The organism is Pelomicrobium sp. P1 (assembly GCF_052805615.1).
Window position 1 is genome coordinate 56,832 of record NZ_JBRBEM010000001.1, and the last position, 55,015, is coordinate 111,846.

Sequence of the window (55,015 nt, forward strand, 5' to 3'; positions counted from 1 at the left end):
ACCAACCGCGGGCACGAGACCTCCGTCGGCGCGGGGGTGCGCGTGGGCTACTTCGGCAGGCTCGCACCAGGCCTCTCGGTGGGCGCCGCCTACGCGACCAAGATCTACATGGACGAGTTCGACAAGTATAAGGGCCTCTTCGCTGAGCAGGGCGATTTCGACATCCCCGAGAATTACAACGTGGGCATCGCCTGGCAAGCCACCCCGAAGCTGGCCATCGCTTTTGACTACCAGCGCATCAACTACAGCGACGTGAAATCGGTCGGCAACCCCAGCGGCCTGTTGCTCGGCTGCGCCGGGGGGAATCTCTCCAACTGCCTGGGCGGCTCGAACGGAGCAGGCTTCGGTTGGCAGGACGTCAACGTGTTCAAGCTGGGCGTGGAGTACCAGTACAACCAGCGCTGGACCCTGCGCGCCGGCTACAACCGCAGCGACAACCCGATCCGGGCCCAGGACGTCACCATCAACATCCTGGCGCCCGGGGTGATCCGGGACCACGTGACCCTGGGGGCGACGTACGTGACACCGACGGGCGGCGAATGGACATTCTTCTATATGCATGCCTTCAACACCGGCGTCACGGCCCAGTCGTTCTTCACCAACTTCGGCGCACCGCCGACCACGACCGAGACCATCAAGATGTATCAGAACTCGATCGGGGTCGCCTATAGCTGGAGGATGTGAGCGGCTCGCGTGCGCTTCGGCCTCGGCTTCCAGGGGGGCGCGGGCGCCGAGGCTCGGGGGCCCCCGGGAAGGAGGGTTGGGGCGCTTCAATTCGATAAAGGAGGAGAGATGGCCAGGAAGGTGGGGCTCGGTGTGGCGCTTGTTCTGGCGGCTGCGCCGGCGGCGTGGCCGGCGCCGGTTTTGATGTCAACTGAATGGGCCCGGGCCCTGTGCGCCGCGTGGAATGCCGACCCCGTGCTCACCCGGCAATTGGTCGAATCGGGATGGGTCAAGAATCATGCCGGCCGTGGCTATAAGGTCATGCAACTCTACCGCCAGGACTGCCCGGACAGCCTCCGCATCGAGTTGCGGGTGAGCGAGCAGGACGGCAGCGCGCTGTGCGTCTACGGCGGCGCAGCCGAGTCCAAGCTCGATTCGTCGGCGGACTACCTGATGTGGGCGGAGACGAAGCGCTGGCAGGAGATGGGCCGCGGCGAATACGGCCCGATGCGCGCCATGTTCTTCAACCGCTTGCAGTTCGAGGGGCCCCGCTTCGAGGCGATGGGCAACATGGGGCCCTTCGAGAGCTTCTTGCTCCTGGTGGGCAAGGTGCCGGGCGATGCCGCCTCCTGCCCCGCGCGGTAGAATGGGAGTACCTGCGAGCGATCCCGCGGGCGACATGAAACAGATCAACCTCACCGACATCAGCCGGCTCAAGAACGAGCTCAATAAGTACCGCAAGGGAAAAAAGCTCGACATCGTGCACTTCAACCAGGCAGCGCGGCTCGCCTGGCTGGGCCGCATCGTCCTGTGCCCGCTGGACCCGGAGGATCCCGACTGTGAAGCGTATCTCCTGTATCTGCCGCCGCCCGATGAGTTGACCGCTCGGGTGCTCACCTTAGACGAGGTGGACCAGAACGGGCATCCGTTCCTGGGGCAGATCCACGTGCTCGATGGCGAGCAGGGGCGTCACTTGGCGGACATCTTTCGCGAGGGCATGGAGGCGCGGGTCAAGGCTTTGCAAGCGTTGGAGCAGCGCGACTTCTATTTTGCTTGCTTTTTCGAAACCCGTCCCGAAGGTTCAGCGGGCGAGCAACAGTAGGCGTCCCGCCAAGCGTCGGGCTCGTGTTTTGGCGTTGGATTGCTGCCAAGCCGCGGCGCCGGCGCGTGATACCACCTCGCCGCCCCAAAGCCCATGGGTAAGCCCGTCCTCTCCCCGCGGCGACCGCCCTCCCCTTTGGGAGCGGGCGAGCACAGGCAGGGGAATACTTCTGTGTCGGAGATGGAAGGATCATAAGGGCGTGGGATGCGGAGCGCGCGACTGATCAACGTGGGATTCGTGACAGGAGAGGTCCTGCACGCCACTTATGCCGCGGTCGCCAGGTGCATGAAGGATGACGATCCGCCTGCCATCGTCTGGGGTCAAGCCGCGGAGCATGTCAGCATCGGCCAGCACCAGTCCCGCGAGGCTGAGCTGGCGGCCGAGCTGGAAGTGCCGGTGGTGCGGCGGCCCCTGGGGGGCGGCTGCGTGTGGATCGATCCGGACCAGTACTGCTTTGCCATCGTAGTGCCCCAAGCGCGGTTCCGGGGGCGGCCCGCGCAATGGGGCGACTGGGCGCTGGCGCCGGCGCTGGACACTTACGCTTCCTTCGGGCTCGCCGTGGAGCGCGTGGAGCAAGACCTGTGGTGCCGCGGGCGCAAGATCGCCGGCAGCGGCTCGGCCAGCATCGGACGAGCCGCGGTGATCGGATCGAGCTTCCTGTATCGCTTTCCCGCCGAGCGCTTCGGCCGCTGTGTTGCCTCGCCGAGCGAAGCGTTCCGGGTCTGGCTGGTGGAGGAACTGACCGAGGCTGTCTCGGACTGGGCACGGGAAGGCGAGCCTCCGCCGGAAGAGGCGTTGCTCGAAGCGTTCCGCAGCGCTTGTGCGCGGCGCCTCCGTTGGCATCTAAAGACGGCCACTCTGACCGATGAAGAGCTCTGCGCCCGGGCAGGGGCGCTTGAGGAGGTGGAGGAGCCCTGGTACACCCCCCCGCGCCGCGCCGTCCGGCACGGCCTCAAGCTCAACGCGGCCCGTTTTCTCATCGAACGCCGAGCGGGCGAGGAGTGGGTGCGGCTTGTGATCGACCGCAAGCGCATCGCACGCATCGCCGCTTCGGACGACGAGGTGCAATCGTGTCTGGAGGCGACTCCCGGCCTGCCGGTCGATCAGGGCACTCTCCAGAGGGCCCTGGCGGCGCTGTCTGCGGATCGCTCGGCCCGCTGGTCCCGGTTCATCGTCGAAGCCGCTGCCGGTGTGCCATGACCATTCCCACCGTCAAAGCGCGCCTTGAGCGCAAGCTCATCGTCATGACCACGGACCCGCTGTTGCTGGACGAGCTGCGCGCCGCGCTGCCGTCGGGGTGGACGCTGGTCGAGTGCACTGATCTGGAGGCGCTCGGCGGCTACCAGGACGTGCTGCTGCATCGGTTCATCCTGCTCGACCTGGACGAAGCCCAGGCCTTCGACCCGCTGGCGGTCATCGAGCAGGTGCGCATGGAGATGATGCTCAACGTGCCGATCTTGTGCTTCGGCGGAGATCTGGCCACCCGGGATCAGGCGCGCCTCGCCCGGGCCGACCGCTTTTTCGAGCGGGAGGAGATCGTGGAAAAGCTCAAGCTCTACTGCGACCAGTTCGGCTGGGGCGAAGGGCGCTGATCAGGGGGCGTCCTGCGAGCAGGGTGCGCTTGACACGGCGTCTGTGGCTGCGTTCTTTGCGCCGAAAGGTGGGGTGAGGGAAAAAGCTCAGGCCGGGGGCAGCTTTTCCATCTGGCCCCTGAGCTTGTCCAGGGTGTCGCGGAAGGCCTCCAGGCGCTGGCGTTCCTGGGCTACCACCGCCGCCGGCGCCCGCTCCACGAAATTGGGATTGGCGAGCTTGGCCTGGGCTTTCTGGATCTCGGCTTCCACCCGGGCGAGTTCCTTGGCGAGGCGCGCCCGCTCGGCCGCCACGTCCACTTCCACCTTCAGCATGAGCTGGTAGTCGCCCGCAATGGCCACGGGCGCGTCGGCGGGGGGCAGGCTGCCCTCCACCGCCTGAACCTCCGACAGGCGGGCCAGGGCCCGCAGTGGGGCGGCATGGGCCTCGATGAGCGTTCGCGGACCGACCGCCAGCAAAGGGACCCGCTGGGAGGGCGACAGCCCCATCTGGCTGCGCAGGTGCCGGCAGGCGTTCACCACCTCCTTGAACGCTTGTACCCGGGCCGTGGCGGCCTCGTCGATCCTGTCCGGGTCGGGCTGGGGATAGGGCGCCAGCATAAGGGTATCGCTTTCCTTCTTCCCCGCCAGGGGCGCGACCCGCTGCCACAGCTCCTCGGTGATGAAGGGAATGAAGGGGTGCGCCAGGCGCAGCAGCGCTTCCAGCACCCGCACCAGGGTGCGGCGCGTCCCGCGCCGGACCGCCTCGCCCCCCTCGGCGAGCTGCACCTTGGCGAGTTCCAGGTACCAGTCGCAGTACTCGTCCCAGACGAACTCGTAGATCGCCCGGGCGGCCAGGTCGAAGCGATACTCGGCCAGGGCGTCGATCACCTGTTGCTCCGCCTGTTGCAGGCGGCCGACGATCCAGCGGTCGAAGACCGAAAGCTCGACAGGCGCCCCCTCGTCGAGCCCGCAATCCTGCCCCTCCGTGTTCATCAGCACGAAGCGGGTGGCGTTCCATAGCTTGTTGCAGAAGTTGCGGTAGCCTTCGCAGCGGTTCAGGTCGAAGTTGAGGGTGCGGGCGAAGGTGGCCAGAGACGCGAAGGTGAACCTCAGGGCATCGGCGCCGAAGGCGGGAATGCCCTCAGGAAAATGGCTGCGGATGTACTGCTCGATCCTCTCCTTGTGCTCGGCGCGGAGCAACCCCACCGTGGATTTGGCCAGCAGCTCGGGCAGTGAAATCCCGTCGATCAGGTCGATGGGATCGATGGTGTTGCCCTTGGACTTGGACATCTTCTGGCCTTCCGCGTCGCGCACGATGGCGTTGATATAGACGTGGCGGAAGGGCGCCTTGCCGGTGAAGTGCTTGGTCATCATGACCATGCGGGCGACCCAGAAGAAGATGATGTCGAAGCCGGTCACCAGCACAGAGGAGGGAAGATACAGCTCCAGGTCCCGGGTCGGCTCCGGCCAGCCCAGGGAGCTGAAGGGCACCAGGGCCGAGGAAAACCAGGTGTCGAGCACGTCGGGATCGCGCCGCAGGGGGCCGGTATAGCCGGCGGCTCGGGCCTGGGCGTAGGCCTCCGCCTCGGTGCGGGCGACGAACACCCGGCCTTGCTCGTCGTACCAGGCGGGGATCTGGTGGCCCCACCAGAGCTGGCGGGAGATGCACCAGTCCTGGATGTTCTCCAGCCAGTGGTTGTAGGTGGTGGCCCAGTGCTCGGGAAAAAACCTGACCTCGCCCCGCGCCACCGCTTCCAGCGCCATCTGGGCCAGGGACTTGCCCGGGAAGAGGGTTCCCTCGGGGGCCGGGGCGGACGTGGCGACGAACCACTGGTCGGTGAGCATGGGCTCCACGACGACGCCGGTGCGGCCGGAGCGGGGCACCTTCAACCGGTGGGGCTTCTCGGAGACGAGCAGCCCCTGGGCCCGCAGGTCTTCCAGCACGCGGTGCCGGGCCTCGAAGCGGTCGAGCCCTCGATAAGCCGGGGGCGCCTGGTCGTTGATCCTGGCGTCCAGGGTGAGGATGTTCAAGGGCGCGAGCGCGTGGCGCGCCGCCACCTGGTAGTCGTTGAAGTCGTGGGCCGGGGTGATCTTCACGCACCCGGTGCCGAATTCCGGGTCCACGTGCTCGTCGGCGATGACCGGGATCGTCCGCCCGGTGAGGGGCAGGGTGACCCCTCTGCCGACCAGATGCCGGTAGCGCTCGTCATCGGGATGGACCGCCACCGCCACGTCCCCCAGCATAGTCTCGGGGCGGGTAGTGGCCACCACCACCGCCCCCGAGCCGTCGGCCAGGGGATAGCGGATTTCCCAGAGCCGGCCGTCCTCCTCTTCGCTGTCCACCTCCAGGTCGGAGACCGCGGTGCCCAGCACCGGGTCCCAGTTGACCAGGCGCTGGCCCCGGTAGATGAGCCCCTGCTGGTAGAGCCGCACGAAGACCTCGATCACCGCCCGGGACATGCGCGCGTCCATGGTGAAGTAGCCGGCCCGCTGGCCCTCGGTGTCGGCATAGGTCCAATTGGCCGAGACGCCCAGCCGCCGCATCTGGCGGGTGATGGTGGCCCCCGAATGCTGTTTCCACTGCCACACCCGCTCGACGAACTTCTCCCGGCCCAGGTCGTGCCGGGTCTTGCCTTCAGCTTCCAGCTGGCGCTCCACCACGATCTGGGTGGCGATGCCGGCGTGGTCGGTGCCCACGATCCAGTTGGCGTTGTAGCCCCGCATGCGGTGGTAGCGCACCAGCACGTCCATCAGCGTCTGCTGGAAGGCGTGCCCCATGTGGAGCGTTCCCGTCACGTTGGGCGGGGGGAGCTGAATGCAAAAGACCGGTCGATCGGGCTCGTCGCGGGCGGCGAAATACCCGCGGGACTCCCAGTATTCGTACCAGCGTTGCTCGATCCCGCGCGGATCGAAGCTTTTGGCGAGTTCTCCCATGGGCGGGGGCGAGGTCGAAAAGCTACGTATTATAGGGCCCAAGGGCATGGACGGGACCCCGCTCCCGGGACGGGATTCCGCGCCGGGTGCCATGACGGTCAGGGCCACCGCCCGGGCGGCTTGCGCGATCAGGGTTTCCCGCTGCCCTTCGGGGAGCGCCGGGGCCAGATGGGCGCGCAGGACGCCCGCGATGCGGCTTTCCCACGGCTCGCCCGCTCGCAAAGCGTCCTCGGCAATCTCCTCCCGGAGAACGGGCAGGCCCTCTTCATCTTCTGCGCTTTCCTCGAAAGCGACCGGCTCGGGCTCCTCCAGAACCTCGCTCAGGAGGGGGAAGGGATCCGGGTCCTCGGAAGACGCGGGCTCTGCCTGCCGCGGGCGATGCTTGGCGAGCAGCGCGTCCAGCTTGGCGAGCAGCGCGTCCGTTTCGTCGATGGATCGGGACGCCTCGGTCATGGGCGCGAGCTCAGTCTCGTCCCCTCAAAGCGGAGAGGTCGTGATGATGGATGGCGTAGCCCCGCTGCTGGTAGAAGCGGTAACGCTCCCGGGCCGCCTGACTGTCCGCCTCGTCGGTGGAGACGATCTCCACCAGCCGCTGGAAGCGGCTGAAGAACGTCGGCCACCCCAGACACAGGTTGATCAGCACCTCGTCGTGGGGCAGCGGCTCGGGCGCATGGTCCACGATGACCGGCGTCGCCGCGGCGAGGGGACTGGCGTTGCGGCAATGGGGAATGAAGCCGGTAGCAGGCACGGTCCACAACAGCCGGTCCACTTTTTCCGTCGTTTCCCCGTCCGGCGTCAGCACCAGCACCCGCAAGCCCTGCTGGAACGCCTTGGCCGCCAGCCGGCAGGCGGTGGCGAGCTTATCGTCGACGCGGGTGTAGAAGTCGATCTGGGTCATCAGAAGCTAGGATTCAGAGGACAGAATTCACCCATTTTTGCCCTTTGCCATCGAGAGTTATCTTCCTCCTTCGGCTTTCCGTCCCCTGGCTTCTGTAACGCGGTTGATGAGAAACTGGGTGAGCAGGGGCACGGGGCGACCGGTGGCGCCCTTCTCCTTGCCCGACTTCCAGGCGGTGCCGGCGATGTCTAGATGGGCCCAACGGAACTTCTTGGTGAACCGGGCGAGGAAGCAGGCGGCGGTGATGCTGCCCGCCGGCCGGCCGCCGATGTTGGCCATGTCGGCGAAGTTGCTTTTGAGTTGTTCCTGGTAGTCTTCCCACAGGGGCATCTGCCAGACCCGGTCCAGGGCTTGCTCGCCCGCCCGGATGATCTCATTGGCGAGCGCCTCGTCGTTGCTGAAGAGGCCGGTCGCCACATGGCCTAGGGCGATGACGCAGGCGCCGGTCAGCGTGGCGATGTCGATCACCGTGGCGGGCTTGTAACGCTCGGCGTAGGTCAGGGCGTCGCACAGGATCAGGCGTCCTTCCGCGTCGGTGTTCAGGATCTCGATGGTCTGGCCGGAGAGGCTGGTCACCACGTCGCCGGGCTTGCTGGCCCGGCCGCCCGGCATGTTCTCCGTCGCCGGGATGACGCCCACCACGTTCATGGGCAATTGCAGTTGTGCGAGGGCTTTGAAGGTGCCCAGCACGCTGGCTGCGCCGCACATGTCGAATTTCATCTCGTCCATGTCCTGGGCGGGTTTGATGGAAATGCCCCCGGTGTCGAAGGTGACGCCCTTGCCCACCAGGGCGACGGGAGCCTGTTTCCGGTCTGCGCCGTGGTACTCGAGGATGATGAGCTTGGGGGGCTCGTGGGCTCCCTTGGCCACGGCGAGCAGGGCGCCCATGCCCAGCTTTTCCATGTCCTTGCGCTCCAGCACCTGGACCTTGAAGTCGTAGGCCTTGGCCATGCCGGTGGCCTGCTCGGCCAGGTAGGAGGGGGTGCAGATGTTGCTCGGCAGGTTGCCCAGGTCTTTCGCCAAGTTCATGCCGCAGGCGATGGCTTGGCCCTGGTGCAGGCCTTCTTCTGCCGGGCTCACGTCAGCCCGCCGGGGCACCGCCAGCGTGAGCTTGCGCAGCCGGCGGGCTTCCTCCGGCTTGCTCTTCAAGCGGTCGAAGCGGTAGGCCGTCTCCATGGCCGCCACGACCGCCGTCGAGACTTTCCACGCCACGTCCCGCTTTTTCACCTCCACCTCCGGCAGGCATAGGGTCGCCTCGGCCGCGCCGCTCTCAGCGAGGGCGCGCACGGCCGCAGCCACGGCGTTGCGGTACTCCTTTTCCCGGAACTCCCGCTCCGGTCCCAGGCCCGTGAGCAGCACCCGGTCGGCCAGGATTCCCGGCACTTTGTGCAGCATCAGGGTGGAGCCGGATTTTCCTTCCATATCGCCGCGGCGGAGAATGTCGGAAACAAAGCCCTGGGCGGCGCTGTCGATGGCCTGGGCCGGAGCGCTCAATCGGTGCGGCTCGAACACGCCGACCACCAGACAGGCGGTGCGGCTTTTCTCGGGGGCGCCGCTTTTTATGCTAAATTCCACGACTAACTCCTCGTCTGGATTGCGTTTTTAGGTCTTTCGCGAATGCCGAATTATCCCCGCTCAGGCGCGTATAAGTCAAAGAACGCGCCGCGGATCTTCACCCGAAGCGCCTTACGCGAGTTCTCCACCACCGGGATCGTGGTCTTCGTGGTGGTTCTGGCCATCACCCTGGTCACCCAGGTGATCCGCCTGCTGGACCAGGCCGCTAGCGGGTCGATTCCCGCCGAGGGGGTGTTGGCACTCCTCGGTTTCCGCACCTTGAGCTATCTCGCGCCGCTGCTCGCCGGCACCACCTTCGTCGCCATTCTGTTGAGCCTGAGCCGAGCCTACCGGGACTCCGAGATGGTGGTGTGGTTCAGCGCCGGATTGAGCCTGACCGCCTGGGTGCGCCCGGTGCTCCTGTTTTCCGTGCCGATCGCCTGCATTGTGGCGGCCCTCGCCCTTTTCCTCTCGCCCTGGGCCATCGCCAAGAGCGAGGAGCTGAGGCAGATCCTCCGCACCCGGGATGACGCCTCCCTCGTGAGTCCCGGCACCTTCCAGGAATCGCGCCACGCCGACCGGGTCTTCTTCGTCGAGGCCGTAAGCCAGGACAAGCAGCGGGTGGAGAACGTGTTCGTGCAGTCGATGGAGAAGGACACCGTCGCGGTGATGGTGGCCCGCATCGGCCGGGTGGAGACGGCGGAGAACGGTGACCGCTTCCTGGTCATGGAGAGCGGCGCCCGGTTCGACGGCCCTCCCGGCTCCCCCGAGTACAGGATCATGCATTTCGACCGCTACGCGGTGCGCATCCAGCAGGCGGAGGCTCGCCCCGCCGTGCCTTCCACCAAATCCCGGCCCTTCCTCGAGCTGCTGGAAAACCGCACGCCCGAGCATGTCGCGGAGCTGGGGCGGCGGCTGAGTCAGCCCATCAGCGCCGTGCTGCTTGCCCTCCTGGCGATCCCCCTGGCCCAGGTGAACCCGCGGGCCGGGCGGTCCCTCAACCTGGTCATGGCGATCCTCATCTACATGATCTACACCAACACCTTGAGCGTGGCCCAGGTCTGGGTGGCGTTCCAGCGGATCGATCCGGCCCTGGGGTTGTGGGGGGTGCATGGGGCGATGCTCGCGTTCATCGCCGCCTTCTTCTATCGCCGGCTTTCGGTGTTCAGCCTGGGGCGGTTGCGGGCATGAAGGTCCTGCGGCGTTACGTGGCGCGGGAGATCTACTTGGCGACCGGCCTGGTGTTCGCGGCGCTCATCTCCCTCTTCATCATCTTCGACTTGATCCACGAGCTGAGCGACGTGGGCAAGAGCGCCTACCGGGTGTCCCAGGCGGTGGCTTACGTGCTCTTGAGCGTTCCCGGCCACGCCTACGAGCTGTTCCCGATCGCGGCCCTGATCGGCACCGTGGTCGCCCTTTCCCAGTTGGCGGCCCACTCCGAGCTCACCGTGATCCGGGCCTCGGGCGTGTCCCTCTACCGGCTGGCCCTGGCGGTGTGCCTGGCGGGCCTCACCCTGGCGCTCATCACCCTGGTGGTGGGGGAGTTCATCGCCCCGGCGAGCGACCGGGCCGCCCAGCGGCTGCGGCTGCGCGCCACCAGCACGGTGGTGGGACAGGAATTCCGCTCCGGCTTGTGGGTCAAGGACGAGGGCAGCTTCATCAACGTGCGCCAGGTGCACCTGGATTTCTCCCTGCGCGGGGTGAAGATCTTCCAGTTCGACGATGGGTTTCACCTGCGCTCCATCAGCTTCGCCGAGCGCGGCGAATACCTGGGGGATCACTGGTGGTCCTTGTCCAACGTGGTGCGCACCGAATTCCAGGGAACGGAAAGCCGAGTGGTGAGGCTCCCTCAGGAGCGCTGGCGATCGGTCTTGAGCCCGGAAGTGATCAACGTGCTGCTGGTAGATCCCCACAAAATGACCCTCGCCAACCTGTGGAGTTACATCCAGCACCTGCGCGAGAACCGGCAGAACAGCACCCGGTTCGAGATCGCCTTGTGGCGCAAGGTGGTGTATCCCGGGGCGGTGCTGGTGATGATGTTGCTCGCCATCCCCTTCGCCCAGCACCAGCGCCGTGCCGGCGGGGTAGGAGCCCGGGTGTTCATCGCCATCATGGTGGGCCTGGGCTTCCACTTGTTGAACCGCCTGTTCGCCCACCTGGGAGTGCTCAACGAGTGGCCGCCGGCCTTGAGCGGCATGGGCCCAACCGCGGCGTTCCTGGGTCTTGCCTTCGCAGCCATGTGGTGGGTGGAGAGGAGGTAAGCCGGCCGCGGAGCCCGTGGGCCAGCTCAGCCTTTTTCCTGGACGATCCGGGTTCCCGCCAGGCGGTCATGGAGGAACTGGCGTTCCCGGTCCAGGAGCGCCCACAGGAAAGCCGGCAGGAGCAGGGTGAGGGTGGCCGTCAGGAAGCGCAGCACGGCCTGCTGGGCGGACACCGGGCCCCCGTCGGCGGACATCAGCCGCAGGCGCCATGTTTTCATGGCGAGGGTCTGGCCGCCGTGGGTCCACTGCCCCACGAAGTAAGCTCCCGAGACCGCCAGCAGATAGGTCTGGGTCAGGGGACGCAGCGCCGGCTCCCGGGCGCCGGGCACTGCCAGCAGCAGCGCCAGGTCCGCGATCAGGAGGACTGCTAAAAGCAGCAAGCCGTCGTAGAGGAGGCTCAGAAACCGGCGCCCGAGGCTGGCGTAGGCCGTGGGAATCATGGGGTGGGAGGCGCCAAGCTGGCTATCGGGAGGCAGGCGGGACGCCGGCGTCCGGCTTGGCCTCCTCTGCCTGGAATTCGCTGTATTCCTGCCATTTGCGCTTGATTTCCCGGCGCTTCTCCGGCGGCATCTGCTTGAGGTTCTGGTAGTTCCTGCGGGCGAGCTCCCGCTCTTCGGGGGTGAGCCGGCTCCACTCCAGGAGCCGGGATTGGAGTCGCTTCTGCTGCTCCGGGGTGAGCTTCGGGTATTGCCGCGCCACGCCCAACAGCTTTTTCTTTTGCACGTCGGAAAAGCTGTCCCACTCGTTGGCCAGGGGCGCCAGGATTTCCCGTTGCTTGGGCGTCAGCTCCGACCAGGAGGGTTGCCGCTCCCCCGCCGCGGTCAAGGGGCTCGAGAACACGCCGAGCAATGCCAGCCACAGGACTATTGCTCGGAATGCTGGAGCCATGAAGGGAATTGGGGGTGGAGGTAAGCGCGTACCGGAAGGTCGCCCGAGAGCAGCGCAGCGTCCAGCTCGCCGGGATCAAGGGGGCTCTCCCGCTGGGACCAGAAAACGACCGCCACCGCCAGGGCGACCGCCACCACGCCTGCGGACCTCCACAAGCGCCAGGGGGAGTGTCCGGGTAGCCCCAACCCCCGCCCGCGGCCCGCTCCCGCCAGGTCCATGGCCGGCTCTGTTGTCCGGTGGCGGGCGATGGCCCGCTCCCGGGCCTGCTCGAGGCGGGCGCCGACGGCGGGATCCAGGTCTTTTAACCCGTCATCGAGCAGCGCGCGGATCTTTCCAGCCAAGCGTGTCTCGTCGTTCATAATTCGATGCCCTTGGACCGCAGCCATTGGGCCAAGGCATGGGTCGCCCGGGAACAGTGGGTCTTCACGCTGCCCTGGGAGCAGCCCATGATGCGGGCGGTCTCGGCCACATCCAACTCTTCCCAGTAACGCAAAAGGAAGGCTTCCCGTTGACGGGCAGGCAGGCTCTGGATGCCTTGCTCAAGGATAGCAAGCACTTGGGAGCGCTCCAGGCGCTCCGCAGGACCCTCCATGGCGTTGGAGGCTGCAGCGGGTTCGAGAGTTTCGAGGGGATCCTGCTCGGGGTCCCGGCCCGGCACGAGCGCCGAGGCTAGGGTGGTCCACATGCTGGCTACTTTCTGCCGGCGGAACGAATCGCGGATAACGTTCTGGAGGATGCGCTGAAAGATGAGGGGCAACTCCTCGGCCGGGCGTTCTCCGTATTTCTCGGCCAGCCGCAACATGGCCTCCTGGACGAGGTCCAGTGCCAGGTCCTGGTTCTTGACCGCAAACAGGGCCTGCTTGTAGGCGCGGCGTTCTACGCCCGCCAAAAAGTCGGACAGTTCCCTGGAGGTAGCCAGCTTGCATCAACCTCGGGGTGGACCAAGAGATCGGGAAACCCTTACAAAAGGCGCCCCATGGTAGCAAAAAAGTCGTGATGGCAGTGAGACTGCCCCGGGCCAGGGCGTCGGTGCCCGAACGGCCCCGCAGGGCCCGCCGGGGGCGGAATTTCCCGACCGGGCAAGCCCTTGCCCTGGAGGAGTGGTTGCCTTCCCCGGGCTTGACCGGATCTTTTCTTATCGATATCGTTTCACGTTTATTCTCGATTACCAGGTTTTTCAGGCAGATCCGATGGAACTGACCGGCGCAGAAATCGTGGTGCGCTGCCTCCAGGAGGAAAAAGTCGACTACGTGTTCGGCTATCCCGGCGGGGCGGTCCTGTACATTTACGACGAGCTGTTCAAGCAGGACAGGGTCAAGCATATCCTGGTACGCCACGAGCAAGCCGCGCTCCATGCCGCCGACGGCTACGCCCGCGCTACCGAAAAAGTGGGCGTCGCCCTGGTGACCTCGGGACCGGGCGTCACTAACGCGGTCACGGGCATCGCCACCGCCTACATGGATTCCATTCCGCTGGTGGTCATCACCGGGCAGGTGCCCACCCACGCCATCGGCCAGGACGCCTTCCAGGAGTGCGACACGGTAGGCATCACCCGCCCGTGCGTGAAGCACAACTTCCTGGTGAAGGACGTCAAGGACCTGGCCATTACCATCAAGAAGGCGTTCTACATCGCCTCCACGGGGCGCCCGGGGCCGGTGGTGGTGGACATCCCCAAGGACGTGACCACGGCCAAGTGCGAATTCCGCTACCCGGAGACCGTGTCCATGCGCTCCTACAACCCGGTGGTGAAGGGGCACGCCGGGCAGATCCGCAAGGCGGTGCAGTTGATCCTAGAGGCCAAGCGGCCCATGGTCTATTCCGGGGGTGGGGTCATCCTGAGCAACGCCTCGGAGCTCCTCACGGAATTCGTCCGGCTGCTGGGCTTCCCGTGCACCAACACCCTCATGGGCCTGGGTGGCTTTCCGGCCACGGACCCCCTCTTCGTCGGCATGCTGGGCATGCACGGCACCTACGAGGCCAACATGGCGATGCAGCACTGCGACGTGCTGGTGGCCATCGGCGCCCGCTTCGACGACCGGGTGATCGGAAACCCCAAGCACTTCTACAACCCGGAGCGCAAGATCATCCACATCGACATCGACCCCTCCTCCATTTCCAAGCGGGTGAAGGTGGACGTGCCCATTGTGGGCAACGTGCGCGACGTGCTGGAGGAGCTGCTGCGTCTGCTCAAGGAAACCCGGGAGCGGCCCGATCCCCAGGCGCTTAAGGCGTGGTGGACCCAGATCGAGCTGTGGCGCGCCCGGGACTGCCTGCGCTACGACCGCTCGAGCCCGGTCATCAAGCCCCAGTACGTGCTGGAGAAGCTCTACGAGGTGACCCGCGGGGACGCTTACGTGACTTCGGACGTGGGCCAGCACCAGATGTGGGCGGCCCAGTTCTACAAGTTCGACAAGCCGCGGCGCTGGATCAATTCCGGGGGGCTGGGCACCATGGGCTTCGGGCTGCCCGCGGCGATAGGCGTGCAGCTCGCCCATCCCGAGGCGATGGTGGTGTGCGTGACCGGCGAGGCAAGCATCCAGATGTGCATCCAGGAGCTTTCCACTTGCAAGCAGTACCGCCTGCCGATCAAGATCGTGAACCTCAACAACAAGTACCTGGGCATGGTGCGCCAGTGGCAGGAATTCTTCCATGGCAACCGCTACGCCGAGTCCTACATGGACGCCCTTCCTGATTTCGTCAAGCTGGCCGAGAGCTACGGGCACGTGGGCATGAAGATCGAAAAGCCCGGCGACGTGGAGGGGGCGCTGCGGGAAGCGTTCTCCATGAAGGATCGCCTGGTGTTCATGGACTTCATCACCGACCAGGCTGAGAACGTTTTCCCCATGGTGCCCGGTGGCAAGGGCCTGTCCGAGATGATCCTGGTCTGACGCCATCGTCGACGATGGTCACGACGATGGGAGAACGCGATTCCGACCACCCGCCCCAGTCCCTTGTCTTCTGACTTCTGGTTACCGAAATGCGCCACATCATCTCCCTCCTGATGGAAAACGAGCCCGGGGCCCTGTCGCGCGTGGCTGGGTTGTTCTCGGCGCGCGGCTACAACATCGAGTCGCTGACGGTCGCTCCCACCGAGGATCCCACCCTCTCGCGCATGACTATCGTCACCTCCGGCTCGGACGACGTGATCGAGCAGATCACCAAGCAGCTCAACAAGCTGATCGACGTGGTGAAGGTAGTCGATCTGTCGGACGGCGAGCACATCGAGCGGGAGCTCATGCTGGTCAAGGTGCGGGCGGTGGGCAAGGACCGGGAGGAGATGAAGCGCATGGCGGACATCTTCCGCGGGCGCATCATCGACGTGACCGACAAGGCCTACACCATCGAGCTGACCGGTACCGGATCGAAGCTGGACGCCTTCCTGCAGGCGATCGAGCGCAGCGCCATCCTGGAGACGGTGCGCACCGGCGCCTCGGGCATCGCTCGCGGCGAGCGGATCCTCAAGGTTTGACGGCACCGATCGTCGACCCGTTTCATCGAGCCGCGCCGCGCCGGCCGCGGCGTTCGGCCGCCAACAACCATCGAAGAGGAAAACCATGAAAGTCTATTACGACAAAGACGCCGATCTGTCGCTGATCAAGGGGCGCAAGGTCACCATCGTCGGCTACGGCTCCCAGGGCCACGCCCACGCCAACAACCTGAACGACTCCGGGGTGAAGGTGACCGTGGGCCTGCGCAGGGGGGGTGCTTCCTGGGACAAGGCCAGGAACGCGGGGCTCGCGGTGAAGGAGGTGGCCGAGGCGGTCAAGGGCGCGGACGTGGTCATGATCCTGCTTCCGGACGAGCATCACGCCCGGGTTTACCGTGAGGAGATCGAGCCCAACATCAAGAAGGGGGCGGCCCTCGCCTTCGCCCACGGCTTCAACATCCACTTCGGCCAGATCGAGCCTCGCGCCGACCTGGACACGATCATGATCGCGCCCAAGGGTCCCGGCCACCTGGTGCGCTCCACCTATATCCAGGGCGGCGGCGTGCCTTCGCTCATCGCCGTGCACCGGGACGCTTCCGGCAAGGCCCGGGATCTTGCCCTCTCCTACGCCTGCGCTATCGGCGCCGGCCGGGCCGGGGTGATCGAGACCACTTTCCGCGAGGAGACTGAAACCGACCTCTTCGGGGAGCAGGCGGTGCTGTGCGGCGGCTGCTCGGCCCTGGTGCAGGCCGGTTTCGAAACCCTGGTCGAGGCGGGCTATGCGCCGGAGATGGCGTATTTCGAATGCCTGCACGAGCTCAAGCTCATCGTGGACCTGATGTACGAGGGCGGCATCGCCAACATGCGCTACTCCATCTCCAACACCGCCGAGTACGGGGATTTCACCCGCGGCCCGCGGATCATCAACGAGCAGACCCGCGCCGAGATGCGCAAGATCCTTGCGGAAATTCAGAGCGGGGAGTTCGCCAAGGAGTTCATTCTCGAGAACCAGGCAGGGGCGCCCAAGCTCAAGGCCCTGCGGCGCATGGGCAAGGCGCACCCAATCGAGGTGGTGGGCGAAAAGCTGCGGGACATGATGCCGTGGATCAAGCAGAACCGCCTGGTGGATCAGAGCAAGAATTGAAGCGCGGGACCCGCAGGGCGCCGCCCGGATGCGGCCCGCGAATGCCCGCTCCGGGGCGGGCGAGCCGATGAACTACCCCCATCCCCTCATCGCCCGGGAAGGCTGGCCGTTCGTCGCCGTGACGTTGGCGACGGCCCTCGCCGCAACGTTCCTGCTGGGGGCATGGTCGGCGCCCCTGTGGCTGCTGTTCGCCTTCGTGCTGCAGTTCTTCCGCGACCCGCCCCGCCCCGTTCCCCAGGGGGCGGGGCTGGTGCTTTCGCCCGCGGACGGACGGGTAGTGTCGGTGGAGGCCTGTCGCGATCCGTTCATCGAGCGCGACGCGCTGCGCATCTCGGTCTTCATGAACGTGTTCAACGCCCATTCCAACCGCAGTCCCGTGGACGGCCGGGTGGTCAAGCGCTGGTACTTCCCGGGCAGGTTCTTCAACGCCGAGCTTTCCAAGGCCTCCCTGGAGAACGAGCGCAACGCCTTGTGGCTCAAGACCCCGGAGGGTTTCGACGTCACCTGCGTGCAGGTGGCGGGGCTGGTAGCCCGGCGCATCCTGTGCTACGTGGACGAGGGTGCCCGGCTCGGCCGCGGCGAGCGCTACGGCTTCATTCGGTTCGGCTCCCGCCTGGACGTGTATCTTCCCCGGGGAGCCCGGCCCCGGGTAGGCATCGGCGACAAGGTCTACGCGGCGAAGAGCGTCATCGCCCGGTTGCCCGTCACGCCGGGCGGCAATGCCGTCGCTGGCGATTTCGGTTAAGCTTTGATGGATTTGGCGGGGGCAGCGGCTCCCGCGGGAAGCCATGGCGAGGCTCCTTGACTGCTGCGGGTGAGCGCCCGATGCTCCACGACCCGAACCGCAAGGCCCTGCTCAACCCTGCCGTGCGCCGGCGGGGGATCTACCTTCTGCCTAACCTGTTCACCACCGCGGCTCTCTTCGCTGGTTTCTACGCCATCGTCCAGGCGATGAACGGACGCTTCGAGCACTCGGCGGTGGCGATCTTCATCGCTATGGTGCTGGACGCCCTGGACGGGCGGGTGGCGCGGCTCACCCATACCCAAAGCGCCTTCGGCGCCGAATACGACAGCCTCTCCGACATGGTGTCCTTCGGCGTGGCGCCCGCCCTGGTGGTGTACGAGTGGGCGCTGCAGGGGCTGGGCAAGCTCGGATGGCTGGGCGCGTTCGTCTACTGCGTCGGCGCGGCGCTGCGGCTGGCCCGCTTCAACACCAACATCGACGTGGTGGACAAGCGCTACTTCCAGGGATTGCCGAGCCCAGCGGCGGCGGCTCTCATCGCCGGACTGGTGTGGATCATGCACGACTACGACGTGAGGGGCCGGGAGGTCATGTGGCTTGCGTGGATCGTGACGGTTTTCGCGGGGGTGAGCATGGTGAGCAACCTGCGCTTCTACAGCGGTAAGGACGTGAACCTACGCAAGAGCGTCCCGTTCGCCGTGCTGCTCGCCCTGGTGCTCGCGATCGTGCTCATCTCGAGCGACCCCCCGACGGTGCTGTTCCTGCTGTTCGTCGGCTATAGCCTTTCCGGCTACGCCCTGTGGGTCTGGGAGCGCTTCAAGCGCCGCCGCCTCAAGACGCCGCCCGGGGCCGCCCCTTGAGCTCCGGGCGGGGGACGGCGCGGCGGCGCTGGCCGTTTTCCCGGGAAGGCCGGCAAAATAGACGCGGGCTCGTGCGGGCGGTGCCGTACCGAGCCGGACGGGAGACGAGGCCATGGAAGACAGGCTGATCATATTCGATACCACGTTGCGCGACGGCGAGCAGAGCCCCGGCGCGTCCATGACCAGGGAAGAGAAGCTACGCATCGCCCGGCAGCTCGAGCGCATGCGGGTGGACGTGATCGAGGCGGGCTTCCCCGCCGCCAGTCCGGGCGACTTCGAGGCGGTCAAGGCGGTGGCCGAGGCGATCAAGGACAGTACCGTATGCGCGCTCGCCCGGGCCACGGAGCGCGATATCCAGCAGGCGGCCCAGGCCATCAAGGGGGCGGCTTCGGGGCGCATCCATACCTTCATCGCCACCAGCCCCATCCATATGCAGAAGAAGCTGCGCATGGAGCCCGACCAGGTGGTGGAGCAGGCGGTTAAGGCGGTGAAGTGGGCGCGCCAGCATTCCGACGACGTGGAGTTCTCCCCCGAGGACGCGGCCCGCTCCGAGATCGACTTTCTATGCCGCATCCTGGAGCGGGTGATCGCGGCGGGGGCCACCACCATCAATATCCCGGACACGGTGGGCTACAGCATCCCGGAGCAGTTCGGGACGCTGATCCGGCAGTTGCGCAACCGCATCCCCAACGCCGACCAGGTGGTGTGGTCGGTGCACTGCCACAACGACCTGGGCCTGGCGGTGGCCAACTCCCTGGCGGCGGTGCTCAACGGCGCGCGCCAGGTGGAATGCACCATCAACGGCCTGGGCGAGCGGGCGGGCAACGCGGCGCTGGAGGAGATCGTGATGGCGGTGCGCACGCGCCGGGACATATTCCCGTGCGACACCCGCATCGACACCACCCAGATCGTCCCGGCGAGCCGGCTGGTGGCGGGAATCACGGGTTTCCCCGTGCAGCCCAACAAGGCCATCGTGGGCGCCAACGCCTTCGCCCACGAATCGGGCATCCATCAGGACGGGGTGCTCAAGAGCCGGGAGACCTACGAGATCATGCGGGCGGAGGACGTGGGCTGGGCTGCCAACCGCATGGTGCTGGGCAAGCACAGCGGCCGCAACGCCTTCCGCACGCGGCTCAAGGAGCTGGGCATCGAGATCGAGTCGGAGGAGGTGCTGAACGCCGCGTTCGCCCGGTTCAAGGAGCTGGCGGACAAGAAGCACGAGATCTTCGACGAGGACCTGCACGCCTTGATGAGCGAGGAGGCCCTCGCCCTGGACCAGGAGCATTACCGGCTCGTCTTCCTCAAGGTCTGCTCCGAGACCGGGGAAACCCCCCTCGCCCGGGTAATGCTTTCCGACAACGGGGTGGAGCGCACGGGCACGGCCACGGGGAGCGGCCCGGTAGACGCCACGTTCAAGGCGATCGAGTCCATCGTCAAGAGCGGCGCGGAGCTGCAACTCTACTCGGTGAACGCCATCACCAGCGGCACCGACGCCCAGGGGGAGGTCACGGTGCGGTTGCAGAAGGGCGGGCGCATCGTGAACGGCCAGGGAGCGGACACCGACATCATCGTCGCTTCCGCCAAGGCCTATATCCACGCCCTCAATCGGCTCCAGGCGCCCGGCGAGCGGGCCCACCCGCAGCTATAGCCCTGGGTTTATTGAGCTTACGTCAGGCTTTAGAGGACGCTCATTAGGCGATCATCGTGCCAGCTTGACCGCGGTCTCGGCAAGCCGCCGGCCCAGGGCCATGCACAGCCGGCGCTCGGCCTCGGTGAGCGGCCTGTCGTCGGCCGGGCCGGCCACGTGGCTCGCCCCGTAGGGGGTTCCGCCCGCGTCGGTGCTCATCAGGTCCGGCTCGGTGTAGGGCAGGCCGAGGAGCACCATGCCGTGGTGCAGGAGGGGCAGCATCATGGTAAGAAGCGTTGTCTCCTGGCCCCCGTGCAGGCTTCCCGTAGAGGTGAACACCGCCGCGGGCTTGCCCGCGAGAGCTCCCCGCAGCCAGAGCCCTGAGGTCTCGTCGAGAAAGTGCTTGAGGGGCGCGGCCATGTTGCCGAACCGGGTGGGGCTGCCCAGGGCGAGGCCGATGCACTGCTCCAAGTCGGCGAGCGCCACGTAAGGGGCGCCGGATTCGGGCACCGGGGCTTCCACCGCTTCGCACACCGGGGAAACCCGGGGCACCGTGCGCAGGCGGGCCTGCACGCCCGGCACTTGCTCGATCCCTCGCGCAACGAACCGGGCCATCTGCCGTACGGCGCCGTGACGGCTGTAATAGAGGACCAGGATGTCGCGCGAAGGCATGCTTGACCGATCAATTCAGGCAGCGGTTGGCTTGTTATTATAAGGGCATGCTGAAGCAACCTATTTGCAAGGCGCCCGGCGTTCATCGTCCCGTTGTCCGGCGCGGGAACGTTCGGTGCGCCCGCAAGCCGATGGGCCTGAGCGGGTTGACCATCGTTGCCCCGAGTACGCCCGGGTCCCGCATCGGAGGGGCCACGGGCCGGGTGCGATGTCTTGGAAAGGGAGCCCGTGCGCCGCTGGCTTAAGGCACGGTTTCCCACCGCGGAAAGCTTGCGGCAGAACCGCTGGCTGAAGCCCCTGCCCCCGCGCTGTCCCATCCTCAACTGTGGCATTTCAATCCAATCGCCGCACCGTCGCGGGCGGGGTCGCCGTAGGGGTTTTTTTTCGGATTACTGATCCCCGTGGGCCAGATTCTGGGCGCTGCGGTGGCCGCGATATGCTTCAGGGTCAACCTGCCGGTGGCCGCTATGAGCACCCTGGTCACCAATCCGTTCACGGCTGGCGCCGCCGGTTATTTCCTGGTCCACCAAACGTGGCGTTGGCTGACGGTGTTTCGTCTTGCCCGAAAGCGCCGCAGCCGCGGGGAATCCGCCTGAATGCCTGCAGGCGGGTTTAGCCCTCCCGGTCCTGGGAAGGCATTCCGGCAGTCGTTCCCGGATAAGACCAGGCTCTTCTCCAGGCTTCCAGCACCGCGTTGGGATATTCGGGCCTGCCCAGGCTGCCGTTGTACCGGCCGAGGGCCCGGTAGAGGTCCCCTTGTTCCAAGTCCAGGTAATGGCGCAGGATGGTGCAGCCGTAGCGGAGGTTCACCCGCAGGTGAAAGAGGTTGTGCTCCTCCGCGCCGATTTCCTTCACCCAGAAGGGCATCACCTGCATGTAGCCCCGGGCGCCAGCGGAAGAGACAGCGTATTTGCGGAAGCCGCTCTCCACCTGGATCACCGCCAGAACGAGCTGAGGATCGAGACCGGCCCGGGTGGCTTCGTAGTGGACGGTGCGCAGGAAGTCCTCCCGGGCGCGCGGCTCCGGGAAGTGGCGCTCGAGGCGCCGGGACATCTCGGCCAGCCACCGTTGCCCTTCCGCGTCGGAATTGAACGCGGCGCGCTGTACCGCCCGGTCGGAGACGGCCCGGTGGAGGGCGGCCCGCACGCTGGCCGAAAGGGGCTCGTAGCGCTGGTCCCCGCCCCAGGCCAGGGCGGGCAGGCACGCGCTCAGGAGGACCGAAGCGAGGCGGATACCTTTGATTTTAAAAACTCCTTGGCCGAGGGCAGGGGGACGGGCTGGGGCTCCGGGTCGCGCCGCCCTTGATATTCGATGCTGCTTTGTTTCAGGCCCCGCTCGGACACCACCACCCGGTGGGGGATGCCGATCAGCTCCATGTCTGCAAACATCACGCCAGGACGTTCGTCCCGATCGTCGAAGAGGACCTCTACCCCCGCCGCCTCCAATTCCGCGTGCAGGCGCTCGGCGGTTTCCCGCACCCCCGGGCTGCGGGCGAGCCCCAGGGCTACCAGCGCCACCTGGAAGGGCGCCATGGGGGCGGGGAAGATGATGCCCCGCTCGTCGTAGTTCTGCTCGATGGCGGCGGCCACGATCCGGGACACGCCGATCCCGTAGCAGCCCATCTCCATGGGTCGGCTCTGCCCGGTCTCGTCCAGGAAGGTGGCGTTCATCGCTTCCGAGTACTTGGTGCCGAGCTGGAAGATGTGGCCCACCTCGATGCCCCGCACGATCTCCAGCCGTCCTTTGCCGTCGGGACTCGGGTCCCCGGCCACCACGTTGCGCAGGTCGGCTACGGTTTCAGGAACCGGGAGATCCCGGCCGAAATTGACCCCCGTGTAATGGTAGCCGTCCTGGTTGGCGCCGCAGACGAAATCGCCCATGGCCAGGACCGAACGGTCGGCCACGATAGGCACCGGGGCGTCCACCGGGCCGAGGGACCCCGCCCCGCAGCCGAAGCGTTCCCGGATCTCGGCCTCGGCGGCGAAGCGGAACCCGCCCCGGCAGGCGAAATGTTTGGCGGTCTTCACTTCGTTCAGCGTGTGGTCGCCGCGCAGCAAGAGCAGATAGGGCTTCCCGTCCCGAGTGACGACAAGCAGGGACTTCAGGATGTTCCGCGGCGGCACTCGCAAGTAGGCGGCGACTTCCTCAATGCTGTGCCGGCCGGGGGTGGGCACCCGGGTCATAGGCTGGGTGGGGGGGGGAGGGGGCTCGGCCGGCGGAAGCGCCTCCGCCAGTTCCACGTTGGCCGCATAGTCGGAATCGGGGCAGTAGGCGATGGCGTCCTCGCCGGCGTCGGCCAGCACGTGGAACTCATGGGACGCGCTGCCGCCGATGGCGCCGGGATCGGCGGCGACTGCCCGGAACGTTAGCCCAAGGCGAGCGAAGATTCGGCTGTAGGCGTCGTACATGAGCCGGTAGGTGGCCTCCAGGCTCGCCCGATCGGCATGAAAAGAGTAGGCGTCCTTCATGAGAAATTCCCGGGCCCGCATGACGCCGAAGCGGGGGCGGATCTCGTCCCGGAACTTGGTTTGAATCTGGTAGAAGTTGACCGGAAGCTGGCGATAGCTCTTGATCTCCCGCCGCGCAATGTCGGTGATCACCTCCTCATGGGTGGGGCCGAAGCAGAAGTCCCGCTGGTGGCGGTCCTTGATCTTGAGCATGAGGGGGCCAAAGGCCTCCCAGCGGCCCGACTCCTGCCACAACTCGGCGGGCTGCACGGCGGGCATCAGCAGCTCGAGGGCGCCGGCCGCGTTCATTTCCTCCCGCACGATGGCTTCCACCTTACGCAGCACCCGCAGCCCCAGGGGCATCCAGGTGTAGAGTCCGCTGCCCAGGCGCCGGATGAGCCCCGCGCGCAGCATCAGCTTATGGCTGACGATTTCCGCCTCGGCGGGGGCCTCCTTGAGCGTGGAAAGAAAGAATCGGGATACCCGCATACTGCAAGTCCGTCGGTAAAAAAGAAAAATTCTACAGGGGAAGACACAAGCCTGTCAGGCCGTCCCCGGGGCGGGCGGCGATTTGCGAAAGCCGCTTTCCTTGCTTTTCGAAATGTGAAAAAATCGAATCGGTTCATGAAATTGTACGGGTGATGGCCATGATCGACCGAAATGGATATCGCCCCAACGTTGGAATCATTCTGCTCAATGCCAAGAACGAGGTCTTCTGGGGGAAGCGAGTCAAGCAGCATTCCTGGCAATTCCCGCAAGGCGGGATCAAGCCGGGGGAGACCCCCGAACAGGCCATGTACCGGGAGCTGCGCGAGGAAGTGGGCCTAGGCCCCGAGCACGTGCGGATCCTGGGGCGCACCCGGGACTGGCTGCGCTACGACGTGCCGGCCCAGTGGTTGCGCCGGGACTGGCGAGGCCACTACCGGGGACAGAAGCAGATCTGGTTCCTGTTGAGGTTCCTGGGCCGGGATTGCGACGTGTGCCTGCGCGCCACCGATCACCCGGAATTCGACGCCTGGCGCTGGTACGAGTATTGGGGTCCCCTGGACGCCGTGGTCGAGTTCAAGCGCTCGGTCTACCAGCAGGCGCTCACCGAGCTGGCCCGTTACCTGGAGCCGCCGCGGGCCCGCCGGCGACCCCGGCTGCGCCGCCGACCCATGCCGGCCCTGGCGGAGGAGCCGGGCGGAGTCTGACAGGCCCGGGCGTGGGGGCTCGTTCAAGCTCCTGAACGTTGGATCGAGAGTGCCCGACGGGCTCCGCTCATCGCTTTTTCTCTTAGAAAGAAAGCGCGAAGAGTTATCGCCGTCACGAAGACGACCGTTGACAGTACTGATGTCGTAAATTAGACTAAGTCTAAAATCTAACCTTGGGCTAAAAGCGGTCAGTCCGAAATTAGGTCTTCGGGCAGACTGCTCTGGCCCTTCAACTCGAAGAAAGGAGAGCGTCCATGCAACTCAAAGGATCCAAAACCCACGAAAACTTGAAGTACGCGTTTGCCGGCGAATCCCAAGCCAACCGGCGTTACCTCTACTTTGCCGCCAAGGCGGATGTGGAGGGTTACAACGACGTGGCTGCGGTGTTCCGCTCCACGGCGGAGGGTGAAACTGGTCATGCCCATGGCCACTTGGAATACTTGGAGCAGTGCGGTGACCCGGTCACCGATCTGCCCATCGGCCCCACGCCGGATAACCTGAAGTCGGCCATCGCGGGCGAGACCCACGAGTACACCGACATGTATCCCGGCATGGCTAAGACCGCCCGGGAAGAGGGCTTCGACGAGATCGCCGACTGGTTTGAAACGCTGGCGAAGGCCGAGCGCTCCCACGCCAACCGGTTCCAGAAGGCCTTGGATACACTGGGCCAGTAAACGTACGCACGGCGCCGGAATCAGGGCCGGTCCTCCGGCCCTGATTTTTGGGCTAAGCGCCTGCTCCTTGCCAGCCGAGAATCAGCCAGCCAAAGGAGTTCCCGTATCATGCCTACGCCGGTCGAAAGTCCCCGCGAGGGTAGCCTGGAAGCGCCCACCCGGCACCCCTTGAGGTGGCGCGAGGCGGAGTTCTACGACGAGAAGGCGCTGTTCGCCGAGCTGGAGCGGGTGTTCGACATCTGCCACGGCTGTCGGCGCTGCGTGAGCCTGTGCAACGCGTTTCCGACCCTGTTCGACCTGGTGGACGCGTCGGAGACGATGGAAGTGGACGGGGTGGCGAAGGAAGATTATTGGAAAGTGGTCGACCACTGCTACCTGTGCGACCTGTGCTACATGACGAAATGCCCCTACGTGCCGCCCCACCCGTGGAACGTGGACTTTCCTCACCTGATGCTGCGGGCCAAGGCGTTGCGCTTCAAAAACGGCAAGACCCGCTTCCGGGACCGGGTGCTCTCCGCCACCGACGCGGTGGGCAAACTCGCCGCGATTCCCGTGGTGGCCCAGACGGTGAACGCGGCCAACCGGAGCCCGAGCCTGCGCAAGGCCCTGGAGAAAACCTTAGGTATCCACCGGGACGCTCTGCTGCCCGAGTATCAGTGGCGCACGGCGCGGCGGAGGCTCAAGGGCCGCGCGAGCCCGGTGGCACAGCCCGAGGCTGCGGGCCGTACCCGCGGACGGGTGGCTTTGTTCACCACCTGTTACGGCAATTACAACGAGCCCCAGCTCGCCGAGGACCTGGTCAAGGTGTTCGAACACAACGGCATCGCCCTCACCCTGGTCGGGCGCGAGCGCTGCTGCGGCATGCCGAAGCTGGAGCTGGGAGACCTGGAATCCGTCGCCCGGGCCAAGGAGGCGAACGTCCCGGCCCTGCTGGAGATGGTAGAGAAGGGGTGGGACGTGGTGGCGCCCGTGCCTTCCTGCGTGCTCATGTTCAAGCAGGAGCTGCCCCTCATGTTCCCGGGGGACGAGGCCGTCATGAGGGTGCGGGAGCGGATCTTCGATCCGTTCGAATACCTGGCTCTGCGCCACAAGGAGGGCAAGCTCAAGCTGGATTTCCAGCGCACCTTGGGCAAGGTGAGCTACCATGCCGCCTGTCACCTGCGGGTGCAGAACATCGGTCTCAAGACCCGGGAGATCCTCCAGTTGGTCCCGGGCACTGAGCTGGACCTGATCGAGCGCTGCTCGGGCCACGACGGGACCTATGCGGTGAAAAGCGAATTTCATGAGACGTCCATGAAGATCGGCCGCCCGGTGATGAACCGGGTGCGGCAGAAGGCGCCGGACTACTACGCGAGCGACTGTCCGATCGCCGGGCACCAGATCGAAAACGGGCTCAAGGACGGCCGCAAGCCCACCCATCCCCTCACCCTGCTGCGCATGGCTTACGGCTTGTGAGGCCAAAAGGCGGAAAGGAGAAAATCCATGGCAGTTAGCAGTGCGGGCTACCACGAGCCCCTGGAGCAGATCTCGGCGGAGACCAGGGACTTTCACCGCGCCCTCGTCTCCCTGCAGGAGGAGCTGGAGGCGGTGGACTGGTACCGGCAACGGGCCGATGCCTGCGCCGACCCGGCGCTCAAGGAAATCCTCCTGCACAACATGCGGGAGGAGATCGAGCACGCGTGCATGGTGCTGGAATGGCTGCGCCGGAACCATCCCGATTTCGAGCGTAACCTGAAGACCTACCTTTTTACCGAAGCACCCATTACGGAAGTCGAGGAAGCGAACACGGGAAAATCGAACGTGGCCCCGGCGGGCCCGAGGCTCACCATCGGTTCGCTGAAGCAAAGGGAGGGTCAGTGAAATGAAATACCTCAACCGGGATCAGGCCCCTTTTCCTTCCCACCTGTGGGAGAAGATCGACGAGGAAGCGGTCAAGAGCGCGCGGGGTCTGCTCACCGGCCGTCGCTTCCTGGACCTGGAGGGACCCTACGGGGTCGGGCTCACTTCGGTGGAGATCGGCGCCGACGACTACTGCCGCCAGCCCACGGAAGGGGAAGCCGGCGCGGTGATCAGCCGTGCCATTTCCGTGCCCATGATCCGCAAGCGGTTCGATCTCAGCGTGCGCCGGCTGGAAGCCCACGTGACGATGGGGGAGCCCCTCAACCTCAACGCGCTCGCCGCCGCGGCGGAAGCGGTCGCCCGGCGCGAGGAAGAGTTCATTTACTACGGCCAGGAGGGCTTCCACCTAGAAGGCCTCATGAACGCCAAGGGTCGCAGCCGGGTCAAACGCGGCGACTGGAAGAGCCTGGAGCAAGCCTTGAACGATGTGCTGGCCGCGGTGAACGCGCTAGATTCGAACGGCCTGTACGGTCCTTACGCCCTGGCGCTGGAGCCCGCCTTGTACAACAGCCTTTTCCGCCGCTACGAAGGCACCGACATGCTCCAGGTGGAGCACTTGAAGCGCTTGTGCGAGCTAGGAATCTACAAGGCGGGAATCAAAGGGGGCGTGCTGGTGGACCCGCGCGTCGGCCGCATCGTGGTGGGCCAGGACCTGATGGCCGGCTACGCCGGCAACGACGGAATTCATTACCAGCTCTTTCTCTCGGAGAGCCTGGTGCTCACCATCGACGAGCCCCGGGCCATCTGCACGCTGGAAGGCGAGGGGCCGTGATGCCGCCGGACCCATTTGTCGGAGCAAAGGAAAGGACATCAGCGATGCCGCAAATCACGCGAGAGAGCCTGTTGTCGCTGGAGGATTACGCCAAGGCGAGGGCCGATTTCCGCGCCCGGGTGATGGAGCACAAGAAGAACCGCAGGGTGAGGCTGGGCCAGCACGTCACCTTGCACTTCGAGGATGAGCTCACCATGCGCTACCAGATCCAGGAGATGCTGCGCGCCGAGCGCATCTTCGAGGAGGAGGGGATCCAGGGCGAGCTGGAGGCCTACAATCCCCTGGTGCCGGATGGCACCAACTGGAAGGCGACCATGATGATCGAGTACCCGGACCTCGACGAGCGCAAGGCGATGCTGAAGAAGCTGATCGGCATCGAGGACCGGGTCTGGGTGCAGGTCGGCGAGCTTCCCCGGGTCTATGCCATCGCGGACGAGGACCTGGAGCGGGAGACGCCGGAGAAGACCTCTTCGGTGCACTTCCTGCGCTTCGAGCTGACGCCCGAGATGATCCGGGCGTTGCGCGCCGGGGCGAGGCTTGCCATCGGCGTCGATCACCCCCAGTATACCGCGGTGGTGGACCCCGTCGATCCCCAAGTGCGGGAGTCGCTGCTCAACGATCTCCAGGGTGGATGATTCGCTTCTTCCGCACAGGCTTGCCTGCCCTGTTAGCCGCCGGTCTGGCGGTTCCCGGCTGGGCTCAGACCTTTTACGGCCTGGACGGGTACGTGGAAGAGGAAGATCGGGCGTGGAGCGAGCAGGAGGCCCGGTTGCCTCCCCATCCCAAGCCGGAAGACCTGATCGAGTTCCAGGTGGCGCCGACTCTTTCGTTTCGCTATTTCGTGGACGCGGCTTCTATCCACGTGGGGCGGGACGGGGTGGTGCGCTACACCCTGGTGGTGCGGGGAGCGGACGGGACGGACACGGTGAGCTTCGAAGGCATCCGCTGCGCCACCCGGGAGTTCAAGCGCTACGCCTTCGCCCAGGGCGAAGGCGTCTGGTCCAAGGCGCGCAATCCCCAGTGGACCCCCATCGAGGCTCGCCGGCAGACCCTGCACCAGCGGGTGCTCTACTACGATTTCTTCTGCCCGGGCAAGACGCCGGTCAGGACCCGGGAGGAAGCCGTGGCGGCCCTCAAGGCGGGCATCCATCCGGAATCCCTCAACGCCCCCCGCTAGGGTGGCGCGCCGGGGGCGCCTCGGCGCGGCGTTCGCCCTCAACCGGGGTCTCGGCGCACCGGGAGGCGAGCCTCGCCGCCATTGGTTCTGCCGCGATACGCAGAACCAGATTGTAGCTTCGGCCGCGGGCTGGCTTCCCCGCCCCGCTTAACCTGCGGCGCAGGTTAGCCTTCGCAGCAATGGGTGCTGCTGCGGTCACAGCAACACCAAATTGTCCCGATGGATCAGCTCGGGCTCGTCCACGTAACCCAGGATGGCCTCGATCTCGTGGCTCGGCCTGCGCAGGATCTTGCGCGTCTCCTCGGCGCTGTAATTGACCAGCCCCCGGGCCACCTCCCGGCCGTCCGGGGCGATGCAGGCCACCACCTCTCCCCGGTCGAAGTCGCCCACCGCGTCCACCACGCCGATGGGCAGCAGGCTTTTTCCCTGCTCGAGGAGCACCTTCACTGCGCCGGCGTCCAGCATGAGGCGCCCCCGCACCTGCAGGTGATCGGCGAGCCACTGCTTGCGGGCGGCTATGGGCGCCTGCTCCGTGGTGAGCTGGGTGCCGATGCGTTCTCCCGCGGCGAGCCGCACCAGCACCTCGGGCTCGTGGCCGCTTGCGATCACCGTGGCCGCGCCGCTGCGGGCCGCCCGCTTGGCGGCGAGCACCTTGGTGAGCATGCCCCCCTTGGCGATGGCCGACCCCACCCCGCCCGCCATGCGCTCCAGGACGGGATCGCCCGCCCGGGCCTCGCGGATGAGCCGCGCCCCGGGGTGCCGGCGCGGGTCCGCCTCGAACAGGCCCTCCTGGTCGGTGAGAATAATGAGGCACTCGGCCTCGATGAGGTTGGTGACCAGGGCCGCCAGCGTGTCGTTGTCCCCGAACTTGATCTCGTCCGTGACCACTGTGTCGTTCTCGTTGATGACCGGCACCACGTTCAGGGTGAGCAGGGTGAGGAGCGTCGAGCGGGCGTTGAGATAGCGCTTGCGGTCGGCCAGGTCCTCGTGGGTGAGGAGAACCTGGGCCGCGTGCAGGCCATGGGTGCGGAAGCAGGATTCATAGGCCTGCACCAGGCCCATCTGGCCTACGGCCGCCGCCGCCTGCAGCTCGTGCAGGGCGTGGGGGCGCCGCTTCCAGCCGAGGCGCTGCAGCCCCTCGGCGATGGCTCCCGAAGAGACCAGGGCCACCTGTCTTCCGCCCCGGCGCAGCCGGGCGATCTGTTCCGCCCAGCGGGCGAGAGCGCCGTGGTCCAGGCCGCGACCGTCGTTGGTCACCAGGCTGCTGCCCACCTTGACCACCAGACGCCGGGCTCGGGCGACGACGGAATCCATGGCCCTTCAGCTTCCCCCTTCCTGGGTGGCGAGGGCCGGCGCCGCGTCAAGGGGGTTCGCTTCCAGGTGTTCCATGACGGCGTAGGCCAGCTCCCGGCAGCCCTCCCCGTTGAGTGCCGAGATGGCGAAGGTGGGGCCCCGCCAGCGGTAGGTGCGCACGAACCGCCGGACTGCTTCATCCCGCCCCCCGGGTGGCAGCAGGTCCACCTTGTTGAGCACCAGCCAGCGGGGCTTGCGGTGGAGGGCCGGGTCGTACTTCTTGAGCTCCTGCACCACCGCCCGGGCCTCCCGGACTGGGTCGGCCTGGGGATCCAGGGGGGCGATGTCCACCACGTGGAGAAGCAGGCGCGTGCGGGCCAAGTGGCGCAGGAACTGGTGGCCCAGCCCCGCCCCCTCGGCGGCGCCCTCGATGAGGCCGGGGATGTCTGCGACCACGAAGCTGCGGTGGGCTTCGACCCGCACTAGCCCCAAATTGGGATGAAGGGTGGTGAAGGGATAATCGGCCACCTTGGGGCGCGCTGCCGAGAGGGCGCGCAAGAGGGTGGACTTACCGGCGTTGGGCAGGCCCAGCAGCCCCACGTCGGCGAGGAGCTTCAGTTCCAGCTTGAGCTCCCGTTCCTCCCCCAGCTCGCCCCGGGTGAACTGGCGCGGCGCCCGGTTAGTGCTGGATTTGAAGTGCAGATTGCCCAGCCCTCCGGCGCCCCCCTTGGCTACCAGGGTCGTCTGGCCGGGGATGCTCAGATCCGCCAGCACTTCGCCCGTTTCGGCATCGGTGACGATCGTCCCCACCGGCACCCGCAAATGGATGTCGCGCCCGCTCTTGCCGTAGCAGTCGGAGCCGCGGCCGTTTTCCCCGTTCTCGGCGCGGAAAATCCGCTCATGACGGTAGTCCACCAGGGTGTTTAAGTTCGCATCGGCCACCAGGTAGACGCTGCCTCCGCGGCCCCCGTCGCCCCCGTTAGGTCCGCCCCGGGGAACGTACTTCTCCCGCCGGAAGCTCGCTATGCCATCGCCGCCTTTTCCGGCCACGACGCGAATGAGGGCTTCGTCGATGAACTTCATTTCCTGTCTTCCCATCGGTGGAACAAAAAAGCCCTATCGCTTCGATAGGGCTTTCCCGTGCGCCGGCGCCCTCCGGTTGGCCCTGTTCAGGCCGGTTCGGGAGGCAGGCCGCGGCGCACCAGCCGCAGGGCACCGGTCAAGCCGGGATGATACTCACCGTCTTGTGCTTGAGGGGGCCTTTCACCACGAATTGCACCCGGCCCGCCACCTTGGCGAAAAGGGTGTGGTCCCGGCCCATACCCACGTTTTCCCCGGGATGCACCTGGGTGCCCCGCTGCCGGACGATGATCTCGCCGGCGTTCACCTGCTGTCCGCCGAACCGCTTGACCCCCAAGCGTTTCGATTCCGATTCGCGCCCGTTTCTGGAGCTGCCGCCCGCTTTCTTGTGTGCCATGTGGGAACTCCTGGTTTAGCTGCTAAGCCCCTCGATCCCGTCTATCCGGATCTCGGTGTAGGTCTGTCGATGGCCCTGGGTTTTGCGGTAATGCTTGCGCCGGCGCAGCTTGAAGATCTTGATCTTCTCTCCCTTGCGCTGGCCGAGCACAGTGGCCTTCACCGCCGCACCCGGGACCAGGGGCGTGCCGGTCTTGACCTGGTCGCCGTCGGCCACCAGCAGGACCTGGTCGAGCACCACCTGGCTGCCGGCCTCCGCCGGGAGCTTTTCGATCAAGAGCTTGTCCCCCGCAGAGACCCGGTATTGCTTGCCACCGGTCTTCACCACAGCGTACATGGAAATCTCCGAAAGCCTGTTTTTTCAAAACAACAAATTATATCCAGGAAAAGCTGTGCGGTCAAAGGAAAGAAGCGGCCGGCCGGAGCTTTCCGGCCCCCGTGCCGTTCGCCTTGACACTGGGGGAGGCCCGTTCCTACCATGAGCCCCTTTTCTCGCCGCCGGCATGCCCATCGAAGCCATCCGCGATTTCGCCAAAGAGGACCTGAACGCCGTCGATCGGGTCATCCGGCAGCGACTGCACTCCGACGTCCCCCTGATCCGGCAGGTGAGCGAGTACATCGTCCAGAGCGGCGGCAAGCGCCTGCGGCCCCTGGTCCTCATCCTGTCGGCGCGGGCCTGCGGGTACTCCGGCACCGACCACCACGAGCTCGCCGCGGTGGTGGAGTTCATCCATACCGCCACCCTGCTGCACGACGACGTGGTGGACGAGTCAGCCCTGCGTCGCGGCCGGGCGACCGCCAACGCCCTGTTCGGCAACGCCGCCAGCGTGCTGGTGGGCGACTTCCTCTATTCCCGGGCGTTCCAGATGATGGTGGACGTAGGCAGCATGGCCGTCATGCGGGTGCTGGCGGACGCGACCAACACCATCGCCGAGGGCGAGGTGCTGCAGCTCATGAACTGCCACGATGCCGGCATCGATGAAGAGCGCTACCTGCGGGTGATCCGCTTCAAGACGGCCAAGCTGTTCGAGGCGGCGAGCCGGCTGGGGGCCATCTTGGGCGGGGTCGAGCCCCGGATCGAGCAGTCGATGGCCGCTTACGGCATGCACTTAGGCACGGCCTTCCAGTTGATCGATGATGTGCTCGACTACTCCGGCGACCTGCACCAGACCGGCAAGAACCTGGGGGACGACCTGGCCGAGGGCAAAGCCACGCTGCCCCTGATCCACGCCATGCGCGCGGGTTCCCCCGAGCAGGCAGCCCTGATTCGCGCCGCCATCGAGAGGGGGGGCACCGAAGAGTTCCCGTCGGTCCTGCGCACCATCCGAGAAACCGGGGCCCTCGAGTACACCCGGGCGCGAGCCGCCGCAGAATCCTGCCTCGCCGCGGCCATGCTGGAGCCCCTCGCGCCCACGCGCTACAAGGAATGTCTGCTACAATTAACCGATTTTGCGGTGACGCGAACGTATTAGCGTATTAGCCGTATTAGCGGCCGGTCTCCCGCCGGAAAGCGGCACGCGGTGAAAAAACTAAGCACGCCCGGATGAAGGCGGGGAGGGCGGTTGATTCGTTGATCGCTTCGGGGTGTAGCTCAGCCTGGTAGAGTACTGCGTTCGGGACGCAGGTGTCGGAGGTTCAAATCCTCTCACCCCGACCATTTCCTTTTTGCTTCTGCCGGTCCCGCGGCGCTGGGGAGGCGGCGCTCTCGAGGGCAACCGGATGACCCGCCGGGAACGGGGCGCGCGGCGAGCGGGCGAGCTTTTAGGCATGATGGCTAACACCGTTTGGGCTGCCGGGCAGCCCGGAAAACCTCCGGGCGGAGGGACGTGACGGGTGGGCAAGCTGCTCCTGGTGGCGCTCGTCGTCCTGGTCGTTTTCTGGATCCTCAAGGCCTACCGCAAGCACGTGGAGCGCCCCTCCTCCCCAAGCCGGGGGCCCGCCGTGGAAGACATGGTGCGTTGCGCCCATTGCGGCATTCACGTTCCTCGCAGCGAAAGCCTTTCGAGCGGTGAGCGCCACTACTGCAGCGAAGAGCACCGGCGCCTCCACGGGGGCTGAGCAACCACCCGGATCGGCCGACCCGGGTGGGCCGGCCGCGACGGCTTACCCGCCCCCGCCTTTCTGGCGTTCCCTCGCTTATTTCAACGCGTACCGGCTCGCCCTCGGCGCTATCCTTCTGGGGGCGGTGCTGCTGCTGGGCCCCGACCTGATCCTGGCCTCCGCCAACCGCCGGATCTACCTGTTCGCCGCAGTCGGCTATCTCGCCAGCGCGGCGCTTTTCGTCGCCATGATCTGGGCACGCCGGGTCCGCTTCACCGTGCAGCTCGCTCTCCAGGTGGCGGCGGACGTGCTTTTCGTCACCTTGATGATCCACGCCAGCGGGGGCATGCGCAGCGCCCTGGGCCTGCTGCTCCTGCCCACCTTGGCGGCTGCCGGGCTGATCGCCCAGGGCCGGATGGTGCTGTTCTTCGCTTCTCTTGCCAGCATGGCGGTGCTGGCCGAGGCCGCCTATGGGGTGATCAGCGGCGAGCGCTCCAGCGCCGATTTCTTCCCCACGGGGCTCCTGTGCGTCGGCTACTTCGCCACGGCCTGGCTGGCCCATGCCCTGGCGCGGCGGGTAGTGGAAAGCGAAGAGCTCGCCCGCCAGCACGGGATGCGGCTCGCCAGCATGGCCCAGATCAACCAGCTCGTGATCCAGGACATGCATGACGGCGTGCTGGTCCTGGACGGAGGCGGCCGGATCCTGCAGCGCAACTCCCAAGCCGAACGGCTGCTCGGCCTGGTCCCTGGGGCCGGGCAGGGGATAGAGATCGGGCAGCTCCTGCCGGTGCTCGGCGAGCGGCTGCGCCAGTGGCGGGAAAACCCGGAGACCCGCTTCGACCTGCTGCGGGTCTCTTCCACCAACCGGCTGGTGCGCACCCGCTTCGTGCCGACCGGCGACGGCGCCGAGGGCGGGGCGGTGCTCTTTCTCGAGGACATGAGCCGGGTCCAATCCCAGGCCCAGCAGCTCAAGCTCGCCGCCCTCGGCCGCTTGACCGCCAACATCGCCCACGAGATCCGCAACCCCCTTTCCGCCATCAACCATGCGGCGGAGCTGCTCCTGGAAGAGCGAGACCTCAACCCGACCCAGCAGCGGCTGCTCAGCATCATTCGCGACAACACCCAGCGCCTGGAGCGCATGGTGAAGGAGGTGCTGCAGTTGAACCGCCGGGACCGGGTCAACGCCGAGGTGTTCCGGCCCGAACCGTTTCTGCGCACCTTCGTGGAGGAGTTCTGCCACGGACAGCGGGTGCCCCAGGAGACCTTCGTCGTCGAGGTGGATACGGACCGGACCGTCTGCTTTGACCGTGGCCATTTGAATCAGGTATTGTGGAATTTGTGCAGCAACGCCTGGCGGCACTGCCGCAAGGCGCCCGGAAGCGTGCGGCTGCGGGCCGTGGACGGGGTCACTCCCAACCAGGTGTGCCTCGACGTGATCGACGACGGTCCGGGCATCGACCCAAAGCTGCGGGCCCAGCTCTTCGAGCCGTTCTTCACCACGGCGCCGACGGGCACCGGGCTCGGGCTCTTCATCGCCCGCGAAATCTGCGACGCCAACGGGGCGACGCTGGACTGTCTCGATGCCGACGGGGGACATTTCAGGGTGGTATGCAGGAGGGATCATGTTAAAGCGCAAAGAGCGAGCGACGCGATCCGGCTCTAGCGAGGGGCAGGTGCCCAAGGTGCTGGTGGTGGACGACGAGGCTGACATCCTGGAGCTGCTGGAGCTCACCCTGCTGCGCATGGGGCTCGACGTGGAGCGGGCAGCGAGCCTCGCCGAGGCGAAGGAAAGGCTCGCCCAAAGGAGCTTCGACCTGTGCCTCACCGACATGCGCCTGCCCGACGGCACGGGGCTGGAGCTGGTCAGCCACATCGCCGCCCAGTGCGCCGACTTGCCGGTGGCGGTGATCACCGCCCACGGCAGCACCGAGAATGCGGTGGCCGCCCTCAAGGCGGGCGCTTTCGACTACCTCGCCAAGCCCGTGTCCTTGGACCAACTGCGCACCTTGGTGAAGTCGGCCTTGAGCCTGCCCAAGGAGGCGCCCGCTAAGACCGTGCCCGAGGCGCTGCGGCTGATCGGAGAATCGGCGGCCATCGCCCAGGTGCGGGAGATGATCGAGAAGCTCTCCCGCAGCCAGGCGCCCGTCTATATCAGCGGCGAGTCCGGCAGCGGCAAGGAGCTGGCGGCCCGGCTCATCCACGAGGCGAGCGCCCGGCGCTCCAAACCTTTCGTTCCGGTCAACTGCGGCGCCATCCCCGAAAACCTTATGGAAAGCGAGTTCTTCGGTTACCGCAAAGGGGCTTTTACCGGGGCGGAGAGCGACCGGGACGGCTTTTTCCAGGCGGCCAACGGCGGAACCCTCTTTCTGGACGAGGTGGCCGATCTGCCCCTGGCGATGCAGGTGAAGCTCCTGCGGGCGATTCAGGAGAAGCGGGTGCGTAAAGTGGGTTCGACCCAGGAGGAGCCGGTGGATGTCCGCATCATCAGCGCCACCCACCAGAACCTGGCGAGCTGCGTGGAGGAGGGGCGCTTCCGCCAGGACCTCTATTACCGGTTGAACGTGATCGAGCTCAAGATGCCGGCGCTACGGGAGATGCGCGAAGACGTGCCCCTCATCGCCGAAGCGATCCTCGCCCGGCTCACCCGCGACGGTCCCGCGTGCCGGTTGTCGCCGGAGGCGGTCCAGGCACTCGCCGCCTACGACTTTCCGGGCAACGTGCGAGAGCTGGAAAACATCCTGGAGCGGGCCGTGGCTCTGTCCGGCAGCGGAGTGATCCAGGTGGCGGATCTGCAACTCACTCCGCCAGCCGGTGCGGGCGAGGCGACGCCCGTCCTGGAGGGCAAGTGGCCGCTGCAGGAATACCTGGACCGGGTCGAGAAAGAGGCGATCCTGGAGGCCCTGGAAAAGACCCGTTTCAACCGCACCGCGGCGGCGAAGCTCCTTGGGATCACCTTCCGCGCGCTGCGCTACCGGATGGAGCGCTTGGGGATCCAATGAGCGAAGGACCGGGCCGGGTGCCGTTCGCCGCGCCGCCCCTGCCCCGCCGGGCCCCGCTCCCGACAGAGACCTGGGCGACTTGAGGATCGACGAGAAAGGCCTGGCTGAGGGCGCCGAGTACATCCCTTCACCCAACTGGGATGAACGCCCTCCGGGAACGGCCATCCGGCTCCTGGTCATTCACGCTATCAGCCTGCCCCCCGGCGAGTTCGGGGGCCCCGGCATCGTCGAGCTCTTCACTAATCGGCTCGATCCCCAGGCCCATCCGTATTACCGGGAGATCGCCGGCCTCAAGGTATCGGCCCATTTTCTGCTGCGTCGCAACAGCGCCGTCATCCAGTTCGTCCCGTGCCTCAAGCGCGCCTGGCACGCCGGCGCCTCTCGCTGGCGGGGCCTCGAGCGCTGCAACGACTTCTCCATCGGGATCGAACTCGAGGGCTGCGACTGGCTTCCCTTCGAGGAAGCCCAGTACCGGGCGCTCGATGACCTGACCTGGGCCTTGCGCTCGGCCTATCCGATCGAGGACATCGTGGGCCATTCCGACATCGCCCCGGGCCGCAAAACGGACCCCGGCCCCTGTTTCGACTGGTCCCGCTACCGCGCGGCCCGGGGTTGCTGCGCGCGGTTGGCCAAGAAGGATTGAATTCCAGGTCGGCCGTCGACCGCCGTCCATCCCCCTTCCCGAGGGGCGTGCGTGGAGCGCGGCCGAAACGCACCATTCCCGCTGGAACCCCCGCCGATGTAGCGCGCCGGCTTTCACCGGCGGAGCAGGACCATTCCCGCTTTCCCCGCCGTCCCTTCATCCAGCGAAAATGGGTTGCGCTCCCGCAAATCGTCCACTAGTATTGGTGGCAGGAGAAAGATTGAGCACAAGATATAGTGGCCACAAAATATAGTGTTCATACGGATACCGCGGCACAAGGTGGCCACAAATTGAACGAAGACGTCGAGCATTGAGGGGAGATTCAGGATGCAACTCGTCACCGAAGGAGAGCGCAGCTCGTATGCGACGCCGGCGCCGGGGGGGAACCCCGACGCCTCGCTTCATCAGGACTCGCCCTACGCCCAATACAAGGTGATCCGGCGCAACGGCGCCGTGGTGGGCTTCGAGCCGGCAAAGATCGCCATCGCCATGACCAAGGCCTTCATCGCGGTGAACGGCGGCCAGGGGGCCGCTTCCGCCCGGGTGCGGGAACTGGTGGCCCAGTTGACCGAGACCGTGGTGAACGCGCTTCAAAGGCGCCAGCCCGGCGGCGGCACGTTCCACATCGAGGACATCCAGGACCAGGTGGAGCTGGCCCTCATGCGCGCCGGCGAGCACGCCGTGGCGCGAGCCTATGTCCTCTACCGGGAGGAGCGAGCTCGGGAGCGTGCCCGGCAGAAACAGGCGGGGGAGGCGCCGGCGCTGCACGTGGTGGAGGCGGGCGGGCGCCGGCCGCTGGACGTGGAGCGCCTGAAGCGCCTGATCGAGGCTTCCTGCGAAGGACTGGGCGAGGCGGTCCGGCCGGACCTGGTCCTGCAGGCCACGCTGCGCGACCTCTACGACGGCGTGCCGGCGGAGGAGGTGAGGAAGTCCTCGGTGCTGGCCGCCCGCTCCCTCATCGAGAAGGACCCGGCCTACGGCTACGTGACCGCCCGCCTGCTCCTGCACTCCATCCGGCACGAGGTGCTGGGGGAGGACGTGACCCAGGCGGAGATGGGGGAGCGCTACGCCGAGTATTTCCCCGAGTTCATCGCCCGGGGCATCCAGGCGGAGCTCCTGGACGAGCGGCTCGCCCAGTTCGACCTGAAGCGCCTGGGGGCGGCCCTGGACGCCTCCCGGGACCTCAAATTTGGCTACCTGGGGCTCCAGACCCTGTACGATCGCTACTTCCTCCACGTGGACAGCCGGCGCATCGAGCTGCCCCAGGCGTTCTTCATGCGGGTGGCCATGGGCCTGGCGCTCAACGAGATCGACCGGGAGGCCCGCGCCATCGAGTTCTACGACGTGCTGTCGAGCTTCCGTTTCATGAGCTCGACCCCCACGCTGTTCAATTCCGGCACCCGCCACAGCCAGCTCTCGAGCTGTTACCTCACCACCGTCTCCGACGACCTGGACGGCATCTTCCAGGCGATCAAGGAGAACGCCCTGCTGCAGAAGTTCGCCGGGGGGCTGGGCAACGACTGGACCCCGGTGCGGGCGCTGGGCAGCCATATCAAGGGCACCAACGGCAAGAGCCAGGGGGTGATCCCCTTCCTCAAGGTGGTGAACGACACGGCCGTCGCCGTCAACCAGGGGGGCAAGCGCAAGGGGGCGGTGTGCTCTTACCTCGAGACCTGGCACCTGGACATCGAGGAGTTCCTGGAGCTCAGAAAGAACACCGGCGACGACCGGCGCCGCACCCACGATATGAACACCGCTAACTGGGTGCCCGATCTGTTCATGAAGCGGGTGATGGAAGGGGGCGACTGGACGCTGTTCTCTCCCAACGAGGTGCCGGACCTGCACGACAAGTACGGAAAGGCCTTCGAGGAGGCCTACACCGCCTACGAGGAGAAGGCGGCGCGGGGGGAGATCAGGCTCTACAGGAAGGTTCCCGCGGTGCAGCTATGGCGCAAGATGCTCACCATGCTGTTCGAGACCGGGCACCCCTGGATCACGTTCAAGGACCCGTGCAACGTCCGCTCGCCCCAGCGCCACGTGGGAGTGGTGCATAGCTCCAACCTGTGCACCGAGATCACCCTCAATACCTCGGCCAGCGAGATCGCGGTGTGCAACCTGGGCTCGGTCAACCTGGCAGCCCACCTCGCGGACGGCAAGCTGGACGCGGAAAGGCTGCGCCGGACCATCTCCACAGCCATGCGCATGCTGGACAACGTGATCGACGTCAACTACTACGCGGTCGGCAAGGCGCGCGCTTCTAACCTCCGGCACCGCCCGGTGGGGCTCGGCATCATGGGCTTCCAGGACTGCCTGCACATGCTGCGTATCCCCTACGCGTCGGAAGAGGCAGTGGAATTCGCCGACCGCTCCATGGAAATGGTGGCCTACTACGCCTACTGGGCCTCCACCGAGCTGGCGGAGGAACGGGGGCGCTACGCCAGCTATCCCGGCAGTCTGTGGGACCGAGGCATCCTGCCCCAGGACTCCCTGGACCTCCTGGCCGAGGAGCGGGGAGGGTATCTGGAAGTGGACCGCTCCGCCACCCTGGACTGGGAGGCTCTCCGGGAGCGGATCCGCCGGCACGGCATGCGCAACTCCAACTGCATCGCCATCGCCCCCACCGCCACCATCGCCAACATCGTGGGCGTGTCGGCCTCCATCGAGCCCACTTACCAGAACCTGTACGTGAAGTCGAACCTGTCGGGGGAGTTCACCGTGGCGAACCAGTACCTGGTGGACGACCTCAAGCGCCTGGGGCTGTGGGACGAGGTGATGATCGCCGACCTCAAGTACTTCGACGGCAGCCTTTCCAGGATCGATCGCATCCCGCCGGAGATCCGCAAGCTCTACGCCACCGCCTTCGAGATCGACCCCAAATGGCTCATCGAGGCGGCAGCCCGGCGCCAGAAATGGATCGACCAGGCCCAGTCCCTGAACTTGTACATGGCCGGGGCCTCGGGCAAAAAGCTGGACGAGATCTACAAGCTTGCCTGGATCCGGGGCCTCAAGACCACCTACTACCTGAGGACCCTGGCGGCCACCAGCGCCGAGAAGTCGACGGTGCGCGCCGGCGCGCTCAACGCCGTCCCCGCGGATGGGGTCTCGGGGGAAGCCGCGCTGGCCGAGCCCAGGTTCTGCGCCATCGACGACCCGGAATGCGAGTCCTGCCAGTAACAGGTATCGGAAGTCAGGGGACAGGGATCAGATAGGAATGGACGTGGAGCGGATCCGCCTGCTCGAGCCGAAACAGACGAACATGGAGGGAACATGCTGGGTTTTGAAGACGACCTCGTGAGCCGGCCTGCCCGGGGCGTCCAGGCCCCGGAGGTGTCCACCTGGATGCCCGGGGGCGGTACGCAAGCGGCAAGACCGCCTGCCGCCATGGACAATGACTCCGCCTACCGCCGCATCCGGGTCGAAGACAAGCGCATCATCAACGGCCAGACCGACGTCAACCAACTGGTGCCGTTCAAGTACAAGTGGGCCTGGGAGAAATACCTGGCCGCCTGCGCCAACCACTGGATGCCCCAGGAGATCAACATGAACCGGGACATCGCCTTGTGGAAGGACCCCGAGGGCCTCTCCCCGGACGAGCGGCTCATCGTCAAGCGCAACCTGGGCTTTTTCGTCACCGCCGATTCCCTGGCGGCGAACAACATCGTGCTGGGAACCTACCGCCACATCACCGCTCCTGAGTGCCGCCAGTACCTGCTGCGCCAGGCCTTCGAGGAGGCGATCCATACTCACGCCTACCAGTACATCGTGGAATCCCTGGGGCTGGACGAGGGAGAGATCTTCAACGCCTACCACGAGATCCCCTGCATCCGGGACAAGGACGAGTTCCTGATCCCCTTCATCGACACCCTGACGGACCCTTCTTTCAGGACCGGCACCCAGGAAGCCGACCAGCAGCTCCTGAAGAGCCTCATCGTCTTTGCCTGCATCATGGAGGGGCTCTTCTTCTACGTGGGCTTCGTCCAGATCCTGGCCCTGGGCCGGCAGAACAAGATGACCGGCTCGGCCGAGCAATACCAGTACATTCTGCGGGACGAGTCGATGCACTGCAACTTCGGCATCGATCTCATCAACCAGATCAAGCTGGAGAATCCCCACCTCTGGACGCCGGAGTTCCGGCAGGAAATCGCCGGGCTCATCCGCCGGGGCGTGGAGCTCGAGTACCGCTACGCCGAGGACACCATGCCGCGGGGGGTGCTGGGCCTGAACGCCGCCATGTTCAAGGAGTACCTGCGTTTCATCGCCAACCGGCGCTGCCAGCAGATCGGCCTGGACCCCCTTTATCCCGGCGCCACCAACCCGTTCCCCTGGATGAGCGAGATGATCGACCTCAAGAAGGAGAAGAACTTCTTCGAGACCCGGGTGATCGAGTACCAAGTGGGCGGCACTCTGAGTTGGGACTAGCCCATGGACGCGCTGCTGTGCCAGGTCGCCGAAGTGCGTGCCGAGGCGAATTACATCCTGTGGGTGCGGTTCGAGGACGGCGTCGAAGGGCGCGTCTGCCTGGGCCCCCTGGTGGGCAAGGGCAAGTTCCGGGCATGGCTCGACGAGGACGCTTTCCGCGAGGTCAGCATTGATCCGCGCAGTAATGTGCTATCTTGGGAAAGTGGAATCGAGCTCGACGCCGATGTGCTGTACTACGACCTCATCAACAAGGCCAAGCTGGCCATGCACTAGAGCCCGGGTCGTGGACGGCGACAGGCTACTGCAGGCCGCGGCAGGCCGGCGGATCACCGCCGGCTGTGCCGCGTCCGGTGGTAGGGGGCACGCGAGTGCCAAGTGTTGTACCTTGTGTACGTAACTTGATAGGAGGTTGACCATGGCAACAAAGAAACCCGCAGCCAAGAAGGCTGCCAAACCAGCGGCGAGGAAGCCTGCGGCCAAGAAGAAGGCCACGGCGAAGAAGCCCGCCGCTAAGAAGAAAGCGCCGGCGAAGAAGCCAGCGGCCAAGAAGAAGGCTCCCGCCAAGAAGAAGGCGGCGGCCAAGAAGAAGGCCCCCGCCAAGAAGAAGGCGGCGCCGAAGAAGGCTGCGGCAAAGAAGGCCCCGGCCAAGAAGAAAGCAGCGGCCAAGAAGAAGGCCCCCGCCAAGAAGAAGGCGGCGCCGAAGAAGGCTGCGGCAAAGAAGGCCCCGACCAAGAAGAAAGCGGCTAAACCGGCTGCGGCGCCCGCTCCTGCGGCGCCGACGTCCACTTGGCCGTTTCCGCTTTCCGGCTCGGGTAGCTCTTAGCCTTCGCGTAAACTGCGGTCAGCCCTCCATGGGGGGGCTTCCTCGGGGGCTGATCCGCATTTCCAGGCTCCGGCCGGCGCCCCGCGCCGGATATGACGAAGCCCCGTTTCCGGAGCCTTTTTCCCTGCGTCGTTCGTAACACCCATCGGTTCAGGGCCGGCCTGTCGAGGGCGGCGGGGTCGTTTTTCCTCTCGATCCTCCCGTCGGCCATCGGCCCACCGGCCCTCGGCCGGCCCTGAACCGGAGCGGAAGCGGGCCGTGGAGAAGCGCTGCGAATGGGCTCGAGGGAGCCCTGCATACCTGGAATACCACGACCGGGGGTGGGGTGTGCCGTCCACGACGACCAGAGGCTGTTCGAGTTCCTACTGCTACGCGTTCATCCAGGCGGTTGGCATGGTGACACTACGTGGCCGACTGTCTCCGCTGGCGCGAGCTCGGGAACCGCTGAACTGTGCGTTGCCGGCCGTCCCGACCGGGACCTAAAATAATGCTTTATGCGGGCGGCTCGCCGCCTTGGGGGCTCGTTCGAATTTGAAGAAAGGCATCTCCATGCGCGCCGGCTCTGCCGCCATCTCCCAGTGGTTTTCCCAGGTCGGTCACAGCTACTCCCACATCTTCATGCTGCTCTACCCGACCGTGGTGCTCGCCCTGGAGCCCGAATTCGGCAAAAGCTACGGGGAGCTGCTGGTCCTGATGACCCTGGGCAATGTGCTCTTCGGCGTGGCGGCGCTGCCCGCCGGATGGCTGGGGGACCGCTGGAGCGCGGCCGGCATGATGGTCGTGTTCTTCGTCGGCACGGGGGCAGCTTCCATCCTGACCGGGCTGATGGGCTCGACCGTGGGCATCGCCGCCGGGCTCTCCCTGATCGGGTTGTTCGCTTCCATTTACCACCCGGTGGGAATGGCCTGGCTGGTGAGGAACGCCGAGAACCGGGGGCGGGCCCTGGGGGTGAATGGGGTATTCGGAAGCCTGGGCGTCGCTTCCGCCGCCCTGATCGCCGGGGTGCTCACGGACCTGGTCCACTGGCGGGCGGCCTTCATCGTCCCGGGCCTGGTCTCGGTGGCCACGGGCTCAGCCTTGTGGGTCCTGATCCGCAGCGGCAAGGTGGCGGACATCAAGGCCGACGTGAGGCCCCGGGCCGCGCCCGCCCGCGGCGCCATGGTGCGGGCCTTCATCGTGCTCTCGATCACCATGCTGTGCACGGGACTGCTGTTCCAATCCCTTTCCACCGCCATGCCGAAGATTTTCGCCGAGCGCCTGGCGGGCCTGACCGGCGGCACCGCGGCCGGGGCCGGGCTTCTGGTGTCGGTGGTCTACCTCTTCGGCATGCTCGGACAACTCGCGGGGGGCCACCTGGCGGATCGCTATTCCCTGCGGGGCACCTATATCCTGGTTTACCTGTTACAGATTCCGGTCCTGTTCTTCGCGGCGTCGTTGAGCGGCCCGCCCGCCCTCGCCGTGGTGACCATGGCGGTGCTTCTTAACACGATCGGCATTCCGGTGGAGAACAGCCTGCTCTCCCACTATTCTCCCGAGAAATGGCGCGGGACCGCTTTCGGCGCCAAGTTCGTGCTGGCCCTGGGCGTGTCCGCCCTGGGGGTCCCCCTGGTGGCGGTCCTGCGGGACGCGACCGGGGACTGGTACTGGTACTTCATGCTCATGGCCGCCATGGCGGTGCTCATCGTGGGAGCGTCCCTGGCCTTGCCCTCCGACCGCAAAGAGGCTAGGCCGCACCCGGCGGTGACTGGCTGACCCTGCCCCATGACCCAGCCGCGCGCCACGGTGAGCCACCACAAGGTGGTGGAGATCACCTACGTCATCCAGGATCTGGAGGGCCGAATCCTGGAGCAGTGCGACTTGCCGATCGCGTACCTGCACGGCGCGGGAGGCCCCATCCTAGAGAAGATCGAACGGGCCCTGGAAGGTCGTGCCGTGGGCGAGCGAGTGGAGATCACGGTGTCCCCGGACGAAGGCTTCGGGCCCCACCGCCCGGAGCTGACCTTCACCGACGATATTGAGCACGTCCCTCCCCAGTTCAGGCACATCGGCGCCGAGGCGGAGTTCGCTAACGAGCGGGGCGATGTGGTGCGGATGCGGGTCACCCGGATCGAAGGCGGCAAGCTGACCCTGGACGGCAACCATCCCCTGGCGGGCAAGACCCTGCGGTTCCGAGTGAAGGTGGTGGGGATGCGCGAGGCGAGCCCGGAGGAAATCGCGGCCGGCTTCCCTTCCGGCTCGCTCGGCGGCGCTGCCTGGAAAGGGCAATGAAGCGGCACCATGCCGTCTCGGGTGCGTCCCGGACCCGGCCCACGGCGGACCGGCATTAAAATTTTCTTGTTATCATAGCCTTATGAAGTATAAGGACTATTACCAGATCCTGGGCGTAGACCGGACGGCCTCCCTGGACGAGATCAAAAAGGCCTACCGGCGGCTCGCGCGCAAGTATCACCCGGACGTTTCCAAGGAGCCCGACGCGGAGGAGCGGTTCAAGGACGTGCAGGAAGCCTACGAGGTGCTCAAGGATCCCGAGAAGCGCCGGGCCTACGACGAGCTGGGCCACTACCAGGCCGGGCAGGAGTTCCGACCGCCGCCGGGCTGGGAGCAGCACTTCGGACCCGGCTTCGGCGATTTCGAGCATATCTTCGCCGAGGGCGACCTGGCGGATCTGTTCGAGGTTCTGACCGGACGCGCCCGACCCGGAGCGGGACGACGGGGATTCGGCAGGCGGGGCCAGGACTACGAAGTGCCGGTGGAGCTTACCCTGGAGCAGGCCTACCAGGGCACCGAGGTCACCTTCAACCTGGAGACCTCGGAAATGGACCCGTCGGGGGCGCTGCGGCGGGTGGTGCGCCCGGTCACGGTGCGGATCCCCAAGGGCGTCACCGACGGGCAGAAAATGCGCGTGCCGGGCCGAGGCGGAGCGGGCGTGGGAACCGGAGCCGCAGGGGATCTCTATCTCCACATCCGGCTGAAACCCCATCCCCTGTTCAAGCCGAACGGGCACGACCTGTACCTCAAGCTCCCCGTCGCCCCCTGGGAGGCGGCCTTGGGCGCCAGTGTCGAGGTGCCCACCTTGAGCGGCCGGGTGCGGGTCAAAGTGCCCCCGGGCGTGACCTCCGGCCAGAGCCTGCGACTCGCCGGCAAGGGCTTGCCCAAACCCGAAGGCGGCCACGGAGACCTGTACGCGGTGATCCAGATCGTCGCGCCGCCGAGCTTGAGCCCTCGGGAACGTGCTCTGTTCGAAGAGCTCTCTCGCGCCTCCACTTTCAATCCGCGCAGCCAATGGAGCTGAACGATGGACGAGAACGCCCAGATCCAGGCCGTGATACTCACCGAGGGGCTGCGCATCAGCCTCGAAGAGCTGGCGGCGGGCTCCGGTTTCACCGTAGAGGAGCTGCGCGAGCTGATCGAATACGGGGTGTTTTCGCCGGAGGAGGCTCCGGGCGGCCGCTGGATCTTTTCCTCCACCTGCCTGGCCCGCGCCCGGCGGGCGAAGCGGTTGCGGGAGGCCTTCGATCTGGACCTCCCGGCGGTCTCTCTCATGATCGCGTACCTGGAGCGCATCGACGAGCTGGAGCAGCGGCTGAGACAGCTCGAGTGCCGGCTGCTGCGCTGAGCCATGCCGGTCCTGATCCAATCCCTGAGCTGGCAGGATTGGGTGGCAGCCTTGTGGTTTGTCGCCGGCTGGAGCGGTTACAGCTACTACGCGGATTACCGCAAGTCGGCCCAGCGCGGCCTGGTGGGGATCGGCCATCTGTATCGCCTGGTATGGGCGCGTCAGATGCTCAAGCGGGAGAACCGGATCACCGATTCCACCCTGATCGGGCACCTGATGACCAGCGTGTCCTTCTTCGCTTCCACCACCGTGCTCATCATCGCCGGCGTGATTACGGTGCTCGGATCGGTGGAAAGCGTCATGCAGGTCACCGCCGATTTGCCGTTCGTGCGCCAGGCGGCGCGGGAGCTGTGGGAGATCAAGCTGATCGTGCTGCTGGCGATCTTCGTGTATGCCTTCTTCAAGTTCACCTGGTCGATCCGCCAGTTCAATCTCCTGTCCATCGTCATGGGCAGCGCCCCGTCGCCGGACGAGAACGTGGCGTCCCACGAGGCTTTCGCCCGCAAAATGGCCCAGGTCAACGGCCTTGCCGGCGACGAGTTTCACCGCGGCATCCGCGCCTATTATTTCGGCCTGGCGGCGCTCACCTGGTTCGTGCAGCCCTGGCTTTTCATGATGGCCACCGCCCTGGTGATTCTAGTGCTGTACCGCCAGAACTTCGCCTCCGCCACCCTCAAGGCGCTGCAGGCCGAGCCGTTTCCCAGAGACATGCCGTAAGCCAATCTCGATCCAGGTCCATGGAACGACGCAAACTGAGTTCTGGTCACCTCAAGTCGGCGGGCTACGACGAAAAGAACCGCCTGCTGGAGATCGAGTTCGCCAACGGAACGATCATCCAGTATTCCGGCGTATTGCCGGAAGTCTACCGGCGGCTCGTGAATTCCCCGTCACCCACCTCCTATTTCCGCGACCACATCGAGGAGGAATACACCGGGCGCCGGATCAGGTGACCGGCGGGGCTGAGGCGCCCCGGCGGCTCGGAGAAAATCCGATGGCGGGCATGGCGGTATAACGCGCTTTGGGACACCATTCAGCCGCGTTTCGCGGTCCTCTACGTCACCCGCTGAAGGCGGGTTCGCCGCCTTTTGATGGGGCTTGGCCGTTCTGGAGTGGGATTACAGGGCGGGCTTTTGCGTTCGTGGTGCTGATGGCGTGACTCGAACACGCGACCTGCCGATTACGAATCGGCTGCTCTACCAACTGAGCTACATCAGCGACCGGGCGAAATTATAAGCACCGTGCCCATCCGCGCGCAACGCGCCGCCCCCGGCGTACCGGGGGATCAGGAGGCGGTGCGGGGGCGAACCCGGACGATCACGTCGATCCCTTCCGTCACCACGTCTTCCGGGAGCTTCGGCAGCCCCTCGATCCGCACCGTGCTTGCGTCGATGTCGGTCAACGTGCCATTGACCACGTCGTACAGATGGTGATGCTCGGAAGTATTGGGATCGTAAAACACCCTGTTCGGATCGGCGATGACTTCCCTGATCAGCCCTTTGCGGACGAAGAGCTTGAGCGTGTTGTAGACCGTGGCTTTCGAAGTTTCCGGCTGATGCGCGTTCACCATCGCCAGGACCTGATCCGCGGAAAGATGCTGCTGGCGCGAGAAGAGGGCGTAGGCGATCTCGATCCGCTGGTGCGTGGGTGTAATGCCATGCCGGCGCAGCAGATCCGGAATGGCCGTCCTGGACAAATGCAACTCATTCATAGCATTACATTATCCCTATTTTCGACGGCCATGTCCATAAAGCCCGTTCGTCCTGGCGCCTAACAATTGTTAACTTTGCGCCGCTCGTGCCGGCAAACCGACCGAACGTCGGACTTCTTTTGACCCCCCAAAACGGCTGCCCCTATAGTTGGGCCGCGCAATCAGAAAGGCATAGAGCCATGCAACGGGCCAAAGGGTTCACTCTGGTGGAGGTGATGATCGTCGTCGTGGTCCTCGGTATCCTGGCCACGATCGCGCTGCCGGCGTACCGGGACTACGTCCTGCGGGGAAAGCTCACGGAAGCGTTCACCAACCTGAGCGATTGGCGGGTCCGGATGGAGCAGTTCTACCAGGACAACCGGCGTTACGACAACGGATCGGGCGGCTGCGGAGCGGCAGGACCCGCCGCCGGGAACGCCAAGTACTTCACGTACACATGCGCTCCCGGAACTGCGCCCGCGCAGACATTTACCGCAACCGCGACGGGCACGGGCGATCTTGCCGGCTTCACGTTCACCATCGACCAGGCGAACAACAAGGTCACTACCGCGGTGCCGGCCGGCTGGAGCGGCGCAGCCGCCACCTGCTGGGTGCGCAGGAAGGACGGGTCGTGCTGAGGCAGTCCGGCGTAACGCTCATCGAGCTCATGATCGGCATCGCCCTTCTGGCCCTGCTGTTGTTCATTGGCGTCGAGTCTTATCGCGCCTGGATCCAGAACACCCAGGTACGCACGGCGGCCGAGGCGATCCTGAACGGGCTGCAGCTCGCCCGGGGGGAGGCGGTACGGCGTAACGACAACGTCCAGATCGTTCTTTCCGGCGGCACCGGCTGGACGGTGAGCGTGGCGAACACCGGCGAGGCGATCCAATCGAGGACCGACGGCGAGGATGGCCAGAACGCCAAGTTTACGGTGACCCCGGCGGGGGCGACCACCGTCACCTTCAACGGGCTGGGCCGGGTGGTGACCAACCTGGACGGGAGTCCCTCCATTTCCCAGGTGGAAGTGAGCTCCCTCACCCTTGCGGACGCCGAGACCCGCAAGCTGCAGGTCCGGGTTGGAGTGGGGGACATCCGCATGTGCGATCCCCAGCTCTCCGCCCCGGATCCGAGGGCATGCTGACCATGACCTGGACGACGCCAGAGCGTGTCACCCTCCACCGGCAGTCGGGCGCCTTCCTGCTGGAGGCGCTGATCGCCATCCTCATTTTCTCCATGGGCATCCTGGCCCTGGTGGGGCTGCAGGCGGCCTCCATCAGCACCGTGTCGGAGGCCAAATACCGCGCCGACGCGGCCTACCACGCCAACCGCATCATCGGCGAGATGTGGGTCGACCTGACGAACTTGGCGACCTACGCCTGCGATCCGTGCACGACGTCGAGCGGCAACGCCAAGACCCAGGCGTGGGTGGCGGACATTCAGGGCAGCGCGGAGAAGGGATTGCCGGGCGTCACCGACGCGGCGAACCAGCCTTCCATCGCGGTGAACGGAAGCGCCGTCACCGTGACCTTGAGGTGGCAAGTGCCCAGGACGAGCGTGGTTCACAACCACGTCGCCACTGCCTACATCAGCGGTCCGTGAGGCGAGAGATGAGCGTGAGACGAATCCAGCCTATCGACCGTCCGAGTGCCGGCTTCAGCCTGGTGGAGATCATGGTGGCCGTGGTGATCGCCCTGATCGGCGTCGTCGTAGTGTTCCAGGTGTTCGCCGTCTCCGAGGGCTACAAGCGCACCACCACCAGTGGCGGAGACGCCCAGACCAACGGGGCCCTCGCCCTGTTCACCATAGAGCGGGATGCGCGCATGGCGGGCTACGGCATCAACGACGGCGATCTCCTGAGCTGCAAGATTCTCGCCTACCACGAAGGCCCCCCTGCGCGAGAGTTCGATTTCCGCATGGTTCCCGTGGAAATCACCGACGGGGCCGCGGGCGCTCCCGACACGATCGCCATCATGTACAGCAGTTCTGACCTGAGGCCGGAGCCCGCGAAGCTCACCCAGAACATGCCTTCCCCCTCGGCGACTTTCAAGGTGGATAACCGTTACGGTTTCATCGAGGGGGACCTGATCGTGGCCGCCGAGGCGGGAAAGGATTGCACCCTGGCCCAGGTCACCGGCGTGCCGGGTACTCCCGGGCAGTCGGACAACGTGATCCACAACTCCGGCAATTACACCAACGCGGAAGGGCAGAACGTGCCCGCCAAATACAACAAGGCAGGCGGGCTCGGGGTCGCTTATACCACCAATGGGAAGCTCTACAACCTGGGCGGGGCTCCGGTTACCAACATTTACTCCATCGCCAGCGGCAAGCTGCAAGTGCAGGAGCTGCTGATCTCCGCTTCCGCCAATGCGATCGTGGACGGCATCGTGCAATTACAGGCCGAGTACGGAAAAGACGACGGTTTCGGCGGAACCGTGGCAGGGGATGGCATTGTGGATCATTGGGAGGCGGCTTCGCCGCCAGCCGGGGACCCGACGGCCTGGGCGCGGGTGATCGCGATTCGCCTGGCCGTGGTGGCGCGCAGCGCCCTTCCCGAGCGCCCCGATCCTGACGGAGTGTGCCGGACCACCACTGCGGCGCCCACGTGGGCGGGCGGGAGCATCGATCTTTCCGCGGATCCCAACTGGCAGTGCTACCGGTACAAAGTATTCGAGACCACGGTGCCTCTGCGCAACCAGATATGGAAGCCGGCGTGACCATGGATCATGGCAGAACGCGGTTATTCGGGTTTGGGAAGAGCGCATCAAGCGCTGGCGGGAGTCCCTCGCACCAGCGAGGAGTCGTGCTGTTCATCGTGTTGATCGTCCTGGTGGCGATGACGCTGGCCGGTATCGCCATGGTGCGCTCGGTGGACACGGGGAACGTGATTTCCGGCAACCTCGCCTTCAAGCAGACCACGATCCACGCGGCGGACCGGGGCATCCAGGCTGCTTACGACTGGCTGGTGGCCAACAGCGCCGGGACCACACTGCAAAACACCGACCTCACCAAGGGCTATTACTCTTCGCGCCCGGCTGAGGAGAAGTGGACCGACCCGAGCAAGTGGTCCAGCGCGGTGACCTTGCCGGATGACGGCTCTGGCTACACGGTGAGCTACGTGATCCACCGCATGTGCAAGGATCCGGACAAGCCGTACAACGGAACCGATCAGCAATGCGCGATCAGCTTTCCTTCCGGCGCGGGGTCGAGCGGCGGCAGCATGGCGGTGGGGGCCACGGTGTTCGAAGGAAATCCCCAGCTCTATTACCGGATCACCGCGCGGGTGGTAGGGCCGCGCAACACGGTGAGCATCGTTCAAGCGGTCGTGCTGCTTCAGGTTTGAAGTCTGACGAGCCATATCCCATGAAAGGGGCGACCATGACCAGGCCATCCGGAATGAAAGCCGCCGCCATCGGGACGGCGCTGATGGCGGTTTCCACTCTGGCCAAGGCGGAGATCACCGATCTCGCCAACGCGCCGCTCATCAACTCGTCCACGACGGCGGTCCTGCCGAACCTCATGTTCGTGCTGGACAACTCGGGGAGCATGGACTTTGACTTTACTCCAGACAACGTGTACTACAGGCCGGGTGGCCCTCACCCCTATGGCACTTTGCCTGGCGGTAATACCGGAACCGGTAAAGAGCGCTGTCTCAATAGTTCATGTTCTTCGAAGACTGACGCGATCAAGCCGGGAGACCCGCCCTATTACTCGGCCCAATTTAATACCCAGTTCTACAACCCCCAAATCACTTACAAGCCGGGATTGAAAGCCGACGGCACTAGCTACGGAGACCAAAGCATAACGGCGGCGAGAGACGACCCTTATCGCTTTCCAACCGGATCCACTACGGACTTGACTAAAAGCTTTCCCGAAACGGTCTATTGCAAAGGAAGCTCGGATAACGCCAACAATGATGCCAACTATCCGGATAAATGTAAAAGGCATGGGATAGAAGTTCTTTCCCCGTTCCTCTACGACTCCAATTCAGCGGCCAACGGTTTGCCAGACGGAGCCGTTAGTTCCACAAGCAGCAATTACAAGTTTCCTCGTACCCGAAACAGCAACCCCCACTATTTCACCATCAAACCTCGGGAATGGTGCGCCGACAGTACGCTTGTGGACTGCGTGGGGTCGAGCGGACCGACAGCTACCTATCCGGTGCCCGCATATGTTCGCTATTGTCAATCCGCCAGCATTGCAAGTGACGGTGGTGTGGTAAGCGGAACCTCGGGGGGGAAGCCAAAGTGCCAAGCCAAATACGACAGCAGCACCCATCGTTACGTCCGTTACGGAAAATTCACGCGAACCGACATTGTTCCAGCCAAGACCAACTATGGCGGAGAGACGCTCTGGTCTGGCGCACCCGACGTGCGCGCCAACCGTACGGATTGCGCCACCCCGCCCAATTGCACCTACGAGGAGGAAGCCAGGAACTTCGCCAATTGGTGGTCTTATTACCGCACCCGCATGCTCATGATGAAAACCGCGGCGGGTCGCGCTTTCAACACCATCGGGGATGCTTATCGGGTAGGCTTCATTACGATCAACCCGGGCAGCCCGGTGAGCAGCAGTCAATACTTGAAGCTCGATAAGTTCGACGCCACCCATAAGGGAAGTTGGTATTCCAAGTTCTACGCAATCAGTCCTGGAGGGGGTACGCCTCTGCGCGAGGCGCTCTCCCGGGTGGGGAGGCACTACGCTGGTGTGACAACGGGGATCAATAACGGCATGCCGGACGATCCGGTGCAGTTTTCCTGCCAGCAAAATTTCACGTTGCTGACCACCGACGGTTACTGGAACAGCAACGCAGGCCAGAAGATCGATGGAACTTCGATCGGCAACCAGGACAATGTGGACAGCGGCTATTCCAAGCGCTCGGACGGCGCCTACGATGGAGGCCTTTCCGGAGCCAGCAACACGCTGGCCGATGTGGCTATGTATTACTACAAGACGGATTTGCGCCCCTCCCTGGAAGACAACGTGCCCACGACTTCAAGGGACTCGGCGGCCCATCAGCACATGGTCACGTTTACCCTGGGACTGGGGCTCTCCGGACTGATGGACTACCGATCCGACTACGAAACGGCCACCAGTGGAGATTTTTACAAGATCAAGACCGCCACCAAGGGTTGCTCTTGGGGCAGCTCTGGCGCAGTTTGCAACTGGCCGGTACCCGCAGCCGATTCGCCCAGCGCATTGGACGATTTGTGGCACGCCGCCGTCAACGGTCGCGGCATTTATTTCAGCGCTACGGATCCCAACTCCTTGAGCTCGGGCATCGCCGGATCGCTTTCCGCCTTGAGTGCCCGCACCGGGGCGGCCGCGGCGGCGGCCACCAGCAGCCCCAACGTGACCGAGACTGACAACTTCATCTACAGCTCCACCTTCCGGACGGTGAAGTGGGACGGAGAAATCGTCGCCCAGCGGATCGACCCGGCGACCGGAAATGTGGTGAGCACGTTGGAATGGTCCACCACGGGCGGTCCCTCACCCCTCAACAGCAAAGTATCTTCAACTTCAGACGCGCGCACGATCTATACCTTCGATTCCGGAGCGGCGACCAAACTAAAGGCGTTTTCATGGGCTGGCCTGACCTCGGGAGAGCAGGGGTACTTCGACAACAAGGTGTGCGGCACCTTCTCCCAGTGTTCCTCGCTGACCGATGCCCAGAAGTCGGAGGCCAACAAGGGGCAGAATCTGGTCAATTATCTGCGGGGCCAGACCCAGCATGAGGGAACCCTCTACCGGGATCGAGAGCTCACGCTGGGCGATCCGGTGAGCGCGAAACCGGTATACGTGAAGGCCCCTCGGTTCGGCTTTACCAGTCCCGCCACCCCCGACTATGCGGCGTTCAAAGTGGCGAACGGCGCCCGCCAGGCGATGCTCTACGTGGCTGCCAACGACGGCATGCTGCACGCCTTCAACGCCGATACGGGGGAAGAGCGCTGGGCTTACGTGCCCCGCATGCTGCTGCCGAACCTTTACAAGCTGGCGGAGGCCAATTACGCCGCCACCCACAGCTTCTTCGTCGACGGCTCGCCCCAGGTCATGGACGTGGTGATCGGGGGCGCCTGGAGGACCATCCTGGTAGGCGGGCTGAACGCCGGCGGACGGGGATACTACGCCTTGGACATCACCGATCCCGCCAATCCCAAGGCCCTGTGGGAAATTTGCCATGACAGCACCCTGTGTGCCGTGTCCGATCCGGACATGGGCTACAGCTATGGCAACCCGGTGATCACCCAGCGGCCGACGGACGGCAAGTGGGTCGTGCTGGTGACCTCGGGCTACAACAACGTGAGCCCCGGCACGGGGCGCGGGTACCTCTTCATCCTCGACGCCGGGACCGGGGCGGTGCTGCGCAAGGTGGACACGGGGGTGGGGGATACGGCGACTCCCAGCGGCCTAGCCAAGATCAGCGCCTACGCCGACGACTTCAACCTGAACAACACGGCCAAGTGGGTCTATGGCGGCGACCTGCTGGGTAATGTGTGGCGCTTCGACTTGCAGACTGACCCGCCCGGGGTGCTCAAGATCGCCGAGCTCAAGGACGGAAGTGGCAAGCCCCAGTCGGTAACGGTCTCCCCCGAGCTCGGACTGGTGCTCGGCCATCGAGTGGTTTACGTCGGCACGGGACGCTATCTGGGCGTGAACGACTTAGTGGATCCCGCCACGCTGGGGCTGCCCTACGCGTACCAGCAGTCGATCTACGCCATCAAGGACAGCAATGTCGCCCATGGGAACTTCCGCGCGAGCGGCGCCGTCCAGCAAGCCATCACCCAATTGGACCCGACGACCCGCACCATCAGCAACAATCCGGTGGATTGGACTTCGGGTACCGGCTGGTACGTGGATCTGAATCCCGCCAATTTGTCCCCGGGCGAGCGGGTCAACCTGGATCCCCAACTCGTGCTGGGAACCCTGGTGGTGGCGAGTAACATTCCCAGCGCGACGCCCTGCACGGTGGGAGGGGAAAGCTGGATCTACCAGTTTAACTATGCCACGGGCGGCTACGTGGCGACGGCCCCGTCCCACATTGTGGCGACCAAGCTGCCGGGCAACACCCTGGCCGTGGGCATGGTGATCGTGCGGCTTCCCAGCGGCCAGCTCAAGGTCATCACCACCGGCGCCGCCGGGAACAAGGAAACGCTGGGCGTGCACACGGGGGGCGGCGGCGGGGGCGGCCGCAAGATCTCCTGGCGGGAGTTGATCAAGTAGTTTTTTGGTAGCACGGTGCGCTTCGGCGCACCGTTCGCTGACGTCGTTCGGCGCGTTTCGCCCGCCTTCCGCGACCCGTGCGGCGCAGGCAGGCTTCGCTCAAGCACCATGCCTGGGTGCCCGACCGCCGTCGAGCTATCCTTCCGCGCTGGCGGACAACAACGATCGGGGCAGGGGGAACGTGACCGCTTCCTCGATGCCTTCCAGCTCGATCACCTGGTCCGCCCCCAATTCTCGCAGGCGGGCGACCACCTGGCGCACCAGCAGCTCCGGCGCCGATGCCCCGGCGGTGACGC

Annotated in this window: 58 protein-coding genes and 2 tRNA genes (2 of these 60 only partly in view); 43 read left to right on the forward strand and 17 right to left on the reverse strand. The window is 65.6% G+C overall.

Translation table 11 applies throughout. The annotated features are described in order from the left end of the window. The 5 genes from ACUVYZ_RS00275 to ACUVYZ_RS00295 form a co-directional block, all read left to right on the forward strand. Window positions 1-684, forward strand: partial view of an OmpP1/FadL family transporter gene (locus ACUVYZ_RS00275; RefSeq protein ID WP_439932459.1) — the 3' portion only. It extends 654 nt beyond the left edge of the window; only the last 684 of its 1,338 coding nucleotides appear in the window; its start codon lies beyond the left edge, outside the window; the stop codon is at window positions 682-684. Between the two features lie 183 nt (window positions 685-867). Then, window positions 868-1,308 carry an SCP2 sterol-binding domain-containing protein gene (locus ACUVYZ_RS00280; RefSeq protein WP_446033015.1) on the forward strand — a complete coding sequence of 147 codons (441 nt, stop codon included), beginning with the start codon at window positions 868-870 and terminating at the stop codon, window positions 1,306-1,308. A 34-nt stretch (window positions 1,309-1,342) separates the two neighbouring features. Further along, window positions 1,343-1,765, forward strand: a complete 423-nt coding sequence (locus ACUVYZ_RS00285; RefSeq protein ID WP_439932461.1) for a hypothetical protein — start codon at window positions 1,343-1,345, stop codon at window positions 1,763-1,765. A 204-nt stretch (window positions 1,766-1,969) separates the two neighbouring features. Further along, entirely contained in the window at window positions 1,970-2,965 is a 996-nt protein-coding gene (locus ACUVYZ_RS00290; RefSeq protein ID WP_439932462.1) for a lipoate--protein ligase family protein, read from the forward strand. Beyond that, window positions 2,962-3,357 carry a hypothetical protein gene (locus ACUVYZ_RS00295; protein ID WP_439932463.1) on the forward strand — a complete coding sequence of 132 codons (396 nt, stop codon included), beginning with the start codon at window positions 2,962-2,964 and terminating at the stop codon, window positions 3,355-3,357. The genes ACUVYZ_RS00290 and ACUVYZ_RS00295 overlap by 4 nt, the downstream gene beginning before the upstream one ends. 87 nt (window positions 3,358-3,444) lie before the next feature. On the opposite strand, the gene ACUVYZ_RS00300 is transcribed toward ACUVYZ_RS00295, so the two are convergent. The 3 genes from ACUVYZ_RS00300 to ACUVYZ_RS00310 all read right to left on the reverse strand — a co-directional run bounded on the left by ACUVYZ_RS00300 (window position 3,445) and on the right by ACUVYZ_RS00310 (window position 8,743). Beyond that, a complete protein-coding gene (locus tag ACUVYZ_RS00300; protein ID WP_439932773.1) occupies window positions 3,445-6,270 on the reverse strand; it encodes a valine--tRNA ligase in 2,826 nt (941 codons plus the stop codon). 463 nt (window positions 6,271-6,733) lie between these two features. Further along, window positions 6,734-7,168 (reverse strand): DNA polymerase III subunit chi, encoded by a 435-nt coding sequence (locus ACUVYZ_RS00305; RefSeq protein WP_439932464.1) that lies wholly within the window; start codon window positions 7,166-7,168, stop codon window positions 6,734-6,736. 57 nt (window positions 7,169-7,225) lie between these two features. Further along, a complete protein-coding gene (locus tag ACUVYZ_RS00310; RefSeq protein WP_439932465.1) occupies window positions 7,226-8,743 on the reverse strand; it encodes a leucyl aminopeptidase in 1,518 nt (505 codons plus the stop codon). Window positions 8,744-8,785: 42 nt separating this feature from the next. On the opposite strand from ACUVYZ_RS00310, the gene lptF reads away from it, so the two are divergent. Beyond that, window positions 8,786-9,913: an LPS export ABC transporter permease LptF gene (gene lptF, locus ACUVYZ_RS00315; protein ID WP_439932466.1), complete on the forward strand. Its 1,128-nt coding sequence runs from the start codon at window positions 8,786-8,788 to the stop codon at window positions 9,911-9,913. Continuing rightward, window positions 9,910-10,983, forward strand: coding sequence for an LPS export ABC transporter permease LptG (gene lptG / locus ACUVYZ_RS00320; RefSeq protein WP_439932467.1), 1,074 nt, complete (start codon window positions 9,910-9,912; stop codon window positions 10,981-10,983). The genes lptF and lptG overlap by 4 nt, the downstream gene beginning before the upstream one ends. A 26-nt stretch (window positions 10,984-11,009) precedes the next feature. Here the strand turns inward: lptG and ACUVYZ_RS00325 are convergent, their stop codons facing one another. Genes ACUVYZ_RS00325 through ACUVYZ_RS00340 form a run of 4 tightly spaced genes read right to left on the reverse strand, consistent with a single transcriptional unit; the run spans window position 11,010 to window position 12,790 of the window. After that, window positions 11,010-11,423: an RDD family protein gene (locus tag ACUVYZ_RS00325; protein WP_439932468.1), complete on the reverse strand. Its 414-nt coding sequence runs from the start codon at window positions 11,421-11,423 to the stop codon at window positions 11,010-11,012. Between the two features lie 22 nt (window positions 11,424-11,445). Next, window positions 11,446-11,871, reverse strand: a complete 426-nt coding sequence (locus ACUVYZ_RS00330; RefSeq protein ID WP_439932469.1) for a DUF3106 domain-containing protein — start codon at window positions 11,869-11,871, stop codon at window positions 11,446-11,448. Next, window positions 11,847-12,230 (reverse strand): DUF3619 family protein, encoded by a 384-nt coding sequence (locus tag ACUVYZ_RS00335; RefSeq protein WP_439932470.1) that lies wholly within the window; start codon window positions 12,228-12,230, stop codon window positions 11,847-11,849. Before ACUVYZ_RS00335 ends, ACUVYZ_RS00330 begins: the two co-directional genes overlap by 25 nt. Further along, a complete protein-coding gene (locus ACUVYZ_RS00340; protein WP_439932774.1) occupies window positions 12,227-12,790 on the reverse strand; it encodes an RNA polymerase sigma factor in 564 nt (187 codons plus the stop codon). Before ACUVYZ_RS00340 ends, ACUVYZ_RS00335 begins: the two co-directional genes overlap by 4 nt. A gap of 271 nt (window positions 12,791-13,061) precedes the next feature. On the opposite strand from ACUVYZ_RS00340, the gene ACUVYZ_RS00345 reads away from it, so the two are divergent. From ACUVYZ_RS00345 to ACUVYZ_RS00370, 6 genes are all read left to right on the forward strand, one after another. Further along, complete coding sequence (locus ACUVYZ_RS00345) at window positions 13,062-14,759, forward strand: acetolactate synthase 3 catalytic subunit (RefSeq protein ID WP_439932471.1); 1,698 nt, start codon at window positions 13,062-13,064, stop codon at window positions 14,757-14,759. Window positions 14,760-14,848: 89 nt separating this feature from the next. Continuing rightward, entirely contained in the window at window positions 14,849-15,340 is a 492-nt protein-coding gene (ilvN, locus tag ACUVYZ_RS00350; RefSeq protein ID WP_333841521.1) for an acetolactate synthase small subunit, read from the forward strand. A gap of 85 nt (window positions 15,341-15,425) precedes the next feature. Further along, entirely contained in the window at window positions 15,426-16,442 is a 1,017-nt protein-coding gene (ilvC, locus tag ACUVYZ_RS00355; protein WP_439932472.1) for a ketol-acid reductoisomerase, read from the forward strand. A 28-nt stretch (window positions 16,443-16,470) separates the two neighbouring features. Beyond that, the gene (locus ACUVYZ_RS00360) at window positions 16,471-17,187 is read left to right on the forward strand and encodes a phosphatidylserine decarboxylase (RefSeq protein ID WP_439932473.1); all 717 of its coding nucleotides are present in this window, start codon (window positions 16,471-16,473) and stop codon (window positions 17,185-17,187) included. 80 nt (window positions 17,188-17,267) lie between these two features. Next, a complete protein-coding gene (pssA, locus tag ACUVYZ_RS00365) occupies window positions 17,268-18,044 on the forward strand; it encodes a CDP-diacylglycerol--serine O-phosphatidyltransferase (protein WP_439932775.1) in 777 nt (258 codons plus the stop codon). 112 nt (window positions 18,045-18,156) lie between these two features. After that, window positions 18,157-19,692 carry a 2-isopropylmalate synthase gene (locus ACUVYZ_RS00370; protein WP_439932474.1) on the forward strand — a complete coding sequence of 512 codons (1,536 nt, stop codon included), beginning with the start codon at window positions 18,157-18,159 and terminating at the stop codon, window positions 19,690-19,692. A gap of 51 nt (window positions 19,693-19,743) precedes the next feature. Here the strand turns inward: ACUVYZ_RS00370 and wrbA are convergent, their stop codons facing one another. Continuing rightward, on the reverse strand, window positions 19,744-20,343 hold the full coding sequence (gene wrbA, locus ACUVYZ_RS00375; RefSeq protein WP_439932475.1) for an NAD(P)H:quinone oxidoreductase: 600 nt from the start codon (window positions 20,341-20,343) through the stop codon (window positions 19,744-19,746). 401 nt (window positions 20,344-20,744) lie between these two features. Between wrbA and ACUVYZ_RS00380 the strand changes: the two genes are divergently transcribed. After that, window positions 20,745-20,939 (forward strand): DUF2062 domain-containing protein, encoded by a 195-nt coding sequence (locus ACUVYZ_RS00380; RefSeq protein WP_439932476.1) that lies wholly within the window; start codon window positions 20,745-20,747, stop codon window positions 20,937-20,939. 16 nt (window positions 20,940-20,955) lie between these two features. Here the strand turns inward: ACUVYZ_RS00380 and ACUVYZ_RS00385 are convergent, their stop codons facing one another. Together ACUVYZ_RS00385 and ACUVYZ_RS00390 are read right to left on the reverse strand one after the other, a co-directional pair. Further along, complete coding sequence (locus ACUVYZ_RS00385) at window positions 20,956-21,576, reverse strand: lytic transglycosylase domain-containing protein (RefSeq protein WP_439932776.1); 621 nt, start codon at window positions 21,574-21,576, stop codon at window positions 20,956-20,958. Beyond that, window positions 21,552-23,279: a proline--tRNA ligase gene (locus ACUVYZ_RS00390; protein ID WP_439932477.1), complete on the reverse strand. Its 1,728-nt coding sequence runs from the start codon at window positions 23,277-23,279 to the stop codon at window positions 21,552-21,554. The genes ACUVYZ_RS00385 and ACUVYZ_RS00390 overlap by 25 nt, the downstream gene beginning before the upstream one ends. A 158-nt stretch (window positions 23,280-23,437) precedes the next feature. Here ACUVYZ_RS00390 and ACUVYZ_RS00395 point away from each other — a divergent pair, with 158 nt between their 5' ends. The 7 genes from ACUVYZ_RS00395 (at window position 23,438) to ACUVYZ_RS00425 (ending at window position 28,505) form a co-directional block, all read left to right on the forward strand. Beyond that, window positions 23,438-23,983 carry an RNA pyrophosphohydrolase gene (locus tag ACUVYZ_RS00395; RefSeq protein ID WP_439932478.1) on the forward strand — a complete coding sequence of 182 codons (546 nt, stop codon included), beginning with the start codon at window positions 23,438-23,440 and terminating at the stop codon, window positions 23,981-23,983. Between the two features lie 254 nt (window positions 23,984-24,237). Then, the gene (locus ACUVYZ_RS00400; RefSeq protein WP_333841629.1) at window positions 24,238-24,657 is read left to right on the forward strand and encodes a rubrerythrin family protein; all 420 of its coding nucleotides are present in this window, start codon (window positions 24,238-24,240) and stop codon (window positions 24,655-24,657) included. A 108-nt stretch (window positions 24,658-24,765) separates the two neighbouring features. Next, window positions 24,766-26,112, forward strand: coding sequence for a heterodisulfide reductase-related iron-sulfur binding cluster (locus ACUVYZ_RS00405; RefSeq protein WP_439932479.1), 1,347 nt, complete (start codon window positions 24,766-24,768; stop codon window positions 26,110-26,112). 27 nt (window positions 26,113-26,139) lie between these two features. Continuing rightward, on the forward strand, window positions 26,140-26,517 hold the full coding sequence (locus ACUVYZ_RS00410) for an encapsulin-associated ferritin-like protein (protein WP_439932480.1): 378 nt from the start codon (window positions 26,140-26,142) through the stop codon (window positions 26,515-26,517). Window position 26,518: 1 nt separating this feature from the next. Further along, window positions 26,519-27,328, forward strand: a complete 810-nt coding sequence (locus ACUVYZ_RS00415) for a family 1 encapsulin nanocompartment shell protein (protein WP_439932481.1) — start codon at window positions 26,519-26,521, stop codon at window positions 27,326-27,328. A 44-nt stretch (window positions 27,329-27,372) separates the two neighbouring features. Beyond that, complete coding sequence (locus ACUVYZ_RS00420; RefSeq protein WP_439932482.1) at window positions 27,373-27,963, forward strand: DUF3501 family protein; 591 nt, start codon at window positions 27,373-27,375, stop codon at window positions 27,961-27,963. After that, window positions 27,960-28,505 carry a CNP1-like family protein gene (locus ACUVYZ_RS00425; RefSeq protein WP_439932483.1) on the forward strand — a complete coding sequence of 182 codons (546 nt, stop codon included), beginning with the start codon at window positions 27,960-27,962 and terminating at the stop codon, window positions 28,503-28,505. The genes ACUVYZ_RS00420 and ACUVYZ_RS00425 overlap by 4 nt, the downstream gene beginning before the upstream one ends. Window positions 28,506-28,700: 195 nt before the next feature. Here the strand turns inward: ACUVYZ_RS00425 and proB are convergent, their stop codons facing one another. The 4 genes from proB to rplU form a co-directional block, all read right to left on the reverse strand. Beyond that, window positions 28,701-29,819, reverse strand: a complete 1,119-nt coding sequence (gene proB / locus ACUVYZ_RS00430; RefSeq protein ID WP_439932484.1) for a glutamate 5-kinase — start codon at window positions 29,817-29,819, stop codon at window positions 28,701-28,703. 6 nt (window positions 29,820-29,825) lie between these two features. Next, window positions 29,826-30,881 (reverse strand): Obg family GTPase CgtA, encoded by a 1,056-nt coding sequence (gene cgtA, locus ACUVYZ_RS00435; protein ID WP_439932485.1) that lies wholly within the window; start codon window positions 30,879-30,881, stop codon window positions 29,826-29,828. A 136-nt stretch (window positions 30,882-31,017) separates the two neighbouring features. Continuing rightward, the gene (gene rpmA / locus ACUVYZ_RS00440; protein WP_439932486.1) at window positions 31,018-31,275 is read right to left on the reverse strand and encodes a 50S ribosomal protein L27; all 258 of its coding nucleotides are present in this window, start codon (window positions 31,273-31,275) and stop codon (window positions 31,018-31,020) included. Between the two features lie 15 nt (window positions 31,276-31,290). Then, on the reverse strand, window positions 31,291-31,611 hold the full coding sequence (rplU, locus tag ACUVYZ_RS00445; protein ID WP_439932487.1) for a 50S ribosomal protein L21: 321 nt from the start codon (window positions 31,609-31,611) through the stop codon (window positions 31,291-31,293). 166 nt (window positions 31,612-31,777) lie between these two features. Here rplU and ispB point away from each other — a divergent pair, with 166 nt between their 5' ends. The 16 genes from ispB (at window position 31,778) to ACUVYZ_RS00525 (ending at window position 46,764) form a co-directional block, all read left to right on the forward strand. After that, the gene (gene ispB, locus ACUVYZ_RS00450) at window positions 31,778-32,746 is read left to right on the forward strand and encodes an octaprenyl diphosphate synthase (protein ID WP_439932488.1); all 969 of its coding nucleotides are present in this window, start codon (window positions 31,778-31,780) and stop codon (window positions 32,744-32,746) included. A gap of 108 nt (window positions 32,747-32,854) precedes the next feature. Beyond that, a tRNA-Pro gene (locus ACUVYZ_RS00455) sits at window positions 32,855-32,931 on the forward strand. 176 nt (window positions 32,932-33,107) lie between these two features. Beyond that, a complete protein-coding gene (locus ACUVYZ_RS00460) occupies window positions 33,108-33,332 on the forward strand; it encodes a PP0621 family protein (RefSeq protein WP_439932489.1) in 225 nt (74 codons plus the stop codon). Then, window positions 33,283-34,977, forward strand: a complete 1,695-nt coding sequence (locus tag ACUVYZ_RS00465; RefSeq protein ID WP_439932490.1) for a two-component system sensor histidine kinase NtrB — start codon at window positions 33,283-33,285, stop codon at window positions 34,975-34,977. Before ACUVYZ_RS00460 ends, ACUVYZ_RS00465 begins: the two co-directional genes overlap by 50 nt. Further along, complete coding sequence (locus ACUVYZ_RS00470) at window positions 34,937-36,313, forward strand: sigma-54-dependent transcriptional regulator (protein WP_439932491.1); 1,377 nt, start codon at window positions 34,937-34,939, stop codon at window positions 36,311-36,313. Before ACUVYZ_RS00465 ends, ACUVYZ_RS00470 begins: the two co-directional genes overlap by 41 nt. A 79-nt stretch (window positions 36,314-36,392) precedes the next feature. Further along, window positions 36,393-36,956: a 1,6-anhydro-N-acetylmuramyl-L-alanine amidase AmpD gene (ampD, locus tag ACUVYZ_RS00475; RefSeq protein ID WP_439932492.1), complete on the forward strand. Its 564-nt coding sequence runs from the start codon at window positions 36,393-36,395 to the stop codon at window positions 36,954-36,956. Window positions 36,957-37,283: 327 nt separating this feature from the next. Further along, entirely contained in the window at window positions 37,284-40,130 is a 2,847-nt protein-coding gene (locus ACUVYZ_RS00480; RefSeq protein WP_439932493.1) for a ribonucleoside-diphosphate reductase subunit alpha, read from the forward strand. 93 nt (window positions 40,131-40,223) lie between these two features. Beyond that, on the forward strand, window positions 40,224-41,375 hold the full coding sequence (locus tag ACUVYZ_RS00485; protein WP_439932494.1) for a ribonucleotide-diphosphate reductase subunit beta: 1,152 nt from the start codon (window positions 40,224-40,226) through the stop codon (window positions 41,373-41,375). A gap of 3 nt (window positions 41,376-41,378) precedes the next feature. Further along, on the forward strand, window positions 41,379-41,648 hold the full coding sequence (locus ACUVYZ_RS00490) for a DUF2442 domain-containing protein (protein WP_439932495.1): 270 nt from the start codon (window positions 41,379-41,381) through the stop codon (window positions 41,646-41,648). A 142-nt stretch (window positions 41,649-41,790) separates the two neighbouring features. After that, a complete protein-coding gene (locus ACUVYZ_RS00495) occupies window positions 41,791-42,198 on the forward strand; it encodes a hypothetical protein (RefSeq protein WP_439932496.1) in 408 nt (135 codons plus the stop codon). 549 nt (window positions 42,199-42,747) lie between these two features. Beyond that, the gene (locus tag ACUVYZ_RS00500) at window positions 42,748-43,950 is read left to right on the forward strand and encodes an MFS transporter (protein ID WP_439932497.1); all 1,203 of its coding nucleotides are present in this window, start codon (window positions 42,748-42,750) and stop codon (window positions 43,948-43,950) included. Window positions 43,951-43,959: 9 nt separating this feature from the next. Further along, the gene (locus ACUVYZ_RS00505; protein ID WP_439932498.1) at window positions 43,960-44,466 is read left to right on the forward strand and encodes an FKBP-type peptidyl-prolyl cis-trans isomerase; all 507 of its coding nucleotides are present in this window, start codon (window positions 43,960-43,962) and stop codon (window positions 44,464-44,466) included. Window positions 44,467-44,548: 82 nt separating this feature from the next. Beyond that, window positions 44,549-45,490, forward strand: a complete 942-nt coding sequence (locus tag ACUVYZ_RS00510) for a DnaJ C-terminal domain-containing protein (RefSeq protein ID WP_439932499.1) — start codon at window positions 44,549-44,551, stop codon at window positions 45,488-45,490. 3 nt (window positions 45,491-45,493) lie between these two features. Beyond that, the gene (locus tag ACUVYZ_RS00515; protein ID WP_439932500.1) at window positions 45,494-45,814 is read left to right on the forward strand and encodes a chaperone modulator CbpM; all 321 of its coding nucleotides are present in this window, start codon (window positions 45,494-45,496) and stop codon (window positions 45,812-45,814) included. A 3-nt stretch (window positions 45,815-45,817) separates the two neighbouring features. Beyond that, window positions 45,818-46,531 (forward strand): DUF599 domain-containing protein, encoded by a 714-nt coding sequence (locus ACUVYZ_RS00520; RefSeq protein ID WP_439932501.1) that lies wholly within the window; start codon window positions 45,818-45,820, stop codon window positions 46,529-46,531. A 20-nt stretch (window positions 46,532-46,551) separates the two neighbouring features. After that, window positions 46,552-46,764: a KTSC domain-containing protein gene (locus ACUVYZ_RS00525; RefSeq protein WP_439932502.1), complete on the forward strand. Its 213-nt coding sequence runs from the start codon at window positions 46,552-46,554 to the stop codon at window positions 46,762-46,764. 189 nt (window positions 46,765-46,953) lie between these two features. Here the strand turns inward: ACUVYZ_RS00525 and ACUVYZ_RS00530 are convergent. Then, a tRNA-Thr gene (locus tag ACUVYZ_RS00530) sits at window positions 46,954-47,029 on the reverse strand. Window positions 47,030-47,096: 67 nt separating this feature from the next. Then, window positions 47,097-47,522 (reverse strand): Fur family transcriptional regulator, encoded by a 426-nt coding sequence (locus ACUVYZ_RS00535; protein WP_439932503.1) that lies wholly within the window; start codon window positions 47,520-47,522, stop codon window positions 47,097-47,099. Window positions 47,523-47,701: 179 nt separating this feature from the next. Between ACUVYZ_RS00535 and ACUVYZ_RS00540 the strand changes: the two genes are divergently transcribed. From ACUVYZ_RS00540 to ACUVYZ_RS00565, 6 genes are all read left to right on the forward strand, one after another. Further along, window positions 47,702-48,139, forward strand: a complete 438-nt coding sequence (locus ACUVYZ_RS00540) for a type IV pilin protein (protein WP_439932504.1) — start codon at window positions 47,702-47,704, stop codon at window positions 48,137-48,139. Continuing rightward, on the forward strand, window positions 48,133-48,642 hold the full coding sequence (locus ACUVYZ_RS00545; protein WP_439932505.1) for a GspH/FimT family pseudopilin: 510 nt from the start codon (window positions 48,133-48,135) through the stop codon (window positions 48,640-48,642). The genes ACUVYZ_RS00540 and ACUVYZ_RS00545 overlap by 7 nt, the downstream gene beginning before the upstream one ends. Continuing rightward, window positions 48,636-49,100 carry a type IV pilus modification PilV family protein gene (locus ACUVYZ_RS00550; protein ID WP_439932506.1) on the forward strand — a complete coding sequence of 155 codons (465 nt, stop codon included), beginning with the start codon at window positions 48,636-48,638 and terminating at the stop codon, window positions 49,098-49,100. The genes ACUVYZ_RS00545 and ACUVYZ_RS00550 overlap by 7 nt, the downstream gene beginning before the upstream one ends. An 8-nt stretch (window positions 49,101-49,108) precedes the next feature. Further along, a complete protein-coding gene (locus tag ACUVYZ_RS00555; RefSeq protein WP_439932507.1) occupies window positions 49,109-50,215 on the forward strand; it encodes a PilW family protein in 1,107 nt (368 codons plus the stop codon). Between the two features lie 86 nt (window positions 50,216-50,301). Next, entirely contained in the window at window positions 50,302-50,841 is a 540-nt protein-coding gene (locus tag ACUVYZ_RS00560) for a pilus assembly PilX family protein (protein ID WP_439932508.1), read from the forward strand. A 1,028-nt stretch (window positions 50,842-51,869) separates the two neighbouring features. Further along, entirely contained in the window at window positions 51,870-54,719 is a 2,850-nt protein-coding gene (locus ACUVYZ_RS00565; protein WP_439932509.1) for a pilus assembly protein, read from the forward strand. Between the two features lie 135 nt (window positions 54,720-54,854). On the opposite strand, the gene ispH is transcribed toward ACUVYZ_RS00565, so the two are convergent. After that, window positions 54,855-55,015 carry the 3' end of a 4-hydroxy-3-methylbut-2-enyl diphosphate reductase gene (gene ispH, locus ACUVYZ_RS00570; RefSeq protein WP_439932510.1) on the reverse strand. It continues 778 nt past the right edge of the window, so the window shows 161 of its 939 coding nt (coding positions 779-939); its start codon lies beyond the right edge, outside the window — the gene reads right to left on this strand; it ends in the stop codon at window positions 54,855-54,857.

Coding starts and splice junctions, on each gene's coding strand:
- ACUVYZ_RS00470 (WP_439932491.1), top strand. CDS start 34,937: ATGTTAAAGCGCAAAGAGCGAGCGACGCGATCCGGCTCTAGCGAGGGG.
- ACUVYZ_RS00290 (WP_439932462.1), top strand. CDS start 1,970: ATGCGGAGCGCGCGACTGATCAACGTGGGATTCGTGACAGGAGAGGTC.
- ACUVYZ_RS00420 (WP_439932482.1), top strand. CDS start 27,373: ATGCCGCAAATCACGCGAGAGAGCCTGTTGTCGCTGGAGGATTACGCC.
- ACUVYZ_RS00540 (WP_439932504.1), top strand. CDS start 47,702: ATGCAACGGGCCAAAGGGTTCACTCTGGTGGAGGTGATGATCGTCGTC.
- ACUVYZ_RS00400 (WP_333841629.1), top strand. CDS start 24,238: ATGCAACTCAAAGGATCCAAAACCCACGAAAACTTGAAGTACGCGTTT.
- lptF (WP_439932466.1), top strand. CDS start 8,786: ATGCCGAATTATCCCCGCTCAGGCGCGTATAAGTCAAAGAACGCGCCG.
- ACUVYZ_RS00510 (WP_439932499.1), top strand. CDS start 44,549: ATGAAGTATAAGGACTATTACCAGATCCTGGGCGTAGACCGGACGGCC.
- ACUVYZ_RS00300 (WP_439932773.1), bottom strand. CDS start 6,270: ATGGGAGAACTCGCCAAAAGCTTCGATCCGCGCGGGATCGAGCAACGC.
- wrbA (WP_439932475.1), bottom strand. CDS start 20,343: ATGCCTTCGCGCGACATCCTGGTCCTCTATTACAGCCGTCACGGCGCC.
- pssA (WP_439932775.1), top strand. CDS start 17,268: ATGCTCCACGACCCGAACCGCAAGGCCCTGCTCAACCCTGCCGTGCGC.
- ACUVYZ_RS00295 (WP_439932463.1), top strand. CDS start 2,962: ATGACCATTCCCACCGTCAAAGCGCGCCTTGAGCGCAAGCTCATCGTC.
- ACUVYZ_RS00405 (WP_439932479.1), top strand. CDS start 24,766: ATGCCTACGCCGGTCGAAAGTCCCCGCGAGGGTAGCCTGGAAGCGCCC.
- rpmA (WP_439932486.1), bottom strand. CDS start 31,275: ATGGCACACAAGAAAGCGGGCGGCAGCTCCAGAAACGGGCGCGAATCG.
- ACUVYZ_RS00360 (WP_439932473.1), top strand. CDS start 16,471: ATGCGGCCCGCGAATGCCCGCTCCGGGGCGGGCGAGCCGATGAACTAC.
- ACUVYZ_RS00535 (WP_439932503.1), bottom strand. CDS start 47,522: ATGAATGAGTTGCATTTGTCCAGGACGGCCATTCCGGATCTGCTGCGC.
- ilvN (WP_333841521.1), top strand. CDS start 14,849: ATGCGCCACATCATCTCCCTCCTGATGGAAAACGAGCCCGGGGCCCTG.
- rplU (WP_439932487.1), bottom strand. CDS start 31,611: ATGTACGCTGTGGTGAAGACCGGTGGCAAGCAATACCGGGTCTCTGCG.
- ACUVYZ_RS00485 (WP_439932494.1), top strand. CDS start 40,224: ATGCTGGGTTTTGAAGACGACCTCGTGAGCCGGCCTGCCCGGGGCGTC.
- ACUVYZ_RS00555 (WP_439932507.1), top strand. CDS start 49,109: ATGAGCGTGAGACGAATCCAGCCTATCGACCGTCCGAGTGCCGGCTTC.
- ACUVYZ_RS00520 (WP_439932501.1), top strand. CDS start 45,818: ATGCCGGTCCTGATCCAATCCCTGAGCTGGCAGGATTGGGTGGCAGCC.
- ispB (WP_439932488.1), top strand. CDS start 31,778: ATGCCCATCGAAGCCATCCGCGATTTCGCCAAAGAGGACCTGAACGCC.
- ACUVYZ_RS00370 (WP_439932474.1), top strand. CDS start 18,157: ATGGAAGACAGGCTGATCATATTCGATACCACGTTGCGCGACGGCGAG.
- ACUVYZ_RS00345 (WP_439932471.1), top strand. CDS start 13,062: ATGGAACTGACCGGCGCAGAAATCGTGGTGCGCTGCCTCCAGGAGGAA.
- ACUVYZ_RS00415 (WP_439932481.1), top strand. CDS start 26,519: ATGAAATACCTCAACCGGGATCAGGCCCCTTTTCCTTCCCACCTGTGG.
- ACUVYZ_RS00395 (WP_439932478.1), top strand. CDS start 23,438: ATGATCGACCGAAATGGATATCGCCCCAACGTTGGAATCATTCTGCTC.
- cgtA (WP_439932485.1), bottom strand. CDS start 30,881: ATGAAGTTCATCGACGAAGCCCTCATTCGCGTCGTGGCCGGAAAAGGC.
- ACUVYZ_RS00500 (WP_439932497.1), top strand. CDS start 42,748: ATGCGCGCCGGCTCTGCCGCCATCTCCCAGTGGTTTTCCCAGGTCGGT.
- ACUVYZ_RS00505 (WP_439932498.1), top strand. CDS start 43,960: ATGACCCAGCCGCGCGCCACGGTGAGCCACCACAAGGTGGTGGAGATC.
- ACUVYZ_RS00410 (WP_439932480.1), top strand. CDS start 26,140: ATGGCAGTTAGCAGTGCGGGCTACCACGAGCCCCTGGAGCAGATCTCG.
- ACUVYZ_RS00525 (WP_439932502.1), top strand. CDS start 46,552: ATGGAACGACGCAAACTGAGTTCTGGTCACCTCAAGTCGGCGGGCTAC.
- lptG (WP_439932467.1), top strand. CDS start 9,910: ATGAAGGTCCTGCGGCGTTACGTGGCGCGGGAGATCTACTTGGCGACC.
- proB (WP_439932484.1), bottom strand. CDS start 29,819: ATGGATTCCGTCGTCGCCCGAGCCCGGCGTCTGGTGGTCAAGGTGGGC.
- ACUVYZ_RS00330 (WP_439932469.1), bottom strand. CDS start 11,871: ATGGCTCCAGCATTCCGAGCAATAGTCCTGTGGCTGGCATTGCTCGGC.
- ACUVYZ_RS00335 (WP_439932470.1), bottom strand. CDS start 12,230: ATGAACGACGAGACACGCTTGGCTGGAAAGATCCGCGCGCTGCTCGAT.
- ilvC (WP_439932472.1), top strand. CDS start 15,426: ATGAAAGTCTATTACGACAAAGACGCCGATCTGTCGCTGATCAAGGGG.
- ACUVYZ_RS00495 (WP_439932496.1), top strand. CDS start 41,791: ATGGCAACAAAGAAACCCGCAGCCAAGAAGGCTGCCAAACCAGCGGCG.
- ACUVYZ_RS00390 (WP_439932477.1), bottom strand. CDS start 23,279: ATGCGGGTATCCCGATTCTTTCTTTCCACGCTCAAGGAGGCCCCCGCC.
- ACUVYZ_RS00305 (WP_439932464.1), bottom strand. CDS start 7,168: ATGACCCAGATCGACTTCTACACCCGCGTCGACGATAAGCTCGCCACC.
- ACUVYZ_RS00515 (WP_439932500.1), top strand. CDS start 45,494: ATGGACGAGAACGCCCAGATCCAGGCCGTGATACTCACCGAGGGGCTG.
- ACUVYZ_RS00480 (WP_439932493.1), top strand. CDS start 37,284: ATGCAACTCGTCACCGAAGGAGAGCGCAGCTCGTATGCGACGCCGGCG.
- ACUVYZ_RS00285 (WP_439932461.1), top strand. CDS start 1,343: ATGAAACAGATCAACCTCACCGACATCAGCCGGCTCAAGAACGAGCTC.
- ACUVYZ_RS00280 (WP_446033015.1), top strand. CDS start 868: ATGTCAACTGAATGGGCCCGGGCCCTGTGCGCCGCGTGGAATGCCGAC.
- ACUVYZ_RS00550 (WP_439932506.1), top strand. CDS start 48,636: ATGCTGACCATGACCTGGACGACGCCAGAGCGTGTCACCCTCCACCGG.
- ACUVYZ_RS00490 (WP_439932495.1), top strand. CDS start 41,379: ATGGACGCGCTGCTGTGCCAGGTCGCCGAAGTGCGTGCCGAGGCGAAT.
- ACUVYZ_RS00425 (WP_439932483.1), top strand. CDS start 27,960: ATGATTCGCTTCTTCCGCACAGGCTTGCCTGCCCTGTTAGCCGCCGGT.
- ACUVYZ_RS00325 (WP_439932468.1), bottom strand. CDS start 11,423: ATGATTCCCACGGCCTACGCCAGCCTCGGGCGCCGGTTTCTGAGCCTC.